This window comes from Dongia rigui (assembly GCF_034044635.1).
Taxonomy (GTDB): domain Bacteria; phylum Pseudomonadota; class Alphaproteobacteria; order Dongiales; family Dongiaceae; genus Dongia; species Dongia rigui.
The window spans coordinates 595,132-652,802 of record NZ_JAXCLX010000003.1 but is presented as its reverse complement, the minus strand read 5'-3'; the positions used below and the strand labels follow the sequence as shown (position 1 = coordinate 652,802).

Genomic DNA, 57,671 nt, shown 5'->3' with positions numbered 1-57,671 from the left:
TATTGAAAATCAGCGCCTCTGCGCCATATAATCGCTACTGCAGTGCAGCAATCGGTAGCAATCAGAAATGCCGAAGCACGGGAGGAAGATCCAATGTTTTCAGGAGGTCTTCCAAATGTGGGCGTATACCGACGACGAACAGACCTGGCTCGACAAGAATGCCAGTAAGGCCAATCCCAGCCCGAGCCCAAAGGGTGAGGATTATATGCCTGACTATTACAGCCCGACCGTGGAGCACACGATCGATTTCTATCGCCAGCGGGCGCATGAACTGCGTCACGAGGCAATCGGCGCGTTCTTCCACAATGTGGCCGAAGGTGCCGCCGGCGTGTTCCAGCAACTAGGCGCCCTCACCAGCGGCAATCACGGCAAGGTCGAGGCGGTGATCAACGAGCTGCGCGGGCCTACGCCACGGAACGCTGTGACCGCTGGGCGATAAGCGCCCGCAACCGCGCCGGCTTCACCGGCTTGTGCAGCACATCGAGGCTCAAGGCCTTGGCGCGTGCCAGCGCCATCGGGTCGCGGTTGGCGGTGATGAGAACGGCCGGCAGGGCATCGCCCCAGGCATCGCGCAATTTGGCGATCTCGGCGATGCCGTCCGGCTGATCGTCACCCAGATGCAGGTCGATCAGCAGCAGATCCGGTGATCCCGCACGCCCCGCCGATGCGGCGAGGGCCTGGTCGGCATTGGCGGCGGTGATGACGTCGCAGCCCCAGCTCTTCAACAGCACATCCATGCCTTCGCGCACCTGTTCCTCGTCATCGATGCAGATGATGAAGGGCGCCTTGGTGAGGGCTTCGGGCCCCGCCTGATCGGGTGCCGAATCCTTGAGCGAGGCGTGATCGGCGACGGCGAGCGGCAGATCGATGCTGAAGGCCGCACCCTTGCCGGGGGCCGAGACCAGGCCACGGGTGTGGCCCAGCATGCGGACGATGCGGTCGACGATGGCGAGCCCCAAGCCCAAGCCCCGCTCGCCGCCGACGCTGGCTGGCTTGAGGCGGATGAATTCCTGATAGATGTGATCCTGCTGGTGCTGTGCGATGCCGGGGCCATTGTCGCGCACCTCGATGCGGATATGATCGCCCACATGTCGGCAGCCCATGAGGACGCGCGGCCGCGCATTGGTGCTGCGGCCATAGCGGATGGCGTTCGAGAGATAATTCTGCAGCACGCGGCGCAGCAGCGCCGGGTCGGTCGTGACCCAGGCCTTGCTGGGGACGATGCGCAAGGTCATGCCGCCACGTTCCGCCAATGGCGCGAAGGCATCGGCCAAAGATTGCAGCAAAGGCCCCAGCGGAATGGCGCGCGGTTCCGGCTTGATCGCCCCGGCATCGAGCTTGGCGATATCGAGCAGCGCATCGAGCAATGCCTCGACGGAAGAGAGGCCGAGATCGACCTTGGCCACCAGTTCATCTGCGATATGCCGTTCGGAGAGTGCCGCCACAAAGAGCCTTGCTGCGTGCAGCGGCTGCAGCAGATCATGGCTGGCCGCGGCGATAAAACGCGTCTTGTCGATATTGGCTTCCTCGGCCCGGGCGCGGGCCGTTTCCAGTTCAGCGGTGCGGGTGGCGACGCGGCGCTCCAGGCTTTCATTGGCAATGCGCAAGGCTTCTTCGGCATGCCGCCGTTCGGTGGTATCGACATAGAGAATGAAGAAGCCCACCACATCGCCATTCTCATCGCGGTGCGGGATATAGGTGCCGCGGGCCACTTCGATCCCGGCATCGTTGCTGGGGAAGTCGATCTCGAACACCTGGACTTGGCCGGCCAGCGCGCCGTCGATATGCGGTTTCAGCCGCTGGTACCGCGCCTCGCCCAATACGTCGCGCACATGGCGGCCTTCGGTGGCGTTGGCGCCATCTTTGAGCCAGGTCTGGTAGGGCCGGTTGGTAAAGCGATAGCGCTCCTCGCGATCGATATAGGCGATGAGGACGGGGACATTGTCAGTGACGATGCGGGTGCGCCGTTCGTTGTCGCGCAGGGCCTCGGCGGCGCGGACCCGCGCGGTCACGTCATTGGCCGTGATGACGACGCCACCCTCAGGCAAGGGGTCGGCGCGGAGCTCGGTCACGGACCCGTCGCCCAGCTTCAATTCGCGCAGGGCGACCGGGCCGATGTCGAGGGCAGCCGCCAGGGAGGGAATCTGCGACGGCAGGTTGGCGATGTTGACGCCGATTTCCAACGCGTCACGACTGATACCGCTCAAGATCGCAAAGCGCTCGTTCCAGACCTCGAGCTTGCCGTCGGCATCGAAGACGGCGAGCCCCAACCCCATGTGATCGAGTGTGCGCCGGAGGAGATCGGCATTGTACCGGATGGCGGCCGTGGCTTCATCCAGCATCTCGCGGATCGATCCCGGCATCCACAAGCCCTTGCGCCGGGCCGTGGTGACGACCACGCGCGCGGACGCGGCGCCGATCGTGCCGGAGAGCAGCCGTTCGGTGAATTCGACAGCGGCGGCGCCGGAGAGGTTGAGCGTGCCGAAAGCCTCCTCCGCCCGTTCCGGGCCGATGAAGCGCGCGGCCAGTTCCTTCAACTGCTCCAGTTCGGTCCGGGCCGGGGAGACCGGCTTGCTGCGCTGCTTTTCCACCGCATCGCCGCAGAAGGCCGCAGCTTGCTGCCGGTCGCGGACCTGGGGTTTGGCAAGCAATGATCCCGTGATCAGCAACAGCAGGTTGACCGCCATGGCGACGACGAAGCCGCGCAGCAGCGGATCGAACCAGGCCAGCGGCCCGATCGGCGGCAGGGTCGGCGCCTCCATCGGCTGGATGGTCGGCCACAGGATCGCCCAGAACCAGACGGCAAACCCACCGAGGAGCCCCGCGATGACACCGTAGCGATGGGCGCGGCGCCAATAGAGGCCGATGAGCAAGGGCGGGGCGAAATTGGCGACGGCGCAAAACGAGATGAGGCCGATCGTCACCAGCGGCAGCAGCCCGGCGATGGTGCGGTAATAGGCATAGGCCGCGAGCAAGATGACGATGACGGCGAGGCGCCGCACCAGCAGGCCAAGCTGGCCGAGATTGTCGCCCTCGGCATGGCCGCGTTTCAGCAGCCAGGGCATGACCAGCTCGTTGCCGACCATGCCGGAGAGCGCCATGCAGGCGACCGCCACCATGCTGGTGGCAGCCGAGAGGCCGCCGAGGAAGATGAAGGCCGTCAGCCAATCGGCGCCGGCCGATTGCGGCAAGGTGAGGACGAAGAAATCGGGGACATGGCTGGGATCGAGCCGGGCCAAGCCCGCCATCGCGATCGGCACCACGAAAAGATTGATGGCGACCAGATAAAGCGGAAACATCCAGCGCGCGGTCTTGAGGCTTTTCGGGTGATCATGCTCGACCACCGCCACATGGAACTGGCGCGGCAGACAGAGGAAGGCAAAGCCCGAGAGCACGGTGAGCGCCAGCCAATTGGCGTTGATGTCGGGGCTCAGCATGTGGCTGGCGGCGGGCAGCGACCTTGCTTCAGTGAGCAAGGCGCCCGGCCCGTCGAACACGCCCCAGACGATGAAGATGCCGCCAGCGAGAAGCGCGCAGAGCTTCACCAGGCTTTCGAGCGCGATCGCCAGCATCATGCCGCGATGCTGTTCGCTGGCCTCGACATGGCGCACGCCGAAGAGAATGGTGAAGGCCGCCATCATCAACGTGACGATGAGGGCGGTATCCTGCCACACCGGCACATGCAGCATGCTGTTCCCTGCCAGCTCACCGGCGCCGATCTTGCCTGAAAGGGCCTCGAAGCTGAACGAGACCGCCTGCAGCTGCAGCGCGATATAGGGCATGGCGCCCACCACGGCGATGAGCGTGGCGATGACCGCCACCGCGCGGCTGCGGCCATAGCGGGCCCCCAGGATGTCGGCGATCGAGGTGACGTTCTGTTCCTTCGCACGTGCAATAATGCGCGACATGACCGGCCAGGCGAGGATGATGACCAGGATCGGCCCGACATAAATGAGGGCGAAATCGAGGCCGTTGGTGACGGCGCGGCCGACCGAGCCGTAGAAGGTCCAGGACGTGCAGTAAATGGCCAGCGACAGGGCATAAATCGACGGCCCCAGGCGCCCTTGCGACCAATGCGCCGCCTTCCGCTCGCCGGTATGGGCGATCAGGAAGAGCAGGCCCAGATAGGCCAGCGACAATAGAAGCGTAAGGCTGCTCTGCGACATCTCATGAATGCCAATTGGACGAATGATTAATGCATGCGCGTCCGGGCAGTGTCCATTGGGCCAAGGTCGCCCATACGAAAGTCGCCCATACGAAGGTCGCCTATACGAAGGTCTGGGGTCCAATCATCCGCGCGAAAGCTTAAGAGCGAGACTGGACCTTGATGCATGGACACGCGCGACTCCGTGAGTCGCCCGAGGAACCGCATGAGGGGCAAACCAGAGACCCGCTTTCAACAGCCGGAACAAACGGCGCCGGGTCGACAATTTTAGGGGAGATTGCAGCATGTCAGCAGTTGCGGACCAGAAGGGTCGCACCGGCGAGCCGGCAGACACCAAGATGGTGGTCTTTGCCTCATCGCTCGGCACCGTCTTCGAGTGGTACGATTTCTATCTCTACGGCTCATTGGCGGCGATCATCGCCAAGCAGTTTTTCGCCGGCGTCAACCCGACGGCGGCCTTCATCTTCGCGCTGATGGCTTTTGCCGCCGGATTCGCGGTGCGCCCGTTCGGCGCCATCGTCTTTGGCCGCATCGGCGATCTGGTCGGGCGCAAATACACCTTCCTCGTCACCATCACCATCATGGGCATCTCGACCTTCATCGTCGGTCTGCTGCCAAACTATGCCTCGATCGGCATCGCGGCGCCGGTCATCCTGGTCCTGCTGCGGTTGCTGCAGGGTCTGGCGCTGGGCGGCGAATATGGTGGTGCGGCAACCTATGTCGCCGAACATGCACCCGCCGGCAAGCGCGGCCTGCACACGGCCTGGATCCAGACGACGGCGACACTGGGCCTCTTCCTGTCGCTCATCGTCATCCTGGTGACGCGGACGACACTCGGTGAAGAAGTTTTTGCCGATTGGGGCTGGCGCATTCCGTTCCTCATTTCCCTGCTGCTGTTGCTGATCTCGGTCTGGATCCGCTTGAAGCTCAGCGAATCGCCGACCTTCCAGAAGATGAAGGCTGAAGGCAAAGGCTCGAAGGCGCCACTGACCGAAAGCTTCGGCCGCTGGGACAACTTGAAGATTGTGTTGCTGGCCCTCTTCGGCCTCACTGCCGGTCAGGCCGTGGTGTGGTATACGGGCCAGTTCTACGCACTTTTCTTCCTGACCCAGACGTTGAAGATCGACCCCGTCACGGCGAACTATTTCATCGCCGCGGCACTCTTGGTTGGCACGCCCGCCTTCATCCTGTTCGGTTGGCTTTCTGACAAGATCGGCCGCAAGCGGATCATCATGGCGGGTTGCGCGCTCGCGGTGGTGACCTACTTCCCGGTCTTCAAGGGCATCACGCACTTTGCCAACCCGGCATTGGAAGCAGCGCAGGCGACTGCCCCAGTGACGGTCGTTGCCGATCCGGACAGCTGCTCGTTCCAGTTCAATCCCGTCGGCACGGCAAAGTTCTTGACCTCCTGCGATATCGCCAAGGCCTTCCTGGCCAAGGGGTCGGTGAACTATGCCAATGAAGCCGCACCTGCGGGCGCGGTGGCCCAGGTGAAGGTCGGCGAAACGGTCATCGACAGCTTTGAAGGGCAGGGGTTGCCGGCCGAGGAACTGAAGGCCAAGACAGAGGCCTTTACGGCTGCCATGACGGCGGCGGTCACTGCGGCGGGGTATCCCGCCAAGGCGGACCCGGCGCAGATCAATCACGTCATGACCTTCCTGCTGCTGCTCTACCTCGTCCTCCTGGTGACGATGGTCTATGGCCCGATCGCGGCCATGCTGGTCGAATTGTTCCCGACCCGCATCCGCTACACCTCGATGTCGCTGCCTTATCACATCGGCAACGGCTGGTTCGGCGGCTTCCTGCCGACGGTCAGCTTCGCCATGGTGGCGGCCAGCGGCGATATCTATTACGGCCTGTGGTACCCGATCGTCATCGCCGCGATGACGCTGGTGGTGGGTGTTCTCTTCATCCACGAGACCAAGGATCACCGCATGGAAGTCTGGTGAGACAAGTCACCGGCTAAGACTTTCCCCCTCCGGGCCCTGTCGCAAGACAGGGCCCTCTCTTTATCTGGGGGGGCTGTCGCCGCCTGAAGGACTATCGCTTCATCATCCCGTTGAGGGCGCCGGAATCCATCGCCCCTTCATTGAAGATCCCGGAACTGCCGTCGGCGAGGAAGGCCTTCACCGCTGCGGCAGTCTTGCCATAGGCGAGCTTGGTGAGGCCGGCGCCGGCGCTGAGGCGCTTGACGCCGAGCTTCACCAGATCGGGCGCTGCGGGGAGGCCCGTCCAGCCCAGCACATTCAAGGGCCGGTCGATGCCGGTGGTAACGCTGCGGATCTCGTCCGGTGCCACGATGGCGGGGACGAAGATGCCGCTGGCCCCCGCGTCGCGATAGATCTTGGCGCGACGGAGGCTCTCGGCGACCCGTTCGGCGGGCGGCACCAGCTGGCGCAAGTAAACATCGACCCGCGCGTTGATGAAGAAATCGACGCCGGCGCGCTGGGCAGCCTTGGCAACGGCCGCGATCTTGGCGGCGAGCTGTTCGGGCGGGTTGGAGCCGTCTTCGATATTCATGCCGACAGCGCCCACGCCGATAATCTGGGTCACTGCCGCCGCCACCTCGTCCGGCGTGCGGCCGAAGCCGCTTTCCATATCGACTGTCACGGGCACGCTGACGGCGCGGGTGATGAGGCCGACGCCATGCACCAGTTCGCTCAGGGGCAAGGCATCGCCGTCGGGGTAACCGAGGCTCCAGGCAAAGCCGGCGCTGGTGGTGGCGATCGCCTGGGCGCCCAGGCTTTCAATGATGCGGGCGGAACCGGCATCCCAGGCATTGGGCAGGGTCAACAGCGCCGGGCCCTGATGCAATTGGTGAAAGAGGGCGGCGGAATCGGGACGTGCGGACATGGGATCGTTCCTTTTATCGTGCGATCGCGTTTTCATGGGCCAGCAGCCATTGCTTGCGATGGAGCCCGCCGCCATAGCCGGTGAGCGAGCCGTCGCTGCCGATGACGCGGTGGCAGGGAATGACGATGCTGACCGGATTGGCGCCATTGGCAAGACCTGCGGCGCGCATGGCGGCCGGCTTGCCGATGCGCCTTGCAAGCTCGGCATAGCTGATCGTCTTGCCGCAGGGGATGCGCCGGAGTTCGCGCCAGATCCTGCGCTGGAAGTCGGTGCCGCCGGTGTCGGTCACAAGCTTGTCGATGGCCTTGAGATCGCCCTTGAAATAGGCCTGCAGGGCCGAACGCAGGCCGCCCGGATCCTTGGCGAGGGTCAAGGTGAAGCCGGCCTTGCCGCAATAGCGGCCAAGAAGTTTCAGCATGCGATCCTCGTGATCGTGCCAATCGATGGCCCTCAGGCGATCTTGCGCGTCGACGATGAGGATCAGCTCGCCAATGGGCGTCGCAAATCGGTCGATCTTGAGCGCCAGCGGTTCAGCCATGGGATGTCTCCATGATGCGCGCCTCGTCCTCCGCCCAAAGATGCTGGGCCGCATAGGCGCGCCAGGGACGCCAGGCTTGGGCCATTTTCAGCAGCGCCTGGGGCGTGGGTCGCACGCCGCCAGGGGGCGTGGCGCCGCGCAGGATGCCGATATCGCTCGCCGGGAAGGCATCGGGCTCGCGCACGACGCGAAGGGCTATGTAATGCGCGGTCCAGTCGCCGATGCCCTTGATGGCACGCAGCCTGTCGATCGTCGCGTCGATGTCGGCGGCGGCGCGGAAAAGATCCGGGTCGCGCAAGGCGGCCTCCGCCAGGGTGATCAATGTCCGCTTTCGGGCGCCGGGCATGCCCAGGCTGCTGAGATCGGCGCCCGCCACCTGTGCGGCGCTGGGGAAGACGCGGGTGAGCGCACCGTCATGTTGCGCGCTGGCGGGTATCTCGCTGCCGCAGATCGCGCTCAGGCGGGCGGCAAGCTGTCTGCCGGCGGTGACAGTCACCTGCTGGCCGAGAACAGCCCGGATCGCGAGTTCGAAGCCGTCCCAGCCACCCGGCGCCCGCAGGCCCGGTCGCTTGGCAATGAGCGGGGCCAGGATGGCATCCTGCGCCAGATGCTGGCCAATGAGGCCCAGATCGGCGCCAAGGTCGAAGACACGCTTGATGCGCGCGATGAGTGTCGGCAAGGCCTTCACGCAGGGAAAGCGCAGCGTCGCGCCGAGGCAACATGATGCCGGGTCATGCGCGACCTCGATGCTGCCGACCTCGCCGTCGATTTCGACAGTGCGCAGATAACGCTCGCCCGATACCACTTCGATACCGGGAATGGCGCGGGCAGCCAGATAGGACAGCATGAAGGGCCAGTCATAAGGCGGCCGGTAAGGGAGGCGCACGACCACGCCGCTCACCGCTACCGAGCCGGCAGACAGCGCCATCTGGTTCTTGCGCCGCAAAGACGAAGGAGGGCGCTGATAGAGTGCCTGGAACGTCTCGTTGAAGCGACGCACGCTGCCGAAGCCGGCGGCCAGCGCGATCTCGGCCATCGGCAGGCGCGTCTCGTGGATCAGCTGCTTGGCAAGATGAATGCGCCGTGTCTGTGCCACGGCAATGGGCGAGGCGCCGAGATGTTCCTGAAACAGGCGGCGGAGTTGCCGCTCACCGAGCCCCAGGCGTGATGCCAGATGCGCGATGCTGTGCCGTTCATCATCAAGTGCGCCTTCGGCGATGAGGGCGAGGCCGCGGCGCACGGTGTTCGACGTCCCGGCCCAGGCGCCCGTTTCGGGAGTGCCGATCTCTGGCGCCGTCTCTGGGCGGCAGCGCAGGCAGGGACGAAAGCCCGCCTCACGCGCGGCGGCAGCACTGCGGAAGAAGCGGCAGTTGGCGAATTTTGCCGACGGTGCCGGGCAAGTGGGGCGGCAATAGATCCCGGTCGAGGTCACGCCGACGAAGAAGCGCCCGTCGAAACGGGCATCGCGTGCCGTCAGGGCGCGATAGCAGGCGACGGGGTCCAGGCGAGGTGCGGCGCCGTCCGGCGTCTCGCCCACATCGCCCAAATGCCGATTGTGCCGGTCTGTAGTCTGGTCCATGGCGTCATCCTGCCAGTCTTCGGCACCCGCCGCTCGCGGTTTTCGGACATGGTCGGCAGACGAAGGCGTGTCACCTCGATCCACCGTGCAAAAATTGCCCCTAACTATGCTCGCCGGTCACCGTTGGCGGTACCTGCCGCAGCCGCTCGCGGTAGGAGATGTAGAGCGCGCAGGCGATGAGGATGCCGACGCCGACGAAGGTCCAGCGGTCGGGGAAATCGCCGAAGAAATACCAGCCGGCGACGACCGCCATGATCATCTCGGCATAGGCAAAGGGCGCCAGCAGCGACGCCTCGGCATGGTCATAGGCCTTGACGATGAGGAAATGGCCAAAGGTCGCGATCGCTGCCATCAGCGCAAAGAGCAGCCATTGCTGCGGCGTCGGTGGTTGCCAGACGAAGATCACCGCAACGCTCATCAGCATAGCGCCAGAGACATTGGTGTGGAAGGTCGTGACCATGGCATGGTTGCGCCCTGACATCTTGCGCGTGAGCAGCATGTAGATGGCAAGGCAAAGCCCGGCCATGAGGGCCAGCACCATGCCCGGATTGAACGCCTGAAAACCGGGCCGGATGATGATCAGCGTGCCGATGAAGCCGATGATGACGGCCATCCAGCGGCGAATGCCGACCTTTTCGCCCAGCACGATCGGCGACAGCATCGTGATGATCAGCGGCTGCACGAAGAAGATCGCCAGCGTATCGGCGATGGGCAGGAATTTCAGGCCCCAGAAAAAGAAGAACGTCGCCCCGCACAGGAACAGGCCGCGAAAGGTGTGCATGACCGGCGGATCCGGCATCAACCCCTTTGGACCCACAATGCGCAGGGCGAAAGGCAAGGTCAGCAGCATGCCGAAAAAGAGGCGTGCCCAGACGATCTGCACCACCGGCACGCCCTGGCGGCCCAGCTCCTTGGCGCAGACATCGAGGAATGGCAGGATGCCCATGGCGCAGAGCATCAGGCCGATGCCAAGGAGAGGTCTGGGGGGCGCTGGATCGGTTGACATTGCGGCTGCTGGGCTGTGCAAAAAGATTGCCAACCTAGCCTCGAAGGATCACCACCGCCAGAGCGAACTGTGGCAAATCATCAGGGCCAGGTCTGCGTCTGATCGCGGAACGCGCGGGCCATGAAATCCGCGGCCCGTTCCCAAAGCTGCGGCGGGTTTGTCGCCGCCGGCGGGGTGCTCGCGGATGGCGGCAGGTAATTGCCGTGGTCATAGGGCGGTGTGTCCGGAATCTGGCTGGCGTGGACATTGCTGCCCACGGCACCCTTTGGGCCCTTCAGCCCAAGCGCCCCCGACCATGGGCTGTCATTGTCGCCAAAAAGATCACTGAAAAAATCGCCCGCCGGATAGGCGTATTTGAGAACGCGGTCATTGTTGGAGGCGAGATTGGCGAAGGTCCGGCACTGACCTGGTACCGTCGCGTATTGTCTCGTGAGACAATCATTGTCGACCGCTGCGGCCGTGAGGCAGATGACCCGCGCGGGCGTCTCGCGCCCGCTGACCGGGACCAGTCGTTTGGCGGTCTCAAGCATCACGCGCCCACCCAAAGAGTGGGAGAGAAGGGATAGGCTGCGCGCGTCCTTCAGGTGCTTATTGCAGAAGGCCGCCAGATGCTTCCCGCTCTGCACGGCATCGGCAGCCTCGGCCGGATAATTGACGGCGGGTATCCACCAATCTCCCGGCCACAGCACGCCGGCAAAGCATTCACCGGCACGCGGCTGCAGGCGCGCCTCCAACCAGCCCAGCGCATTGATCCCCTCAGCGCCGCTGACATTGAAGCCATGCGCGGCGAGCAATACATCCTTGCCACGGAAAAGTGTCGGATACGTGCTGGCTTCAACAGGGGTGAGATCGGTCGAACCGGCCCGGCCGGCGAAGACACGCGCCGTCGTGACAGAGCCGGCGCGCAGCGATTGGCGCAGGCTGACATAGAGTGTCATGGCGCTATTCCTTCACCGACTTCACCGCGCGGGCTGCGGCGCCGATGGCCGAGACAAGGTCTTTGCTGACCGGCGCCAACGGGACCGCGATCAAGCCGATGAGAATGCTGAGCGGAAAGTAGCGCGAACCGAGATAGCCCCAAAGAAGATCGCCAAAGGCGAGACTGCTGCCGGCGGCACAGACCCCGCCCGCCATGTTGCTGGCATCTGCCGCATTGCCGGCGGCCGCGGCGCATGCATCGGCATAAAGGAACGCGCCCGCAAATACGGCGAGGAGAACGGCAATGCCGGCGCCGATATTGCGTGCCGTGCTGCGATATCGGCGATCGGCGCGTTCATAGGCTGCGTCCAGCCGCGCATCGATCGTGGCATCGAAACGGCCGAGGATATTGAGTTGGACTTCGGTCAGGGCGGCGCCCTGGTTGAGCGCGTCGATCGTGTCGGCAAAGGCCTTAGCATCGATCGCGAGCGCCTTGGCGACATCGGCACTGTTGCGCGGCGAGAGGCCCAGTTTGATGAGCGCCTTGGCAATACCCTTCTGATCCGCCGTATCGCGGCCGTTCAGCCAATGCGCCCAGAGCACTTTTTGCCAAACCTGACCTTGGCCCAGGGCGGTCGAGAGTGCGGCATCGAAGGGCTGCAGCGCATCCTTGACGAAGAAGAAGCCAACGGCGTCGGAGCGGATCCACACGCCCTTCGTCACGTCAACGAGGCCCTGTGCAGCCGCACCCAAGGCGGCCACGGCACCGATGATGATTCCGACCTGTTGCAGACTGCCTGTCAGGATTTGCACTTCGTCCGTCATGACGTCCCCCTGCCTTTGCCGCCACTCCATCGCGGTGATCCAGCGGCGAAAGGCTAGTGCGACTTATAGGTATATACAACAGGTTCATAATACTTAAGAGGGTATCCGGCGATGTGGTCGGCGGCCACCTGGAGCTGCGCCCCTTCCAACACCGGCCCCAATCGTCTAAGAAAGCCGCGCGCCGGCCTCGGTGGTTGGCAGCGCATATCGGGTCGGAGCAAAAAATGGCAGCGTATCAATATATTTACGTGATGAAGGGCCTCTCAAAGGTCTATCCGGGCGGCAAGAAGACGCTGGAGAATGTGTGGCTCTCCTTCCTGCCTGGCGCCAAGATCGGCGTGCTTGGCCACAATGGTGCCGGTAAATCGACGCTGCTGAAGATCATGGCCGGCATCGACAAGGAGTTTAACGGCGAGGCATGGGCCGCGGACGGCGTGTCGGTCGGCTATCTGGCGCAGGAGCCGCAGCTCGATCCGGCCAAGGATGTGCTGGGCAATGTCATGGAAGGTGTCGGCGCCACCGCCAAGCTGCTCGAGGAATTCGAGGCCGTCTCCAACGCGATGGCAGACCCCGATGCCGATTTCGACGCGCTGCTCGCCAAGCAGGCGGAGCTGCAGGAGAAGATCGACGCCGCCGATGCCTGGGACATCCAGCGCACGGTCGAGATCGCGATGGACGCACTGCGCTGCCCGCCCGGCGATGCCGATGTAACCAAGCTCTCGGGTGGTGAGCGCCGCCGCGTGGCGCTCTGCCGCCTGCTGCTCTCCAATCCCGACATGCTGCTGCTCGACGAACCGACCAACCATCTCGATGCGGAATCGGTCGCCTGGCTGGAACATTTCCTCGAAGGCTATAAGGGCATGGTCGTGGCCGTGACCCACGACCGCTACTTCCTCGACAACGTCGCCGGCTGGATCCTCGAACTCGATCGTGGCCAGGCCATCCCGTTCGAGGGCAACTATTCCGGCTGGCTGGAACAGAAGTCGAAGCGGCTGGAGCAGGAATCGAAGACCGAGAGTTCGCGCCAGCGCACCCTCGACCGCGAGCTGGAATGGATCCGCCAAGGGCCCAAGGCGCGCCAGGCGAAGTCGAAGGCGCGCGTTGCCGCTTACGAGGCGCTGCTTGCCCAGCAGAACGACAAGGCGCAGGACCAGGCGCAGATCTATATCCCGGCTGGTCCGCGTCTCGGTGATCTGGTCATCCAGGCCGAGCATCTCAACAAGGGCTTTGGCGACCGGCTGCTGATCGAGGATCTGTCGTTCCGCCTGCCGCCGGGCGGCATCGTCGGTGTCATCGGCCCGAACGGCGCCGGCAAGACGACGCTGTTCCGCATGATCACCGGTCTCGAAAAGGCCGATGGCGGCTCGTTCAAGGTCGGCGACACGGTGAAGCTCGGCTATATCGACCAGTCGCGCGACAGCCTCGCCCCGGACAAGACCGTGTGGCAGGAAATCTCCGACGGCCATGACGAGATCGAGCTTGGCAAGCGCAAGATGCCGAGCCGCACCTATGTCGCCGGCTTCAACTTCAAGGGCACCGACCAGCAGAAGAAGGTCGGCCAGCTCTCGGGCGGTGAGCGCAACCGCGTGCATCTCGCCAAGATGCTCAAAGGCGGTGCCAACGTGCTGCTGCTCGACGAACCGACCAACGATCTCGACGTCGATACGTTGCGTGCACTCGAAGAAGCATTGCTGGAATTTGCCGGCTGCGTCGTCGTCATCAGCCACGACCGCTGGTTCCTCGACCGCATCGCCACACATATCCTGGCCTTCGAGGGCGACAGCCATGTCGAATGGTTCGAAGGCAATTACCAGGATTACGAAGTCGATCGCCATCGTCGCTTGGGCACCGATGCCGATCAGCCGCACCGCATCAAGTACAAGCCGCTGATCCGTTCCTGAGGCGGACGCAACCCGGGGGTATTTGATTCATATCAAGAGGCTTGCCGCCGGTTCCGGGCATGAGAAGATGGGGTCGCACACCGACCCGCTTCCCATGATCCAGACCGGCGGTTTTTCATGCGCCTTTCGACCGTTCTTGCCCTTCTTGTCCTCATCGGCGCCGCTGCCGCGGGCTATGTCTTCTGGCAGGAGCGCCAGAGCGAAGCGGCGCTCAAAGGCTTTGCCGTCGCCAATGGCCGGATCGAGGTCGAGCGCGTCGCCGTCGCCACGAAGTACGCCGGCCGCGTCGCCGAGATCCTGGTGGATGAAGGCGATCTGGTGAAGAAGGGCGATGTCGTTGCCCGCATGGATACGGCCGAGCTGCAGGCCGAATTGGCCGAGGCTGAGGCCGGACAGCGACAGGCTGAACAGGGCATCGACCAGGCCCAGGCCGAGATCGGCATCCGCAAGGCGGATCTGGCACTGGCCGAAATCGAGCTGACACGGGCCAGCACATTGCAGAAGAAAGATGCCGGCACGGCCGCCGAGGTCGATCGTCGCAGGGCGCAGCGCGATGTCGCCGTGGCGGCACTCAAGGGCGCGGAGGCGGGCGTCGAGGATGCCAGGGCAGCGACGCTGGCCGCCGCCGCACGGGTCGCGCGCCTTGCAACGGTCATTGCCGACATGGATTTGAAAGCCCCCACCGACGGCCGCGTGGAATACCGGTTGGTGAAGGCGGGCGAGGTCCTCGCGGCAGGCGGGCAGGTGGCAACCCTGCTCGACCTCGCCGATGTGCATATGGTGGTGTTCTTCCCGACGTCAGTTGCCGGCCGTGTCGGCATCGGGTCGGAGGCCCGCATCGTCCTCGACGCCGCACCCGAATTCGTCGTGCCGGCCAAGGTCAGCTTCGTGGCAGCCGAGGCACAGTTCACGCCGAAATTCGTCGAGACCAAGACCGAGCGTGACAAACTCACTTATCGCATCAAGGTGGCGATCGATCACGCATTGCTGGTGAAGTACCGCGACTATGTGAAGGCGGGTCTCACCGGCAATGCTTATCTGAAGGTCGAGGCGGATGCCGCGTGGCCGGATTTCCTCACCGTCAAGCTGCCGCCGCCCAGCAATGGCATCGCCACCGATGGCGGTGGCGCGCCGTGAGTGAGGCTGGCGCCGGGCCGGTTCTGCCTGCGGTGCGGCTGACGGGCCTGCAACACAGAAACAATCGGCATTTCGCGCTACATGACATGTCGTTCGATATCGCGCCCGGCAGCACGGCGGCGCTGATCGGTCCGGACGGTGTCGGCAAATCGACCTTGCTGTCGCTCATCGCCGGTACGCGCCGCATCCAGCAGGGTGAGGTGTCGGTCCTGGGTGGCGACATGGCATCGCGCCGGCACCGCAACCGGATTGCCGAACGCATCGCCTATATGCCCCAGGGCTTAGGCAAGAATCTCTATCCCACCTTGTCGGTCACCGAGAATATCGACTTCTTCGCCGGCCTCTTCGGTCTGCATGGCAACGCCGCGAAAGATCGCCGTGCGCGTCTGCTGCGCGCGACCGGCCTCGACCCCTTCCCCGACCGGCCGGCCGGCAAGCTCTCGGGCGGCATGAAGCAGAAGCTGGGGCTCTGCTGTGCGCTCATCCATGACCCGGACCTGTTGATCCTTGACGAACCCACCACCGGCGTCGATCCGCTGTCGCGCCGGCAGTTCTGGCAGCTGATCGATGACATCCGCGCTGAGCGACCAGGGCTCACCCTCATTACCGCCACCGCCTACATGGAAGAGGCGGCGCGCTTTGACCAGCTCATTGCCATTGATGCCGGGAGGCTGCTGGCCAGCGGGCCGACGCCGGATGTCGTGGCTGGTGCCGGCGCCGCAACATTGGAAGAAGCCTTCGTGGCGCTCCGCCATCGGGCCGGCCTTGCCGGTGCCGCCGCCGAACGACGCGCGCTGGTTCTGCCGCCGCGACCGCATCGTGACGGGCCGCCGGCGATTGAAGCCAGCGACCTCACCTGCCGGTTCGGCGATTTTACCGCCGTCGACCGGGTGAGCTTTCGCATCGAGGCCGGCGAGATCTTCGGCTTTCTCGGCTCCAATGGCTGCGGCAAGACGACGACGATGAAGATGCTGACCGGCTTGTTGCCGGCGACGGCGGGCAAAGCGAGCCTGCTGGGCCAGCCGGTCGCGGCACAAGATCCGCTGTCGCGCTTGAACATCGGTTACATGTCGCAGAGCTTTTCGCTTTACGAAGAGCTGTCGGTGCACGCCAATTTGGCTCTCCACGCTCGGCTCTATCAGGTGCCCAAAGCAGAACTCCAAGCGCGTATCGACGATGCCGTGCGGCGCTTCGACCTTGCCGATATCGTTGATCGCCTGCCGCGCGATCTGTCGCTGGGGCAACGCCAGCGTCTGCAATTGGCGGCGGCCTGTTTGCACCGACCCAAGGTCCTCATTCTCGACGAGCCGACCTCCGGCGTCGATCCGGAGGCGCGTGACGCCTTCTGGCGCCAGATCGGCCAGCTGTCGCGGGAAGACGGCGTCACCATCTTCATCTCGACCCATTTCATGAACGAGGCGGCGCGGTGCGACCGCATCTCCTTCATGCATCGCGGCCGCACCCTGGCCGTGGGCACGCCGACGGAGTTGGCGGCCCGGCATGGCGATGGCGATCTCGAGAATGCCTTCGTGCATCTTATCGAGATGGCAGAGGGCATTGGCCGGCAGGCGCAGGCACCCGCCACGGCCGCCAAGACCGATGCGCCGGTTGTCGCCCGCGCCAATGCCCTGCGCCGCATCGGCGTCTTTGCCCGGCGCGAGATGTTGGAACTGCGTCGCGACCCGATCCGCCTTGCCTTCGCGCTGCTGGCGCCGCTCTTTCTCATGATCTGCTTCGGCTTCGGCATGTCGTTCGATGTCGAGCATCTGCGCTATGCGGCACTCGACCGGGACCGCTCGCTGGAAAGCCGGACATTGATGGAGGGTTTCGGCGGCTCGGCCTATTTCACCGAAATGCCCGCGATCCAGGATTTCAACGCCCTCGACCAGCGCCTGCGCTCAGGCGATGTGCAGGTGGCGGTCGAGGTGCCACCCAATTTCGGGCGCGACTTGCTGCAGGGGCGCAAACCCCAGCTCGGCGTCTTCATCGATGGCAGCTTCCCCTTCCGCGGCGAGACGGCGCGGGGCTATGTGCAGGGCATCGCCTTGAAACAGGCGATGGAACGGGCGCGCCAGACGATCGGCAAGTTCGCCGATCCGACGCCCTATAAGCTGGAACCGCGCTTTCGCTACAACCAGGACTTCAAAAGCGTCGTCGCCATCGTCCCCGGCATCATGATGCTGCTGCTGGTGCTCATCCCCGCCATGCTGACGGCGCTGGGCGTGGTGCGCGAAAAGGAGCTCGGCACAATCGCCAATCTCTATGCTTCGCCGGCCGGGATCGGCGAATATCTCATCGGCAAGCAACTGCCCTATATCGGGGTGGGGTGCATTGCCTTTGCCCTGATGACGCTGGTCGCCATCCCGGTCTTTGGCATTTATCCCAAGGGCAGCATCCCGGCCCTCATCCTGGCGGTGGTGCTCTATCAGGTGGCGACCACAGGTTATGGTCTGCTGATCTCGGCTTTTTGCAACAGCCAGGTGGCGGCGTTGTTCGCGGCCTCGATTCTCTCCATCATCCCGGCCGTCAATTTCTCGGGCCTACTCTACCCGACCGCGACGCTTGAAGGGGCCGCGAAATGGATCGGCCTTTGCTTTCCGGCGTCCTGGTACCAGACCGTCAGCCTTGGCGTCTTCACCAAGGGCCTCGGCTTCGCGTCTTTCACCAAGGAGTTCCTGGCGCTGGCTGCTTTCGGCGTCGCGTTTCTCATTCTGGCGCGTCTGTGCGTTTCGAAGCAGGAGCGCTGAGATGGGCAACGCGCGCCTCACACGCTGGTTCGCCAATGTCTATCGCCTGGGCGTCAAGGAATTGATGTCGCTGGCGCGTGACCCCGTGCTGCTGACCTTGATGCTGTTCTGCTTCACCTTCTCGGTCTATTCCGTGGCGCATGGCGTGCGGACCGAGGTACGCAATGCGGCGGTTGCCGTGATTGATGGCGACGGCTCGCAAGTGTCGCGCCGCATCGTCCAGGCGCTGCAACCACCCTACTTTCTGCCGCCCATCCTGATCGACCGCAGCCAAGCCGATGCCGGCTTGGATAGGGGCGCCTTTACCTTCGTGCTGGATCTGCCGCCGGGCCTTGAATCCGATCTCACCGCCGGCCGCCAGCCGACCATCGGCCTGGCGGTCGATGCCACGGCCATGACCCAGGCGGGCGTCGGCACGACCTATATCAGCAATATCATCGATCGCGAGGTCACGGCCTTTCTGGGGCAGAGTGCCACCAGCAGCCTGGTGCCGGTCGAGGTGGTGATCCGTGCCTATTTCAACCCCAATTTCGATTCCGCCTGGTTCATGTCGGTGATGCAGGTGGTGCAGAACGTCACCATTCTGTCGATCATCCTGGTCGGCGCCGCCGTCATCCGCGAACGCGAGCGGGGCACCATCGAGCATCTGCTGGTCATGCCGGTGACGGCGAGCGAGATCGCGGCGGCTAAGATCTGGGCCAATGGCCTGGTCATCCTGGTGTCGGTCGCCCTGTCGCTGCATTTCGTGGTGCAGTTATGGCTCGGTGTTCCGATCCTGGGATCGGTTCCGCTGTTCCTGACCGCCGCTGCCATCTATCTCTTCGCCACGACGGCTTTGGGCGTGCTGCTCGCCACCATCGCCAATTCCATGCCGCAATTCGCGATGATGGCGATCCCCTGCTTCGTGGTGATGAACCTGCTGTCCGGCGCAACGACGCCGATCGAATCCATGCCGCAATTCTTTCAGGTCGTGATGAAGGTGCTGCCCTCGACCCATTTCGTGGCGGCAGCACAGGCCGTGCTCTATCGCGGGGCCGGCGCCGATATCATCTGGCCGCAGATGCTGTTGATGGCCGGTGAGGGTGCCGTGTTCCTGGCGCTTGCGCTCAGCCGCTTCCGCCTGATGCTGGCGCGCCAGGGATAGGATCGGTGCAACGGCCCGGGAAGTTCTGAACTTCCCGGGCCGCCTGCTTTGGTCCCGTCTCCTTGCCGTCGTCCCAGGGGGTCAGCCTGCGGCAAGGACACCGGCCGGCGGCTGGGATTCGTCATCCCGGCACCCAGCTGAAATAGGAATGCTTGCAGGGAATACCTGTGCGCGGGGTCACAGGCCGGCGTTCGGCCATGAACCGGTGCCTGCCGGTCAGCGACGGTTCTTCTTGTCCTTGAAGCGGGGGGCGATGCCTGGGCGGCCAGCGGTCGAGCGGGCGCGGGGCCTCGCATCACCGGCCGGGAGCGGCTTGCCGCTGGCATCAAGGCCGCCCTTGATGCTGCCGCCCGATGTCGGGATCTCGAGGGCAAGGGCTTCAAGGCGCTTGATCTCGTCGCGGAACCGGGCCGCTTCCTCGAATTCCAGATTGCCGGCTGCTTCGCGCATCTTCTTCTCGAGATCGGCCAGCGTGGTCTTCAGATTGTGACCCAGGCGATGCTTGTCGCCGAGGACACCGGTATCGACGGTCACGTGATCGGATTCATAGACCGAACTCATGATGTCGCCGATATTCTTCTTCACCGATTCCGGCGTGATGCCGTTGGCGGCGTTATAGGCCTGCTGCTTCTCGCGGCGCCGGTTGGTCTCGGCCAGCGCATATTCCAGGCTGTCGGTCATCTTGTCGGCATAGAGCAGGACGCGACCGTCGACATTGCGCGCCGCGCGGCCGATGGTCTGCACCAGGCTGGTGCGCGAGCGCAGGAAGCCTTCCTTGTCGGCATCGAGGATGCAAACGAGGGCGCATTCCGGAATGTCGAGGCCTTCGCGCAGCAGATTGATGCCGACCAGCACGTCGAAGGCCCCTAAGCGCAGATCGCGGATGATCTCGATACGCTCCAGCGTCTCGACATCGGAATGGATGTAGCGCACGCGGACACCGGCTTCATGGAGGTATTCGGTCAGATCCTCGGCCATGCGCTTGGTGAGCGTCGTGATCAGCACCCGCTCGCCCTTCTTGGCCGCCTCCTTGCATTCGGCCACCACGTCGTCGACCTGCGTCTCGGTCGGGCGCACGATGCAGACCGGGTCGATGAGGCCGGTCGGGCGGATCACCTGTTCGGTGAAGACGCCGCCGGTCTGGCCCAACTCCCATTTCCCCGGCGTTGCCGAAACCGAGACGGTCTGGGGGCGCATCGCCTCCCACTCCTCGAATTTCAGCGGCCGGTTGTCCATGCAGGAGGGCAGGCGGAAGCCGTATTCGGAGAGAGTCGATTTGCGGTGCCAGTCGCCCTTGAACATGCCGCCGATCTGCGGGATCGAGACATGGCTTTCATCGGCGAAGAGAAGCGCGTCGGCGGGGAGGTATTCGAACAAGGTGGGCGGCGGCTCGCCGCGCTTCCTACCCGTCAAATAGCGCGAATAGTTCTCGATGCCGGCGCAGACACCCGTCGCCTCGATCATCTCCATGTCGAAATTGACGCGCTGTTCCAAGCGCTGTGCCTCAAGGAGCTTGTTCTGGGCGTTGAGTTCCTTAAGGCGTTCCTTCAGTTCCTCGCGAATGAGCTTTACCGCCTGCTGCAGGGTCGGCTTGGGCGTCACGTAATGGCTATTGGCGAAGATCTTGATCTCCGGCAATTCCGCGATCTTCTGCCCGGTCAAGGGGTCGAACTCGACGATCGTCTCGATCTCATCGCCGAACAGCGACAGGCGCCAGGCGCGGTCTTCCAAATGGGCCGGAAACAGTTCCAGGACATCACCCTTGATGCGGAAGGTGCCGCGGAAGAAGGCGGTTTCGTTGCGCTTGTATTGCAGTTCGATGAGCTTGCGTACCAACCCATTGAAGTCGACGACATCGCCGGGCTTCAGGGTGATGGTCATGGTGGAATAGGTTTCTGGCGCACCGATGCCGTAGATGCAGGAGACGGAAGCGACGATGATCACATCGCGCCGCTCGAACAGCGCGCGCGTGGCGGCATGGCGCATGCGGTCGATCTGTTCGTTGAGCGAGCTTTCCTTCTCGATATAAGTGTCCGTGCGCGGCACATAGGCTTCAGGCTGGTAGTAGTCGTAATAGCTGACGAAATACTCGACCGCGTTTTCGGGAAAGAAGCTCTTCATCTCGCCATAGAGCTGGGCGGCCAAGGTCTTGTTTGGCGCCAGCACCAGGGCCGGGCGCTGCACCGCCTGGATGACATGCGCCACGGTAAACGTCTTGCCGGAGCCGGTGACACCGAGGAGCACCTGGTCGCGCTCATTGGCCCGCACGCCGGCGATAAGCTCCTCAATGGCCTGCGGCTGGTCGCCCGCGGGCCGGTAGTCGGACACGAGCTTGAAAGGCTTGCCCGGCAGATTGTCGGTGGCGCCGATCGGTCGTTCCTGGATGACGGGGTCTGATTGCAGCGGTTTCATGGGCTCAAGCTTATACAAATCAGTCACGATTGGAAGAAATGGTGGGGGGCGCCAAGGATGTCAATCCGCGTTGCCGGCATAGCCCACGGAACTTAAAAGCCTATTCCTCCGTTACTGACGTACTTCCTTTCCTTTCAGCCGGTGGCGGAGCGTCAGATGGAATTCCACATGGGGTTGCCTGGTCATGTGCCGCAAGGGCCTTTTACGCCGCGCCGGTTGTGGCGCGGAGGCACGCCAAGCTGCGCTGGCAATGATCTTGTCGCTCATGACCGGGTGGATTTCTCCCACGCCAGCGATCTGCCGCCGCCGATGCAGCAAGTGCCGATGCCGGCCATTTCCCATGAGCGCATCGATGCCATAGCGCCCAACCGGCCGCTGCGCATCCATATCGGTTCCGAATTCATCTATCAGCTGCCGGTGCCGACGCCGATGATCGTCATGCTCAATGTGCATGAAAGCCGCGCTGCCGATCTGGAGGTGCCGGACCGGATCTCGACTGACCCTGTCGTCCCGATCGAGACCTATCGCGATGGTTTCGGCAATATCTGCTGCCGCTTTGTGGCGCCGCGCGGCCGCTTCGTCCTGCGCACCGATGGCATCATCCGCGATGCCGGCTGCAGCGATCCGGTGGCATTGGATGCCCGCCAGAACCCGGTCGAAGACTTGCCGACGGAAGCATTGGCCTTCCTGCTGCCCAGTCGCTATTGCGAAAGCGACACATTGTCGAACGAGGCGTGGCGCCTGTTCGGCGGGTCGGCCCCCGGCTGGGCGCGCGTGCAGTTGATCTGCGACTTCGTCCACACTCATGTCGATTTCGGATACAAATTCTCGCGCCCGACCCGGACCGCGGCTGAAACCTACGCCGAGGGGCGTGGCGTGTGCCGCGATTTCACGCATCTTGGCGTCGCTTTCTGCCGCGCCCTGAACATCCCGGCCCGCTATTGCATGGGTTATATCAGCGATATCGGCCTGCCACCGCCTTATGAACCGATGGATCTTGCGGCCTGGATGGAAGTCTATCTCGGCGACCGCTGGCACACCTTCGACCCGCGCAACAATGCCGCCCGCGTCGGCCGCATCCTCATTGCGCGCGGTCGTGATGCGGCCGATGTGCCGCTGACCTACACCTTCGGGCCCAATCAGCTCACCGGCTTCAAGGTCTTCACCGATGAGCTGACTGCTTAAATCCCTCACGCCGCTTTCGCGGTCTCGAACGCCGGATAGAAGCGCGCCATCATGCGATCGACATAGGGCTTGAGGTTGCTGCAGGATTCGGCGGCTTTTCTGAGATCCGTCTCGAAAAACGGCGTCATCACGGTGGCCAGCATGGCACAGGCCGTGGCATCGACACCGCAGGGCGTGTCACCCAGCAAATACGGCTTGTCGCCCAGAAGCTGCGAAAAAGAATAAAGCGAGCGGGTGCCGAGGAAGAGGATGTCCTCATCCGAATGGCGGCCAAGGCCATGCCCATGGAGCCGTTCCTTCACTTCAGCAACCGTATCCTTGCGCAGCTTCTCGCGCATGGCTTCAGGCGCCTCGTCGAAGAAATGCGCCGGGCCCTTCGCAAAATTGACCGGATCGAGCCAGCGATACTTCGTGGCGGCCCAGCCCAGATGATCTTCCAGCATCCGTTCGACGGCCCAGGCGAGAGCGCGGTCTTTCAGGTCATATCCCGCATCGAAATCGACGCCGTAGGACCATTCGATGTGCTGGCGGATGAAGGTCGAATCGGCGATCAGCGCGTCGCCGTCCTTGATATAGGGCAGCTTGCCCTTGGGCGCTGTCGGGTAGCCGGTCAAATCCTTCTGGTAAGGGAGGCCCGCCATCTGCAGTTGGATCTCGGTCTTCATGCAATAGGGGCTCACCTCGGGCAGGCCGAAGCCGGGGCCGAAAGTATAGAGGATCAGGGGCTGGGTCGGTTTCAGGCGGGTCATCGTGGCGTTCCTTCGATTGAGCGGTCGGGTCGGGAAAGCTTTACTGCCACCCTGCTGCCAGCCTAGTGTCAGCAGCGTTAGAACGAAGGGGGAAAGCCATGCGCCGCGCCGACCGGCTGTTCCAGATCATCCAGATCCTGCGCCGCCACCGGAAACCGCTGACCGCCGACGCGATCGCGCTGGAACTGGAGACCTCAAAGCGTTCGATCTACCGCGATATCGCGACCCTGATGGCCCAGCGCGTGCCCATCCGCGGCGAAGCTGGGGTGGGCTATGTGCTGGAAGGGGGCTACGACATGCCGCCCTTGATGCTGACCGCCGACGAGATCGAGGCCGCGGTGCTGGGGGCGCAGCTGGTGCAGGTGCGCGGCGATGCGGGGCTTGCCCGTGCCGCGCAGGACCTGATCGCCAAGATCGCCGCTGCCGTACCCGAACGCCTCCGCCCCATCGTGCTGGAGCCGGCGAGCCTCGCCACACAGCGCAAGGCCCTGCCCGAAGATATCGTTGATGTGACAGCGATCCGTGCCGCGATCCATAGCGGCCGCAAGCTCCGGATCGATTATCGCGACGAGCAGGCGCGCCCCTCGGCCCGCTGCGTCTGGCCCATCACCATCGGTTATCTCGAAGCGGTCAGGCTGCTGGTTGCCTGGTGCGAGTTGCGCACCGATTTCCGCCATTTCCGCACCGACCGCATCCAGGCGGTCGAGGTGCTGGAGGAGCGCTTCCCCGAACGCCCGGCGGTGCTGCGCGCCAAATGGCGCAAGACCATGAACGCGCGTGACCGGCACGACGATTGATACCGCTGCGGCGCCACACCCATTCGCTTGACTTCCAGTTTCAACACCGACTAACTGTAATACAGTCATCCACTGGCAATCCGGTCAGGCGCCGCTGTGAACACCGTGCATCAGCCCAGTTTCGTCGAGCTTTTCACCCCGAAGCTGGTGACGGTCCTGCGCGAAGGTTACCGCGCCGCCGATTTCCGCGCCGATGTCATTGCCGGGCTGACCGTGGCCATTGTCGCCCTGCCGCTCTCCATGGCCATCGCGGTCGCCTCCGGCGTCACGCCGGATCGTGGTCTCTATACCGCCATCGTCGGCGGGTTCATTATTTCGGCAATGGGCGGCAGCCGGTTCCAGATCGGCGGGCCTGCCGGTGCCTTCATCGTGCTGGTGGCGGCGACGGTAACCGTGCATGGCGTCGACGGGCTGCTGCTCGCCGTCCTGATGTCGGGCATCATCCTGCTCGCGGTGGGGTTGCTGAGGCTCGGCACCTTCGTCAAATACATCCCCTATCCGGTGACGATCGGCTTCACGGCCGGCATCGCCGTCATCATCTTTGCAAGCCAGGTGAAGGATCTCTTCGGCCTGACGCTCCAGGGCAAGGAACCTGGCGAGTTGATCGAGAAGGTGCCGGCGCTCATCGCTGCTGCGCCGAGTTTCAATGTCGCCGCTTTCGCGCTGGCGCTCCTCACCATCATCCTCATCGTCGGCTTGCGCCGCTACCGCCCCAATTGGCCGGGCCTCCTCATCGCCGTGGGTGCCGCGTCGGTGGGTGCGGCCCTGCTGGGTCTGCCGGTCGAGACCATCGGCACGCGCTTTGGCGGTATCCCCAGCACCTTGCCGCTGCCAGCCTTGCCGCCGATCAGCTATGACCGCATCGTCGAAATGCTGCCGGCGGCACTGTCCTTTGCCCTCCTCGGCAGCATCGAAAGCCTGCTCTCCGCCGTCGTTGCCGACAGCATGACGGGACGGCGGCATCGGTCGAATTGCGAATTGGTGGCGCAAGGGGTGGCCAACATCGCCTCGGCCCTTTTCGGCGGCATCTGCGTCACCGGTACCATCGCGCGCACTGCCACCAATGTGCGCGCCGGCGCGCGGGGACCGATCTCCGGCATGCTGCATGCGGGGTTCCTCCTTGTCTTCATGCTGGTGGCAGCCCCCTTGGCATCCTTCATCCCGCTCGCAGCCCTCGCGGGTGTGCTCGCGACCGTTGCCTGGAACATGGCGGAGAAACACGCCTTTGCGGCGTTGCTGAAAGCCTCGCGCGCCGATGCGCTGGTGCTGATGTCGACCTTCCTCGTCACCATCTTCAGCGATCTCATCAACGGCATCCTCACCGGCTTCTGCCTCTCGGCGCTGCTGATGCTGCACCGGATGTCCCAGGCGGTGGCGGTCGAGACGCATAGTAGGCCGCTCTTTGCCGAGGATCAGGCGGATGATGCGAGTGGCACGCGCGAGCGTTACGAGGGGCTGGACCGCGATATCCTCATCTGTCGCATTTCCGGGGCCTTCTTCTTCGGCGCCGCGGCCAGTGTGGGCGCCGCCTTCGACCGCATCGGCGCGCAGCCCAAGGCGGTCATCGTCGATTTCGCGGCCGTCCCCATTCTCGATTCAACCGCCGCCGCCACCATCGAGGCGTTTCTCAAGAAGGCGCATAAGCGCGGTGCCCATATCGTCATCTCGGCGGCTGATGCGTCCGTGCGTCATACGTTGAAATCCTTCGGCGTGAAGCGGCCAATGGTACGCTTCGCCGCCGACCGCGACGCGGCGGTCGAAACCGCGCGCGCCGCGATCGCCGAGGAGAAGGCTTGAATTAGCCTAGAGGCGCGGCCGCACCACGCGGCGATAGAGATGCCAGGTGGCATGACCCAGCACCGGCATCACCACAATCAATCCGGCGAAGAAGGGCAGCGAGCCGAGGACCAGCAGCGCGGCGACGATGATGCCCCAGGCGGCCATCGGCAGCGGATTCTGTGCGACCGCCCGGAACGAGGTCTGGATCGCCATCCCCAATCCCACATCGCGGTCGAGCAGCAGCGGGAACGAGACGACGCTGACCGCCAAGGCGAGGCAGGCGTAGAGGAAGCCGACGCCGCAGCCCACCACGATCAAAGCCCAGCCCTGTTGTGTCCTGAACACGCTGTCGATGAACTGCGTCATGTTGAGGGGCGTTTCCGGCCCCATGATGGTGGTGTAGAGCGCCCAGGCCGTGGCCATCCAGCAGACGAAGACGGCGCAGAGGACGAGGCCCAGCAGCAGGACCGAGCCGATGGCGGGTGAGTCCAGCACGCCAAAGGCATTGCGCCAGCTGACCTCTTCGCCCAGCTCGCGGCGTCGGCTCATTTCATAGAGGCTCAGGCCCGCAAAGGGACCGATGAGGGCAAAACCGGAGGCCATGGGAAAGAGCAGTGGCAGCATGTCATAGCCGAAGGCCATGCGCGCCATGACGATGCCGATGATGGGATAGACGACGACCAAGAAGAAGACATCGGTGCGATAGGCGCCAAAATCGCTCCAGGCGCGCTGGAAGATTTCGCGGAAATCGCCGATTTCAATCGACCGCACATGCGGTGGTGCCGTCACCTCTTCATGGGGCCGGTTGGCGGATTCGCTCAGCGCTTCGATCGCATGGGCACCGTGTCGGATTTGGTCCCAGCCCCATTCCAGCGGGTTGCGGATGGATTCTGCCATGGTCACGCCTCCTCGGATGATAGAGCGAGGGGCACGTTCGCGTCATGACTTCGAGGTCCTTGCGGGCGCCGCAGCTGATGCAATCGCGACCCAAGCTCGATAAGTGACATGAAAAAGCAACCAAGAAAGCATACGCCGGTTGACTGAGGCTGTCAGCGCGTCACTGATAGATTCCTGCCCGCATTGACTTTTCGGAGCGGCTCCTTATCTGTGGCCCCACATGCGGCAGTGCGTCTGGCTTTGTTCAGCCAGGCACGGCCACCCGGGGGAATAGCAAATTAATTCAATAAATTAGGGGCGATGCAGGCGATGCTCGAATTGCTTACCGATCCGAATGTGATCTTGAGTTTCCTCACCTTGGCCGCGCTTGAGATCGTGCTCGGCATCGATAATCTGCTGTTCGTCCAGATTGTCGCCAGCCGCTGCGCCCCGGAAAAGCAGATGCTGGCGCGCCGCGTCGGCCTGTTGCTGGCCTTGGGCACCCGATTGCTGCTGCTTGCTTCCATCGCCTGGGTGGCGGGCCTCACCACGCCGATCTTCAGCATTGACTGGTTCGGGCCGGAGCATGTCTTCGACCTCTCCTGGCGTGACGTCATCCTGCTGGGCGGCGGCCTGTTCCTGCTCGCCAAGGCGACGACCGAAATTCACCATCATGTCGAAGGCGGCAGCGAAGCGACCAAGAGCGGCAAATATATGAGCCTTGCCGCCGCCATCGTGCAGATCGCCATCCTCGATATCGTCTTCTCGCTGGACAGCGTCATCACCGCGGTCGGCATGGCGGATCATCTCTCCGTCATGGTGGCGGCCGTCGTCGCCGCGATGATCGTCATGATTTTGGCCGCCGGTGCGGTTGGTCGATTCGTCGACGAGCATCCCACCGTGAAGATGCTGTGTCTTTCCTTCCTGCTGCTCATCGGCATGGCGCTCCTGGGCGAGGGCCTGCACTTCCACATCCCGAAGGCCTATCTCTACTTCGCCATCGCCTTCTCGGCGCTGGTCGAGTTCCTCAACATGTGGGCCAGGAAGAAGAAGACGCGGGCGAAGGGGTGAGGGGCTTGAACTTTTGTTGACGTCATCCCCGGGCCCTGTCGGCGCATGCCGACATGCGTCGGCGGGACCGGGGATCCACTGGTGCAGTTGGGAGAGTGGGTGCCCGGGTCAAGCCCGGGCATGACGCGGAAAAAGGATGGACCTCAGCCAAACTTGGCGGTGAGATCCATCGTGCTTTCCCAGCCGATGCGGTCGAAATTCGTCGTGACCCATTTGTCGGCGGTTTCATAGCCGAGCTGGTGCAGGTGCTCGAGGAACGCCCGCTCGGTGTTCATCTTGCTCAGGGAGCCCATCTCGGCCAGTTCCACCTCTGCGCTGATCTCATGGAAGCGCACGGCGGTGTAGCGGTCGTTGTGCAGCTCGCCGCTTTCGATGAGCCGCGTGATGGTGGCAAAGCCCTCCATCTCGCGCACCAGACTGGCGTTGAAGGTCATCTCATTGATGCGGTTGAGGATGTCGCGGGCGCTGACGGGCACATCGGGGCGGTTCATCGGGTTGATCTGCACGATGACGACATCGGAACTGTCGCATTCGTGGATCAGGGGATGGATCGCCGGGTTGCCGAGATAGCCGCCATCCCAATAGAACTCGCCCTCGACCTCGACCGCCTCGAACAGCAGCGGCAGGCAGGCGGACGCCATCAAGGCCTCGGCCGAAATCTCCGGCGTGCGGAAGATGCGCGAGCGGCAGGTGCGCACGTTGGACGCGGTGACGAACATCTTCACTTCCGGGTGCGCCCGCAGATTTTCGAAATCGACCAGCTCGCGCAGCAGATTGCCGAGTGGATCGACTTTCAACGGATTCATCTGGCGTGGCGCCAAAAGCCTTGTCGCATAATCGAGCCACATGAAGGTCGGGTCACGGTCCACATCCCAGCCTTCGGAGATGCCGGGAATGCCACGGGGGATCGCGCGCGGCAGGGGATTGAGCTCCGACACACCCATCCAGAAGGCCTGCAGTGCGTCGATGGCACCCTGGCGCTTGCCTTTCAAGAATCCGTCGGCAAAGACCGCGGCATTCATGCCGCCGGCGCTGGTGCCGGAGAGGCCGTCGATATAAAAGCGCGGCTCGCTGATGAGGCGATGCATGACGCCCCAGGTGAAGGCGCCATGCGACCCGCCGCCCTGCAGCGCCAGGCTGATATTCTTCACCCCGGGCTTGCGTGGCCGCTGGGGCTTCGGGTGGCCGGTATCGGGCATCAAGGTGTTGCCATCCGTAGCAGCGGCCCGAAGGGGCCGCGATCGCCGCCATGATCCCGGAGGATGGTTTATTTTTCGTGAAGGTCGCTACATCGCCCTAATCTGCTTCAGGAAATTGTCGACAGCGTCCGACAATATCCGGGCGTTTTCGGCCAGCTCGTTGGCGGCGGTCAGGACCTTGGCGGCATCGGCGCCGCTTTCGTTGGACGCCTGCGTCACCTGGTCGATGTTGCGGGCGACTTCCTGCGTTGCCGCGTTCTGCTCCTCGACCGCCGCGGAAATCGCACTGGTGACATCGTTGATGGTGTCGATCGTGCTGCCGAATTCATGGATCGCGGAGACGACACCGCCGGTTGCCCCCTGAATGGCGCCGACCTGGCCGGAAATCTCTTCGGTCGCCTTCGAGGTCTGCACGGCGAGGCTTTTCACTTCCGACGCCACCACGGCAAAACCCTTGCCGGCCTCGCCGGCCCGCGCCGCCTCGATCGTGGCCTACTTCGTCGGGGGATTTCGCGGAAGCGCTAGGATATCGACCCGTCGATTGAGCGACTGAAACTCGGTCGGTGAGTCCTGTCTGATCCAGGGAAAGTCGCTGCCCACGGCAAAGCTGTCGATTTCCAACTGACCGGTGTTCTGAGCGCGCATGAGATCGATAACAAAATTGGCACGCTCTTGAGACAGCATCTTGTTGTAAAGCCGGCTGCCCAGATCGTCGGTGTAACCAATGACAACAAAACTAGCGCCTGCATTGGCCTTTACGAACTGTGCCAGATCATCCGCCGAGCTGTGCATCGTGCGGTTCAATTCTTCATTAAAAGGCTTTTTCTCGTCCGCACAGTGACTGGAACTTGCAGCCTTCTTCGTGGCCTCCTCGCGTTGCGGGCAATTGACCTTGAACCAAAGTGAAATGGCCTTTGCGCCGCGACGAGGCAGCCAGATATTTGTCTCCATAGGTGCTGCAGCGGCACCAGACGTACCGGTCGGGCATGCCTGTCCACACGAGCCATGATCAACCTTCACAGTCAATTCTGCGGGCGTTGTTGGGCCTACAAACTTGATTTGCGGTGATGGTACTTCCAGCGTCGGCTGGTCCGGGTTTGTCGTCGCACCTTCCTCGCGTGTTTCCGCCAACGTAGAAGCGGAGAGCAGAACAGGTCGGTCAATGAATACTGAAACTGGCACCGGTCCTCCCGTTCCGAGCTTGGCGTCATTGACGACTGGAAAATCGATGACGGGTGAACAGGTGTTTTTGTTGTCGATCAGCCCCACTGTTTTTTGCCATTCCGACCAGGAAACTGGCGATGCAACTCTACTATTTTTGCCGCACTCGCCGACAATAGTCGTGCCGATCAGACTGTCCTTGCTGCGCACCTCGGGAGGATTTTTTAGCCAAGCAACCTTCCAGCCGACGACATTGCCGACATTGTCGGCAGTCACTTTGAATGGCCCGATGATGTGATGTTTGATGTAAAGGTAGCGATAGCTTCGGCCGACAGGAGATCGTTCGTCCGTTTGGGAAGCAGTAGGTGCGTCCGTCTGAGAAGTGCCAAAATCATGTCTGAGCAAAAGAGCACCAGCACAGCTTGGAGTGAAGATGATCAGCCAGAACACAAACCACAGGCGCCACTTTTGAAGATCCCCAAGCCGCCTGCGCGTCACCAGCAAGGGCTTGGGTGCAGCCGAGCGGTAGATGGCCAGTTGCCACAGGTAGCTTTCTATAGCCGCCAGACGCACGGCAGATCGGCATGCCGACAAGTAATGTATATGGGCGAACACGGCACATAGGCCTGCAGCGACGGGCCAAAGTGCTATCGCCCAGCTATTCGGGCGAAAGATTATGGGACCGGCAACAGCAAGAATGAACGCTGACAATGTGAATAGAGTGAGCGAAATGACGGATTGCCGGACATTTTCTCGAGCCGTTTCGTTTTGTTTCAGCTGTTCTGGCGCCAGTATGTCTGCTTTCGCCTCGAGAATAGTGGAATCCGGTGGTTCCTGATGTCGAGCGTCGATGTAATAGTCAATCGGGTACTCATCGAGCTTACTTTCGCCAGACCCGAGGCTCGTTGCCTTAAGTAGCGCGCCCAATTGCGAAAATTGCCGACTGACATCCATGCATCGGGACGTCGGCAAAAAAGGTGTATCTTGAATTGCGGTGTCAATTTCCTGGCGTAGAGAATTCAGATGCTCAAGAAAGTCGCCGCCTGGCATTTCCCTGTGCAGAAATTCGCCGAAGCTCTTTACCGCGTCGGCGCGGAGGTTCGGGTCGCTTAGTATCTCGTTCAGCCGCTCAAGATAATCGCGGCAGAGCTCTGCGCCTTGCCAACGAAGTGTCAGCTTCTCAACTGGAATCTGCACATTTGAAACCTGACCGTTTGGAGCCGGAGTATTTGAAGTCTGAGCGTCTGAAGTCTGATCAGGTATATCGTTGGCTTCAGTCGACTTCTTCCGCTCTTCCCTTGATCGCAGTGATCGCAAATAGACATTCAGACGCCTAAGCTCCTGCAGCAGTCCGGCGGCCGCAGCGATGAGCGCTTTGGCTTGCTCTTCTTGCGTCTTCTGGTAAATCGCACCTCGCGGATCCAGGGCTCGTGCATCTTTTCGCTGGCGCCGATATTCTATGAAATCGCTGAATTTGTTCGGCTGCAAATAGGAAAGAAGATTCGTTACGGCACCCCAGATCCCGGGCCTGGCGACTCTGAAAATGCGGCCAATGCGCTCGACAGCCCTCTGGGATTCCTGCCACTTATTTAACTCGTCTTTGAGTCGCCGTTCGTAGAGCTCCTGCAAGGGAAGCTTGGCGTCCGTTTCGGCATGGGTGCTTGTGTCAAATTGTTCGAACAAAGCCTCCACGCCGCCAAGCAGCTCAATGTTCTCCACCCCGAATACCGGCCTGGCGCTTTTGTTCGATTGGCCGGGTACAGATCTATATCCGGAAAAGACGCTTCGAGACCAAAGCGCGATCTGCCATTTAGTGGTGAAGTAGAACAAGTAGACGAGAATGGCAAAAACAACGAGGAGCGTGACCGAGACAGTGGTCGTGGTAAATGACCAATCCAGGTCGATCTTGCTGAATCTGTCCCCAGCTATGTTGCCGAGGATATCGACCGTGTCAGCGCCGTAGGTCAGCGTGACGGCGAGGATAAGAATGCCGAGAAAAATCGCGACCGGTTTGGCGGCGACGCGCTGCCGGACATCGCCAGCATTGGGAAGAAAGTAGCTGAGGAGTTGCTCTAACATCGCGTTTCATCCCCCAAAGGAAGACGCAATAAGGCAATCTAATCTGCTACTTTTAAGAGTCTAAAAAAACAAAAGCAATCTTAAAGAGTATTAACAGTCACATCCTAACGCCAGAGTATATGTATCGCAGGCGAGCATCACCCGCGCAGCACTTCCAGGAATTCCTTCGCCGTCATGGGCTTGTGCCAGTAGAAGCCCTGGCCGAGGTCGGCACCCAGAGCGCTCGCCCGCCTAGCGACGTCGGGGTTCTCGATGCCGACCATGACAATGCGCCCGTTGCATTTCTTGGCAAGACGCACGAGTTCGGCGACGAGGCCAGCGACCGGGCCGCCATTCCCTGAGAGCGAGACGAAGCGGCGGTTGAGCTTCACCATGTCGGGGTTGAGCGAGGAGAGATATTCGCTGTCGCCGCCGCCGATGCCGAAATCATCGATCGAGATGCGGAAGCCGCGCTGCTTCATGTCCCAGACGGCGGGGCGGATCTGCCGGTCGCTGGCATCCACCTCGTTCACTTCGATGGCGATGCGGTGCGGCGGGATGCCGGCCTCCGTCACCTTGCGCGCCAGCGCTTCGCGCTTGGTGAGGTCGGCGAACTCGTCGGGTTCCAGATTGAGTGTCACACAGATCTCGCGCTCACCCGTCAGTGCCGGCTTGAGATCGCTCAGGACCATGTCGATGACGCGCTGGTTGAGCGTCGAGGTCAAGCCCAGCGCCTTCGCCATGGGCAGGAAGTCGGCGGGCGAAATCGCATCGCCCACCTCGGTCGTCCAGCGCAGCAAGGGTTCGGCGCCGATCACGGTGTGGTTGGCATCCAGTGTCACGATCGGCTGGTAGGCCATGGAAAGCCCGCCTTCCTCGATCGCACGGGTGAACTGCTTGGCGAGCGGCTCGGGCCGTTCCACCGCCATGGCGGCGACGAGGCCCATGATGATGCCGATCATGGCCCCGAAGGCCAGCAGCATGTTGGGGTTGTTGGAACCGATGAGGGGGGCCGCCAAGCCGAGCAGGAAGGCGATCACGAACACCAGCAGCTTCAATTTCAGTCGGCCTGACATTGCTACTTCCGGAAAGTATTGGATTTTTTGGTCGTCCCCGCCGCCAAAGTGACGGATTGACGTATAGATGGTCAAGGGTGACAGAAAAACGTCATCGAATACTGCCCAAGCCCGACCGCGGACCTGGGGTATTTCTTCGACCGCCGGTTAAAGCGGCGTCTCAGGAAAGATACGATTTCAGGAAGGCGAATGTCCGCGAATCCTGGCTCTGGGCCACGTTGAAGCGCAGGTGGTGGGGCCAGACCGCCTCGGCGCTGAAGACATTGCCGGGCGCCAGGACGATGCCGGCTTCCTGCGCCGCCAGCGCCGTCTCGACGGCCAGGCGTTGCCGGCCTTTCTTGTCCGGTGGTAGCGCGAGCCACAGAAACAGCCCCTCGCCGGTATCGGCCCCCGCCCCAAGCCAGGGCGAGAAGCCGAGAGATGCCAGCTTCCGGGCGACCTGGAAGCGGACCTTGGCCAGGCGGTCCCTTATCGCCGCCACATGCTTGCGGTAGCTGCCGTCGATCAGCAGATGGTGCACCAGCTGCGCCGACAATTCGTTGTTGCCGAAACTCATGGCAAGCTTCAGATCGGCAAGATCGGCGATGGTCGCTGGATCGGCGGCGAGATAGCCGATGCGCGTCGCCGCCGACAAGGTCTTCGAGAAGCTTGCCATATGGATGACGCGCTGCAGCCCGTCGAGCGCGGCGAGGCGCGGGGAAGGCTGGCTCTCGAAGTCGCGAAAGATGTCGTCCTCGAGAATGCGGAAGTCGTAACGCTGCGCCAGAGCGAGAAGCCGATGTGCGACGGCAAGGCTGATCTTGGCCCCGGTCGGATTCTGCAGACCTGCATTGGTCAGATAGAGCTTGGGCTGGTGTGTCTTGGCGAGCTGCTCCATGGCGGCGAGGTCCGGCCCCTGCGGTGTCATCGGCACCGGCAGTAGGCGCCCGCGCTGGGCCCGCACGGCGGCGTGGAAGTTGAAATAGCCGGGATCGTCGACCAGCACCGCATCATCGGGCTGGATCAGATAGCGGCACACGAGATCGATCGCCTGGGAGGCGCCATCCATCAGCAGGATGTGTTCGGGGACCGCCGGCACCTCGATCTCGTTGAGGCGCCGGGCAAGGAGATCGCGCAAAGGGCGGAAACCCAGCGGCACGCCGTATTCGAGAAGGCCGGCTTCCGGCGCACGCGACAGGGCACGCAGGGCCGAGCGCAAGGCGGCATCCGGCAGCCAGTCCTGGGGCAGCCAGCCGCAGCCGGGCTTGGGCTGCTTGGGGTCAAGGGTCAGCGACCGGCGCATCATCCAGATCGGGTTGACGCCCATTTTGGCGCTGGGCAGCGGGTCGAGCGACAAAGGTGGGGTCTGGGTGCGGCCGGCGACGAAGAAGCCGGATTTCGCCCGCGCCACCACCAGCCCATCCGCCACCAGCCGGTCATAGGCGGCGACCACGGTGAAGGGACTGACCCCGAGACGCCCGGCGAGGCGCCGCACCGAGGGCAGGCGTTCACCGGCGCCAAGTGCACCATTCGCCATGCGTTTGCCGAGCGCCCCGGCAATGCGCTGGGTGAGCGAACCGCTTTCCAAGGTGAGGTCGAGATCCATCTGTATCGGTCATTGTACTGGTATAGATTGATGGATTGTATCGGATGTGTGTCTGTCGCGCCAGACGCTGCTGCCGGATGCTGCCCCGCATCGGCCCGTTTCGCACATTGGATACCCATGAGCTCGGAAGCACTCACCACCCCAAGGCCCACAGCTGGCCTCGCACCCGCCACGCGCGGCCTCATCTATGGCCTCATCGGCGTCATCATCTTCGGTGGCTCGCTGCCGGCGACGCGGGCGGCCGTTCTGGCGCTCGATCCTTGGTTCGTCAGTTCGGCCCGTGCCGTGGGTGCGGCCTTGCTGGGGATGGGCTGGCTTCTGGCACAGCGCGCCCCCCTTCCCAGCGGCCGCGATTGGCTGGGGCTGGTGGTCGTCGGCCTTTGTGTCGTCGTCGGTTTTCCCGTCCTCACGGGCCTTGCCATGCAATGGGTGCCGGCGAGCCATGGCATTCTCTTCGTTGGCCTCATTCCGCTGGCGACCTGCCTCGTGGGTGCATTGCTCGGCACGGTGAGGCCGCGGCGGCCCTTCTGGCTGTGGGCGGCCGTGGGTGCCGTCTCGGTCGCCGCTTATGCGATCTTGCAGGGCGGCGGTGATTTCGGGCCGGCGGACCTCCTCATGGTCGGCGCCATCGCCGTCACTGGCATCGGCTATGCCGAGGGGGCCAGATTGTCCCATCACATGAAACCGGCGGCCGTCATCTCCTGGGCGCTGGTGGTGTGCCTGCCACTCTCGCTGCCGGCCCTCATTCTAACCTGGCCCGCCGCACCGCAAACGGTCGCTGTTTCGGCCTGGATCGGGCTTGGCTATGTGACCTTGTTCTCGATGTTTATCGGCTTTCTGTTCTGGTACCGCGGCCTGGTTCTGGGCGGCACCGCCCGGGTCAGCCAGATCCAGCTCTTCCAGCCTTTCATCGGCCTAGGTTTGGCTGCCGTTTTCCTGGGCGAGCAGGTGGGGTGGGGGATCCTTATCGGCAGTGTCATGGTGACAATTTCGGTGGCCAAGGCCAGGCGCTACGCTTGAGGCGTCACATCATCGGCGACGCATTGCCGCTTTGCGTTGAAATAGGGGCATTTTGGGTTGCCTGGCAGGGGGGTGGGGGCTATCTTCCGGCCCGATTTTTACCCCTCAACAGGTGACCCAGATCATGGCTTTCCTCGCCGACCGCCTCGACCGCATTAAACCCTCGCCCACGATCGCCGTGACCATGAAGGCGCGCGAATTGAAGGCGCAGGGCCGCGACATCATCGGCCTGGGTGCCGGCGAGCCGGATTTCGACACGCCGGAGAACATCAAGCAGGCGGCGATCAAGGCGATCAATTCCGGTGACACGAAGTACACCAATGTCGACGGCACCGACGCGCTCAAGAAAGCGATCATCGCCAAGTTCAAGCGCGAGAACAATCTGGACTACAAGATCGACCAGATCACGGTCGGCACCGGCGGCAAGCAGGTGCTCTATAACGCGCTGGTCGCCACGGTGAACCCGGGCGATGAAGTCATCATTCCGGCGCCCTATTGGGTTTCCTATCCCGACATCGTGCATCTCGCGGAAGGAACGCCGGTCGCCGTCGAATGCGGCCAGAACCATCAGTTCAAGCTGCAGCCGGAAATGCTCGAAGCTGCGATCACGCCAAAGACCAAGTGGCTGATCCTCAATTCGCCCAGCAACCCGACTGGTGCCGCCTACACCGCCCAGGAATTGCGTGCCCTTGCCGACGTGCTGCTTCGCCATCCGCATGTCTGGGTGCTGACCGACGACATGTACGAGCATCTCGTCTATGACAATTTCAAATTCGCGACCATCGCCGAGGTCGAGCCGAAGCTCTATGACCGCACGCTGACCATGAACGGCGTCTCGAAGAGCTATTGCATGACCGGCTGGCGCATCGGCTATGCCGGTGGTCCGACGAACCTCATCAAGGCGATCGCGAAGATCCAGTCGCAATCCACCTCGAACCCCTCCTCGATCAGCCAGGCGGCCGCGGTCGAAGCGCTCAATGGCCCGCAGGATTTCATCGCCAAGCACAATGTGTCGTTCAAGGAACGCCGCGACATGGTGGTCGAGATGCTGAACAAGGCGAAGGGGCTGCATTGCCACAAGCCGGAAGGGGCGTTCTACGTCTATCCGTCCTGCGCCGGTGCCATCGGCAAGACCACGCCCGAGGGCAAGAAGATCGCGACCGACGACGATTTCGTGACCTATCTTTTGGAATCGGAAGGTGTCGCGGCGGTGCAGGGTTCGGCCTTCGGCCTTTCCCCTCATTTCCGCATCTCTTACGCCACCTCGACCGAGGCGTTGAAAGATGCCTGCACGCGCATCATCCGCGCTTGCGAGAAATTGACGTAATATCCCTTGCGCCGAGGTGGTGATCGAGCGGATCGATCACCACCTGCGGCAATATTCATCGCCGGATCTGCCACCGAAGTCTTGCGATTGTCATGGTTTAGGGCCAAATTTAGAGCCGAATAAACCAATCAAAAGGGTGGCACCCATGGACATCGATACCGGCCTTTCAAAGAAGGACCGCAAAGCCATCGCCGATGGCTTGTCGCGCCTTCTCGCCGACACCTACACGCTCTATCTGAAGACGCACAACTTCCACTGGAACGTGGAAGGGCCGATGTTCAACACCCTGCATCTGATGTTCGAGACGCAGTACACGGAGCTGGCACTGGCGGTCGATCTCGTCGCCGAGCGTATCCGCGCCCTGGGTTATCCGGCACCCGGCACCTATGCGGCCTATGCCAAGCTCTCTTCGATCAAGGAAGAGCAGGGCGTTCCTTCCGCCGAAGACATGATCCGCCAGTTGGTCATCGGCCAGGAAGCGGTGGTGAAGACGGCGCGCTCGGTTTTCCCGGCGGCGGACAAGGCGGGCGACGAGCCGACGGCCGATCTCCTCACCCAGCGCATGCAGGTGCACGAAAAGACGGCCTGGATGCTGCGTGCCCTGTTGAGCAAGTAATCCATCCAGATCATTGGGTTAGGGCGGCGCGGGGAAACTTTCCCGCGCCGCTTGCCTTTGTGGCTGTAATCTATCGCCCAGCGCCCACGTATCACGTCGTAGCACCTCAACGGAGATGAAGATGTGGATCCGGAAGACTCGCGGCTGGGAAATGAAGGAATCGCTGGCGACGCCGGAAAGCGTCTTCCGTAACCGACGCCGGTTCCTGGCCGGGGCGGCCGGCGCCATGTTCGCCCCCGCCTTGCTCGCTTGTGAGAAGAAGGCGGCGGCCGAAGGGGATGCGACCCCTGATCCCAGTGCCGGCCTTTATCCGGTCAAGCGCAACCCCAAATACACGCTCGATCGCGACCTGACGGCCGAAGCGGACGCCACCACCTATAACAATTACTACGAATTCGGCACATCCAAGGACATCTATGATGCAGCGCAGGCCCTGCCCATCCGCCCCTGGACCATCACCATCGATGGGCTGGTGGCCAAGCCGCAGACCATCGACATCGACGCACTGCTGAAGGCGATGCCGCTCGAAGAGCGCCTTTATCGCCATCGCTGCGTCGAGGCGTGGTCGATGGCGGTGCCGTGGAGCGGCTTCCCCTTGAGCGCCTTGGTGAAGATGGCGGAGCCGCAATCGGGCGCCAAATTCTTGCGCTTCGAGACCTTCATGAATGCCGATGTGGCGCCGGGGCAAAGCGACCCGCTTTATCCCTGGCCCTATATCGAAGGCCTGACGCTTGCCGAGGCGACCAATGATCTCGCCTTCGTGGCGACCGGCATCTATGGCAAGGCGATGCCCAAGCAGAACGGCGCGCCCTTCCGTTTGGCGCTGCCGTGGAAATACGGCTTCAAATCCGCCAAGGCCATCCAGCGCATCACCTTCACCGACGAACAGCCGGTGGGGTTGTGGCAGGCCTTGCAGAGCAGCGAGTACGGCTTTTACGCCAATGTGAACCCGGCCTTTGCGCATCCACGCTGGAGCCAGGAATCGGAACGCGTGCTGGGGTCGGGCGAGCGTGTACCGACAAAGATCTTCAACGGCTATGGCGAGTTCGTTGCCAGCCTTTATCCCGATCTCAACGACCGGAACTATTTCTACTAAGGCCCCTCACCCCGGCCCTCTCCCCGCAAGCGGGGCGAGGGAGTTTCGAACGAGCTCAACGCAAAGCCCCTCGCCCCTCTGGGGAGAGGGGTTGGGGTGAGGGGTCTTTTTCAACCCACCAACGATGCCGGCGCGCCGGTCACCGGTGCGCAGGTTTCGCCGACGACGAGGGTCGGCTGGAAGATGACATGGCGCGGCTGCTGTTGCGGCGCGCTGTTGGTGATGCGGCCGACCAGCATGCGGAACGATTCATTGACCATGTCGCCGATCGGGTGCTCGGTACGGGTGAGACGCGGTCGCAACCCGCTTATACCCGTGATCGTGTCGGTCGAGGCGATGGAAATGTCGTCCGGGCACTTCAATCCCAGATCGGCCAGCGCCCGCATCAGCCCCAGCGCCATCAACCCGTTGGCGACATAAAGCGCCGTCGGCCGGTCCGGCGCCTGCAGCATCTCGCGCGCCATCGTATAGGCCACTTCCTCGCGGAACTCGCCCTGGCGGATGTGATGGGGCAGGGGTGTCACCCCGCGCGCCTGCAAGGCCTGCATCATGCCCTCATAGCGGCCGCGCCCCGTCGTCAGGTGCTGCGGGCCGATCAATGAGCCGATGCGGCGATGGCCGAGGTCGAGCAGGTAGTTGGTGGCCTGCCGGCCGGCGGATTCGTTGTCGATGGTGACCGTGTCCGATTTCTTGTCCTCGAAGACGCGGCCGAACAGCACGGTCGGGATCGATTTGCCGCTGTGGTCGCGCTGCAGGTGCTGCGCCGTCTCACCCACGGGCACCAGGACGACGCCGTCGCAGGAGAGCTGGCGGATGCGCGACATGATGCGCTTTTCCGCTTCCGGCTTTTCGTCGCTGTTGAAGACCACCAGCGAATAATCCCAGGCGGCCGCCGCCGCTTCGGCCAGGCACACCAGATGGCTGTAGAAGGGGTTGGCAAGATCGGCCACCACCATGGCGATGAGCTGGCTGCGCCCATGGTTGAGGTTGCGCGCGACCGCCGAGGGCACATAATTGAGTTCGTCGATCGCCGCCTGGACGCGCTTCCTGAGTTCCGGGCTGACATAGGCGGAATCGTTGATCACGGCGGAAACCGTCGCGATCGATACCCCGGCAGCCTTTGCTACGTCCCGAATCGTTGCCATTTTCCGTCCAGCGAACCGTTTCGCTCAATTTAACGCGCCAAAACTAAAAGTCTACCGATAGAATCCGCTTGATCAGTCTCAGGTGATGCGCAATTCTAGCGAAACGGTTAGGACATGTTCGCTAAACATCAAGGCGCACAGCCCCGTGTTTCCTGTGGGAGGGAAAAGACATGAGAAAGATACTGGCTCTATGCGTGCTCAGCGCGGCCCTGACGGGCGGCGCGCAACTTGCGGCCGCTGACAAACCGCTGGTGGGGATCGTTTCCATCGCCGCCACGGAAGCGAACAATGTTCGCTACATCAAAGGTGCGGAAGCCGCCGCCGCCGAGCTCGGCTGGGAGGTCTCGGTCATCGATGCCGCCGGCAGCGCCGACCAGGCCAATTCCGGCATCCAGAATTTCGCCCAGCGCGGCGCGCATGTGATCATCGACATGGTGTTCCCGTTCTCGTCGATCGGCGCGGGGCTTGATGCCGCCAAGAGCGCCGGCATCCCGGTCGTGACCTGGGGTGGCGGTTTGGGGTCGACCGTCGCCGCGACCAATGGTTCGGGCGGCCCGATGGCCGAACCGATTGTCGAGATGATGGCCAGGGAAATGAGCGGCAAGGGCAGTGTCCTCGCGCTTACCTATCGGACCGGCGAGGTGTGCCGGAACCGCGAGGTGGTGATGGACCAGATCTTGGCGCAACATCCCGATATCAAGGTGACCAAGAACGAAGTCCGCATCCCCGGCTATTTCGAGGACGGTGCGCAGTATGCCAATGCCTGGCTCACCTCGCATCCGGCCGGTTCCGAACCGCTGGCGATCTGGGGCTGCTGGGACGATCCGGCGATCGGCGCCATCGGTTCGCTGCGGGCGCAGGGGCGTGACGACGTGAAGGTCTATGGCATCAACGGCAACGCCCAGGCGCTGGAGAACATCCGCAACGGGCATATGACCGCGACCGCCTGGCAGGACAGCTACACCGAGGGCTATAACATGGTGAAGATGCTGGACGAGATCAAAAAGGCGGGCGACGGCTGGCAGCCCAAAGCTGCCGAAGTGCCGGCGGTTGTCGTCACCAAGGACAGCGTCGACCAGTTCATCAAAGACCATCCTGACGCCATCAAGTAATTTGGCGTCCTTGCGTAATCGAGCGGGGAGCGGCGCGTTCCAGCGATGAACAATCTTTCGCCTTTATCGCAGGAAGCCGTGACGCTCCCCTTCCTCTCTGCCGAAGGCATTGCGAAATCCTTCGGCGGTGCCCAGGCCCTTAAAGTGGCCACGCTGGAAATCGCACCCGGCGAAGTGCATGGGCTGGTCGGTGCCAATGGCGCCGGCAAATCCACCCTGATCAAGGTGCTGGCCGGCCTCGTAACGCCGGATAACGGCACGGTTCATCTTGACGGCAAGGCCGTCGCCATCACCACGCCGCATGTCGCCACGGAACTGGGGATGAGCTTCATTCACCAGGACGTGGCGCTGGTCCCCAACATGACCATCCTGCAGAACATCATGCTGGGGGTGGAGAAGAAAACCTGGGCGGGCCTGGTCGACTGGAAGGCCATTGCCCGCGACGTGGCGCCGATTGCCACCCGAATCGGTATTCGTGCCCCGCTTGATGCCAAGGTGGCTACATTGTCGACCGCGGAAAGCTGGCTGGTCAGCATCTGCCGGGCCCTGGTGCGCAAGGCGCGCTTCATCGTCATGGACGAGCCGACGGCGTCGCTCTCGGCGGCGGAGTGCGAAAAACTATTCGAGATCATCGAGGATCTGTCGCGCTCCGGCGTCGCGGTGCTCTATGTATCGCACCGGTTGGACGAGATCTTGCGCCTTTGTGACCGGGTGACAGTCTTGCGCGACGGCCGCACAGTCGCAAACTTCGCACGCTATGAACTCAACCGGGCGGTGCTGGTCGAAGCCATTGTCGGTCATAGTGCCGCGGCGGAAACGGTCATCGAGCGGCGGCGCCCGCAAGGCGCGCCACTTCTCACTGTCTCTCATCTGGTTCGATACCCCAAGGTCGACGACGTGTCGTTCGATCTCTTTCGGGGCGAGGTGCTCGGCATCGGCGGGCTGGTCGGTGCCGGGCGCTCCGAACTCATGCATCTGATTTACGGCGCCGATCGCCTGGATGGCGGGACGATGCAATTGGAAGGCGCGCCATTCGCGCCGCGAAGTCCCAACGCCGCCTATCGCGCCGGCATCGGTCTGGTGCCGGAAGAACGGCGCAGCGAGGGATTGCTGCTGACCAAGAGCGTCGCTTTCAACCTGTCGCTCGGCAATCTGCGCAAGCTGGTCTTTTCGCCGCTGCTGCCGATGGTGAGTTCGGCCAAAAGCCGGCAGATGGCGCTGGCAACGGTGGCCGAATTGGCGGTCAAAACAAACGGCATCCACGCGCCGGTGGGTTCCTTGAGCGGCGGCAATCAGCAGAAGGTCGTGATCGGCCGCTGGCTGCGCCGCAACCCGCGCATTCTCATTCTCGATGAGCCGACGCGGGGTGTCGATATCGGCGCGCGCGGTGAAATCCATCGCCTCATCCGCCGTATGGCTGCGGATGGCATGGCGGTACTGGTCGTCTCCTCCGAACCCGACGAACTCCCCGATCTCTGCGACCGCGTGCTGGTGATGGCGGAAGGACGCATCGTCGGCGAACTTGCCGGCGATGCCATCACGCGCAATGCCATCGTTGCGGCCAGCTATGGCCAGCAGGTGGCACAGGAAGGAACAGTAAAGTCATGAGCGACACCGCCCTTGCCAACCGCCGCCTGTCGCCGGAAACCAAGCGCGCGCTTAGCCTCTTTGCGCGCTATGCCACCATCATCGGGCTGGTGATGATGCTGGGCGCCTTCTCCATCCTGTCGCCGCAGGCCTTCCCAACCATCGGGAATTTCACCAATGTCATCAACCAGGCGTCGCTTGCCATGATCATCGCCGGCGGGCTGACGCTCGCCGTCATCGTCGGCGAACTGGATCTTTCGATCGGTTTTGCCGCCAGCCTCCATGGCGTGCTGGTGACCGGCCTCATCGTGCGGCACGGCTTGCCGATCCCGGCGGCAATTGCGGTCATTCTGCTGGCGGGTGCGCTGATCGGCGTCGTCAACGGCCTCATCGTCACCAAGGCGAAGGTCAATTCGGTCATTGCGACGCTCGGCGTCGGCACCATCCTGGTGGGGCTGTCTTTCGCCTATTCGGCCGGCGCGCCCATCGTTGCCGGCGTGCCGGAGGCATTCTTTCAATTGTCCCTGGGCCGCTGGCTGTTCGGCATCCCGAACAACATCGTCATCATGGTGCTGGTATTGGGCGGGCTGTGGCTGCTCGTTGAGAAGAGCGCCATCGGCCAGGAGATCCAGGCCGTGGGCGGCAATCCTGCGGCAGCGCGATTGGCCGGCATCAATGTCGACCGCATCAAGATCCTCGGCTTTGTGCTCTCCGGCGTTTGCGCGGCCTTGACCGGCACGCTCTTGGCCTCGCGGCTCGGCAGCGGGACGACGAGTGCGGCCGATTCCTATCTGCTCACCGCCTTTGCCGCCGTCTTCTTAGGCTCGGCGACGTTGCGGGATGGCGAGTTCCACATCGTCGGCACCTTTGTCGGCGCCCTCATCATCGCTTTCGGTTTCAATGGCCTCAATATTTTCGGTGCGCCGACCTATTCGCAATATATTCTGCAGGGCGCCATCCTGATCGTGGCGGTGGGGCTTTCCAGCCTCGGCCGGCAGATGGCGGAAAACTAAAAAGGGGTCGCCATGGGTGCCGATCAGTTCTGGAACGTCTTCGTCATCGAATTTGCTCGCTCGAAGGACCAGCCGCTTGACGGGCTGATCAGTGGCGCCCATGACGACGGCGTGGTCGATCTGCCGTTCTCCTTCGTCATGGCGCGGCGCGGCGACAAGATCGTTCTGATCGATACCGGCTTCATGAAGGAAGGGATCGGCGCCGAAATGGGCGTCAAGTTCGGCATCCCCGATTGGGTTTCGCCGGTGCGGATGCTGGCGGAACTGGGCGTCAAGCCGGAGATGGTCACCGACATTGTCATCTCTCATGCGCATTTCGACCATATGGGCTCGATCGGCAAATTCCCCAAGGCCCATATCTGGGTACAGAAGGCCGAGATCCTGTCCTGGATCGAGGCGATGGCGCTGCCGCCGCAATTCGGTTTCCTGACCGCCATCATCAACCCGGACGATCTCAGGAACGCGTTCGACGCCTCTGTGCAGCATCGCTTGACGCTGCTCGAAGGCGATAAGGACAATATCCTGCCGGGCCTCCATGTGCGCTTTGGGCAAGGCCACACGATGGGCCAGCAATTCGCCATACTGGAAACAAGTAAGGGGCGGCTCGTCATCTCCGGCGATTGCGTCTATGACGGGCGCAACATCAAGGGCCATAACCATGACGGCGTCTATGTGCCGCTCGCCAATGGGGTGGGCAGCATCTGGGAACAGCTGAAGACGATGGACCGGATCAACACCGAGATCGGCGGCGATCTCGACCGGCTCATCATCCTTCACGACAGCAAGCGCTGGCCCAAGCTCCCCATCGTCAAGGAAATCGAGGGCTTCCGCATCCTCGAAGCAGCCTAGGCTGAGGCTGCCTCGGCGGCGGCGATGCCGCTGAACCAGGCGCCGTGCACGTCGCCCATGTAATTCGTCGAACAAGCCTCGCCGGCAAAGAAGAGCCGGTCGTCGATGGGGCGAGCCAATTCAGCGCGCGCATCGGCGCGGCCCACCCGGGCGGCCGCGTAGCAGCCACGGATATGCAGGTCGTGATCCCAATCGGCGATGATGTACTGCGGCATGGAGGCTTGCTTCACGTCACTGCCGAATATCTCGCTCAAGCGTTCCAACGCGTAATTGGCCATCGCCGGGTGACCCGCCGCCGCCAATTCCTTGGCGAACGGCCCGTTGAAGAGGCAGGTCGCGATTTCCAGGTCGCTTTCACGCACAACGATTTCCACCGCCTCATGGGCACCGCGCAAAGGCAGGATCAGGCTGGGCGGGCAATCACCGAAGACAGGCCGCGAAAAGCGCAGGGCCACCTTGTTGCAGGAGCCCAAGGGCAGATCGGCGATGGCGCGGCGCTTCCAATCCGGCAAGGCGGGCGCAAATTCGATGCCGTCATGAAGGATGGCCGTCGATGTGGCGAGGATGATCCGCTGGGCGACGAGGATGCCGTCGGGGGTGGTAAGCTTGATATCGCGCCCGGACCAGTCAATGCGATTGACCGGCGTGTCGACGCGGATGTTGAGGCCGTCGGCGAGTTGGCTGAGCAATGTGCCGAAACCATCCGTCACCGGGCAATCATCGCCTTCCCAGACATAGTTCGCGAAATCGCGGCTGGAACTGGTCGCCGCTGCAACACCCTGCTTGGCACCCTGTTCGGCCAGGAACACGTCATGCCAGGGCGAGTTGGTGTCGGGAAAAAGCGCGCTGATGGCGACGTCACCGTCGCAGGCGGCGATGCGGGCGAAGCATTCCTCGACGTAAGTCTCACAGGCGGCTTGTTCCTTGGCATTCAGCCAGGCGCCGTTGCGGCTGTAGCGCCCGGCAAGCGCCGCGCGGCTGTAGCGAATGCCCAATCGATCGGCGTAACCGACCAGCGGATTGAGTGCCGGCGAGTGAAGCCAATGCGCGCCAAGATCGATCGGCGCGCCAAGCGTTGCATGATCGGTGACGCAGCGCCCACCAGTGAAGGGTTTCGCCTCGAGCAGCACATAATCCTTCCCGTGCTCGGCAAGGCATCGGGCAGCAGCGATTCCGGCGGCGCCACCGCCGATAATGGCGATGCGGCTCATAGTTGGGCGGCGAGTGCGCCGACGGCTGCCGCATCGGCATGGCGCGGCAATGTCAGAATGTGTTGGCCGGGCGCATGGCGCTGCAGGACCGCGACTGTCTCGGCGACGGGCACCGGGCTCGTCGGTGATTCGTTGATGATGATGGCATGCGGAGCAAGATCATTCAGCTTCATCGCCGCGATGGCCGAGAGCGTGTGGCTGATGGTACCGAGATAGGAGCCGGCCACAAGCAGGATCGGCATGCCCAGATCCTGCATCCAATCCATGACGGTATGCTTGTCGTCGAGCGGCACGAACACGCCACCGACACCTTCGATGATCAGGCGCCCCTCCGCCGGCATCATGCCGGCCACAGACCGGCAGGTTTCGACCAGCTTGTCATAGGGCACGGTCTTGCCTTCGCGCGCCGCCGCCATGTCGGGCGACAGGGGGGCAGCAAAGCGCCAGGGCGAAATGAGGTTGAGGCCGCCCTTGTCCATCGGCGCATCCATGGCCAGCAGCAGTTGGCCGGCATCGCTGGCGCCGAGCTCCCGCGGGTCGAAACCGCTCATCACCGGCTTCAGGGCAGCGATCGCCAGGCCTTCGCGGCGCCAATGGCGCAGCAAGTTAGCGCTGACATAGGTCTTGCCAATATCGGTGCCGGTGGCAGTGACGAAATAGCCAGTCATGATCGGGTGGTATTCGCTTGCACAAGGTTGCCTGAAAGCAAGGCGGCATCGCTTGACACCCTGCGGGGCCGAGCTTAGCGTCCGCCCCGATCTAGGTTAAGAGGGAAAGGCCGTCGCCCCATGGATAATCCGCAGGCACTCGATTTGCGGCACGATTGGTCGGTCGAAGAGGTGGAGGCGTTGTTCGCGCTGCCCTTCAACGACCTCATTTTCCGTGCGCAAGAAACGCATCGCCGGCGCTTCGATGCCAATGAAGTGCAGATGTCGACGCTGCTCTCGATCAAGACGGGTGGTTGCGCCGAGGATTGCGCCTATTGCCCGCAGGCGGCGCAATACCAGACCGGCGTCGAAGCCGACAAGCTGATGCAGGTGCAGGCCGTGGTCGCCGCGGCCAAGGCCGCCAAGGAGGGCGGTGCCTCGCGCTATTGCATGGGTGCTGCCTGGCGCGAGCTGAAGGACCGCGACGTCGATGCGATCTGCGAGATTGTGAAAGGCGTGAAGGATCTGGGCCTTGAGACCTGCATGACGCTCGGCATGCTGACCGAGCCGCAGGCCGGGCGCCTCGCCGATGCCGGGCTCGATTATTACAACCACAACATCGATACCTCGCCGGAGTATTACGGCGAGATCATCACGACACGCACGATCCAGGACCGCTTCGAGACGCTGCAGCATGTACGCGATGCGGGGATGAAGGTCTGCTGCGGCGGCATCGTGGGCCTGGGCGAAAGCCGCCGCGACCGAGCCGGCATGCTGGTGACGCTCGCCAACATGGCCGAGCATCCGGAATCGGTGCCGATCAACATGCTGGTGCAGGTGAAGGGCACGCCGCTGCATGGCACCGACCAGCTGGAGCCACTGGAATTCGTGCGCACGATCGCGGTCGCCCGCATCATGATGCCGGCCTCGATGGTGCGCCTCTCGGCGGGGCGTGAGACGATGAGCGAGGAGATCCAGGCGCTGGCTTTCCTCGCCGGTGCCAATTCGATCTTCTGCGGGCCCAAGCTGCTGACCACCGCCAACCCGACCCAGCCCAAGGACGAAGCCTTGTTCGACAAGCTGGGCTTGAAGCCGATGCCGGTTCATCGCCATCATGCCTGAACAAGTGCAGCCGGCCCAAGTGCAGCCGGACTGGCTGCAGGAAGGCTCCAAGCATCTGTGGCTGCCTTATGCGCAGATGCGGACGGCACCCACACCCTTGCCTGTCCTGCGGGCGGAAGGGGCAAGGCTTTATTTGGCCGACGGTTCCAGCCTGGTCGACGGAATCGCCTCGTGGTGGACGCAGGCCCATGGCTATAACCACCCGCATATCCGGGACAGCGTCTCGGCGCAATTGGGCAAGCTTGCCCATGTGATGCTGGGCGGGCTTGCCAACGAACCGGCGATGACGCTGGCGACACGTCTGGCCAAGCTGGCGCCAGGCGATCTCGATCATGTCTTCTTTTGCGAGTCCGGGTCGGTCTCGGTCGAAGTGGCGATGAAGATGGCGATCCAGTACTGGATCAACCGTGGCACCCGTGGCCGCACCCGTTTTGTCAGCTTCCGCCATGGTTATCACGGTGACACGATGGCCTGCATGTCGATCTGCGATCCGGATGAGGGCATGCATGGTCATTTCAAAGGCTATCTGCCGGAGCAGATCGTGGTGCCGCTGCCGCGCGATGCGGCCGGCGAAGCGGCCTTCAACGACATGCTCGACCGGCGCGGGGGCGAGATCGCCGGCATCATCGTGGAGCCGCTGGTGCAGGGTGCGGGCGGCATGAAGTTCCATGATCCGTCGGTCCTGCGCTTTCTGCGCCAGGCCGCCGATGCGCGCGGGCAGCTGCTGATTCTCGATGAAATCATGACCGGCTTCGGTCGGCTGGGCACCATGTTCGCCAGCGAGCAGGCGGGAATCGTCCCGGATATCATGACGCTCTCGAAGGCGCTCTCAGGCGGGACGCTGCCGCTTTCCGCCACCATCGCAAGGCGACACGTGTTCGAGGCCTTTCTGTCAGACCGCGCCGAGACGGCCTTGATGCATGGCCCGACCTATATGGGCAACCCGCTTGCCTGTGCGGCCGCCAACGCCTCGCTCGATCTGTTCGAACGCGAGCCGCGCCTGGCGCAGGTGGCGGCGATCGAGCGGCAGTTGCGCACCGACTTGGAACCTTGCCGCGCCCTCAAAGGCGTCGTCGATGTGCGCGTCAAAGGCGCCATTGGTGTCGTCGAACTTGACCGTGCCGGCGAAGGAACCTGGCTGCGGCCGCATTTCCTGAAGCGCGGCGTGTGGATCCGGCCCTTCGGCAACATCGTCTATCTGGCGCCGCCCTTCGTGATCGATGAGCTGGATCTGCGCCAGCTCACCAGCGCCGTCACCGAGGTGACGGCGCTGTGGTCGCGCGAGCGGGCTTAGCTCAGTTCACTGTATCGCTGCCGGGCGTCGTCTCCTTGGGCGGCCGGGTCGTCGTCCCATCGAGCCTGGTGCCAAGGAGGTCGCGCGACTGTGCTGGGGTCAGCCGTGTCGTCCAGTTGCAGAAAGCCGAGCCGTCGCCATTGAACGAGCAACTGACGGTCGTGCCGCTCGGCAGCTTGCAGCTGAGCCCGCCGGCCGCCGGCTGAGACAGAGTTCCACCCATGCGCTGGCAGTTCGAGATAAATTGCGCGCTGCTCAGTTGAACGATGGCAATGCCATCCTTGGCCAGGGCAACGGGAATGGGGCCGGCGATAAAGCCCAGTGTGATGGCGGCAACCAGGATGTTGCCACGGATATCGCGCCATTTCATTGACATCTGCATTTCCTCCACTCGCTCTCGATGAGGGGCGTCCCTGACGAAGCGATATAGATCGCGTCGCCGATTTACGAGAGCGGGAGGACCGATGCGTGACAGGCGACACAAAAACCGCCTCTCAAGAGAGAGTGTGGTGGAACTTTAGACAAATGTGGACGGGCGCCGGTCAGGCGCGTGGGCTGCGGATCTGCACCAGGCCGAGCTTGGCCAGCCAGACGAGGCCGCGTTCAATCCGATTGCGCCGCGAATCCGCGGTATCGGCGAGGAGGTCGCTGACGCTCATCGGGCCGCGGCGCTGCAGGTCGCTTAAGATTCGCGCGCAATCGTCGGGTTCCGGCGCCACCGGCTTCACAAAGGAGATCAGCGGCGATTGCACCAGCGCCTGCAGCTTGGCGCCATCGGCACCGGGGGATGCCGCCACGATATGCTGCTCGCTCAAGATGTCGCTGGGATAGCTCTCGAAGCTGATGAAGGGGTCGAGCCGCGCCGGGTTGGCAGGCTCGCCCGCCTGGCGCGGCGCGATTTCCGCACCGGCCTTGCGCATTTCGCCGAGCTCCTGCCACAGCGCCTGATAGCGCTTCACCACGACAGACCAGTCGAAGGCCTCGACGGCGCGGGCGCGGGCGGCTTCGCCCATGCGCCGGCGCAAATCCGCGTCCTCGATCAGCTTCAGATAGGCCCTGGCGGCGGCATTGGGATCGATCGCCACAAACTGGCTGGAGAAGCCGCAATAAAGATCATAGGTATCGATGCCGGCGGCATGGCGATCGGCAAGATCCGCACCGAGGCCGCCGCGCGGCATCAGCGTCGGCACGCGCAACCCGTCGATGCCGTCCCGCACGGTATCCTTATAGCCGTTCCAATCGCTGACCACGCCGGGCAGGCCAGCGGCCATCGCCTCGATCGGGGTGAGGCCGAAGGTCTCCTGGAAATTGTCGGAGAGCGAGGTGAAAAGGTCGGCGGCACCCCAGGCATAGTTGCGCATATCCGGCTTGCGGCCATCGAGGAAATGCGCCGTGACGCTGGGGCAGAACTGTGCCGCGCCACTCTTGAACGCGTTCTCGATGAAATCGTTGGCAAACCAGCCGGCCTGGATGAGGTGAATTTTGCGGCCGCTGGTCTTGGCCAGCGCCTGTGCCGCGCGCTCAAGGCCCATATACATGGGCAAAGGGTGCGCCTTGGCATGGAAGGAGAGGCGGCCGACGAAGAGGACCGCAACATCGTCGGGTCCCAGGCCCAGTGCGGCACGTGCCGCGCCACGCTTCGCCGCATCGGGCGCAAAATTCTCGGTATCGACGCCCAGCGGGATCACCGGCAATTGCGGACGGGTGAAGCGTGCGGCGCCGATGCGCTGACCGAGATATTCCTGCTGCCGGTCGAGCACCAGCTCGATCGTCTCGCGCACGACGCTTGAGGTGCAGATGAGGGCATCCCAATTCTGCACAGGCGCTGTCAGCAGGCCACTGATCCAGTCCATGGCACCGGCCGAGGCGGTGGTGTGGGTGATGCCGGTGATCGAATAAAGCCGCTGTCCCACCGCGCGGCGGCGCCAGGCGGCGGCGACCAGGCTGGGATCCGGCAAATAGAGCGTGCCCGGTGCCTTAGGACCAGCTGCGTCGCGTTCATCGAGCCAGCGAATCGGGCGCTTGTTGCCGAAGCCGCCCACCAGGCGCTGGAAATGCCCGGCGAATTCCTTGGTGGCGGCATAGCAATAAAGCGTATCGACGCCGCTATGGCGCAGGAAACCTTTCAGGAATCCTTCGCCCGCGGCGTGGCGGCCCATCAGCTTCTGGCGGCCGGTGTCATAGCCTTCTGGTTGATAGAAGATCGCGGCATTGGCCACGGGAATCGGGTCAGTCATGGGTGGGAGCATAGCGGCCCAACGCGGCGGAGCCAAAGCGCATATTTGCGAGCGGCCCGCCGCGCTTGACCATGATCGTCAGTTCAATGTTGTGGCATTGCCGTCGACCATTTTGAAGATGCCTTTGGGCACCGGCGGCATCGTCTTTGCGGGACTGCCGCCGCCACCACCGGTACCGCCGGTTGGCGTCGGCGTCTGCACACAGGTGGTGCTGCTGCAATAGACATTGGTGCTGGATCCGCCCGGGCCGATGACCATGTAGCCGGTGATGCCACCGCCCATGTCGATGTCGCTGAGGATGCAGGACGAGCCCTTCTTGGCGCAGGCATTGTGGATGGTCTGGTTGTTGGCGCCGGGCACTTCTTTCATTTCGGCCGAGGCTGCGATGGGCAGCGCCAGCCAGATGGCGACGATCATTGCGACGCCGGCAAAGCGGCGGCTGGTCGAAGAAGCAAGGCTGTTCATTTGGCTCTCCATCAAGGACGTCCCCACGGAGAAAGATGTATTTTAGATGGCCAATATCCAACATTATATTTTCGTTTTGTGTGCCAGATCACACATTTTTGAGAACGCTAATGCCCTGCAGCGGCAATTATGTTGCCATTTTCAACAATTTAACGGGGATTTGCAGGAATTGCCCGCTAGGGCATAGTGTGGTGATTCGCAATATCACCCCTCGGGAAGGTCTGATCATGGGGCGAAGTGCCCGCAACAAGGTCGCGCGCCACAAGCGCATTATGGAAGCGTTGCAGGTGAATGCAGCGGTCCGCGTGGGCGAGCTTGCCGAGGCGCTGGGGGTTTCCGGGGAAACGATTCGCCGCGACCTTTCGGAACTCGGCAATGAAGGTGCCGTCAGCCGAACATTTGGCGGCGCTGTCGCCAAGCCCGTGCTGCATGAACCCAATTGGCGCGTCCGCCACGACGCCTTGCGTGCCGAGCGGGGCATCATCGCCGAACTTGCCTTCAAGCTGGTCCATCCGGGCGACGTGCTCATTCTCGAAACCGGGTCGACCGTGATGCATCTGGCCGAAGCATTGGCGAACAACGGTCGCGACCTTTCCGTCATCACCAGCAGCCTGGAAGTGGCGCTGGTGCTGGGGCGCAACAATGCGATCGAGGTGCATTTGTGCCCGGGCATTCTCGATGCCCGCGAAGGCAGCGTGGTCGGCGCCGAGGCCGAGGATTTTCTGGAACGCTACAACGCCACCACGGCGTTTGTGGGTTCGACCGGCATCACGACGGCGGGGCTGCAGGAAAGCCATACCGGCATCGCGGCGGTGAAATGCACCATGCTGTCGCGCGCCAAGAAGCGCGTCGTCCTGCTTGATCACAGCAAGTTCGACCAGACCAGTCTGGTGACGGCCTGTCCGCTCACGGATTTCGACGTCATGATCAGCGACCGGCCGCCCGGCGGCGACCTCGCAGCAGCACTGGAGGCTGCTGGGGTGAGCGTCGTTACCTGAGTTCCGCCCGTCGATTACGCCGCCAGGAGCCTCTTGGCGAGCCAGCGGTGGAAACAATGCGTCGGCCCATCCATGGCGGGCGAGAATACACCGCCATCATAAGCCGGTGACTGGCGCCCGCGCTGCATACGCTCGACCACGTCGACATCTTCGGCAAAGACCGTCTGCCAGGCCTTGAGATTGGCGGCCTTGGTGGCGTCATAGACCGGGTCGGCGGAATCGTCGCCGACGTAATAGATTTCCAGATGCTCGCGGGTCTGTCCCAGCGCGATTGGCTCGAGGCGGATGGCGTAATAATGGTCGCGGTGGATGCCGAGCAGCACGTTGGGGAAAAGCGAGGTATATTCGGCGGCCTTGTCCCAGCGTGCCGGCAGGTTCGGGAATTGCGGCAGGCCCGGGCCGTCCTTGACCAATAGCGGGGTGTAGGCGTGGCTGCCCTGGCCGGAAAAATGATCCGGCTCCTCGATGTTGTAATGGTCCTCGAGCCTGGAATAGGAGTTGAGGCCCGGATGGATCGAGGGCAGGTGATAGGCCTCGCAGTAATTCTCGACCGCGAGCTTCCAGTTGCAATTGACGTCGAGCTTCAGGCTGCCCACCGCACCTGGATGACGGATCTGGCGCATGTCGAAATCGCCCCAGCGGTCGGTGAGCGGCTTCACGAAATCTTCGAACGGTTCCGCATCGCCGCTGATGTTGACGAAGACCATGTCCCAGAAGACCGCATGCCGCACAGGCTTCAGGCCATGCTGACTTTTGTCGAAGCCATCCACGGCATTGGTCTTTGGCCCGCCGATATGGGGTGTGGCGATCAGCTTGCCATCGAGATCGTATAGCCAGGCATGATAGGGGCAGCGCAAGCGCTTGGCGACATTGCAGGGCTCGGTCAGCAGCTGTGCGCCGCGATGCGAACAGACGTTGTGGAAGACGCCGATCGATCCATCCTCGCGCCGCACCATGATGACGGGCAGGCCCAGCACGTCGCTGGGGAAGGCGTCGCCGGCATGGGGTACGTCGCGGCCGAAGCCGATGCAGAACCAGGTCTTGGCGATGACGCGGTCGCGTTCGAACACGCGAAATTCAGCGCTGACATAGGCCTCGTTGGGCAGGCCGCGGGCGATCTCGATCGGCTGCAGCACACGGGCGATAGCGGCTGGGTCGAAAGGCAAGCGCCCCTGGGGATGATTGCTGGCGAGTGCTGGTTGCACGGGCTGTTACTCCGATGAAAGGCGGATGCCGGACGGGGGCATTGGTGCTTTCATGACGGGGATGGCGGGGCTTGTAAATCCAGGGATGCGTGATTGCGGCATGCGATAGGATCATGATGCCGGATCGCGCATACGCGGGCTTTATGCCGCAGCAACCCTGCGGTATAGAGAAATCGAACATTTGCTCACGGAACTGGAAATGGCCCGACCGTCGCTGCGCCGCTCGCTCCCGCCCCTCAACTCATTGGTTGCCTTCGAAGCCGCCGGCCGCCTGGAGAGCTTCACGGCGGCGGGACGCGAACTTGGCCTGACCCAGGCCGCCATCAGCCGGCAGATTCAGCAGCTGGAAGGCGATCTCGGCGTGCTGCTCTTTTCCCGCTCGCGCCGCGGCATGCGCCTGACGCCGGAAGGCGACATTCTCTATCGCGCCGTGACGGCGGGCCTCACGTCGATCTCCGACACGGCCATGACGCTGCGCCAGCAGCAGGGCCGGCGCAGCGTCACGATCGGCGCCAGCCTGGGCTTTTCCACCTTCTGGCTGATGCCGCGTTTGCCCGGCTTTCGGTCCGTCAATCCCAGCATCGACCTGCGCCTCATTTCCTCCGATGCCCTCGGTGACCTTGCGGAAGAGCGCATCGACATGGCGATCCGCTATGGTGACGGGCATTGGCCGGCCTTGAATGCCACGCGCATGTTTGGGGGCGAAATGTTTCCGGTGGTGAGCCCGACGCTGCTGAAAGGCAAGAAATTGCCGCTCAGCGTCGAGGAATTCTGCGCCTTGCCATTGCTGGAATATGAATCGGCCGACCCCCGCTGGCTGTCCTGGGAGGATTGGGCGCAAAGCCTGCCGCAGCGCCCCAAATTGCCGGCGGCCCGCATCCGCTTCAACTCCTACCCGCTCCTCATCCAGGCGGCGATCGCAGGTGAAGGCGTTGGCCTGGGCTGGCGCTATTTCGTCGACGAATTCCTCCACGACCAGCGCCTGGTACGTCCGGTCGAGGAAGTGCTGATGACGGAGTTCGCCTTCCATCTGGTCGAGCCGATCGGCGCGAGGCCACGGACGGCGACGACCTTGCTCCGCAAATGGCTGCTCGACCGAGCGCGCGAGAGCGAAGCGACGCCGCTGCCGTAATTGGCCCAAAGCCGGCTAGCCGATTTTACGTCATCGTATGTCGATAATTGACAATGAAGGAAAATCGGCTGAGATAGCCTTGCGGCCATTATACAGCTTGCGAGGCGTTGCCCATGATCCCGGCCTTTGTCCCACTGAAGATCCTGCGTTACGGCTTCCGCAAGAAATATCCGGCCGAGCGCTTCATCCCGAAGCAGCAGGATCTCAAGAAATCCTACGACGTGGTGATCATTGGCGGCGGCGGTCATGCCTTGGCCTGCGCCTATTATCTTGCCAAGACCCACGGCATCACCAATGTCTGCATTCTGGAGCGCGGCTATCTGGCCGGCGGCAACACGGCCCGCAACACGGCGATCATCCGCTCCAACTATCTGACGCCGGAAGGCGTGCGCTTTTACGAGCAATCGCTGAAGCTTTACCGCGATTTTTCGCAGGAACTCGACTTCAACATCCTCTATTCCGAGCGCGGCCATTTCACGCTCGCCCACACCGACGCTGCCGTGCGCACCAGCCGCTGGCGCGCCGAGGTGAACAAGCAGCTGGGGGTCGATTCGGAACTGATCTATCCGGACGATATTGCCAAGCTCTGCCCGCATCTCAACATGTCGGACCATGTGCGCTATCCGATCATGGGGGCGCTCTATCACCCACCGGGGTCGATCGCCCGGCATGACGCGGTCGCCTGGGCCTATGCCCGCGGTGCCGCCAAACACGGCGTCGAGATCCATCAGCAGACGCCGGTCACCGGCCTCATTGTCGAAAATGGGACAATCAAGGGCGTGCAGACGCCGCGCGGCACGGTCTATGCCAACCGGGTGATGCAGGCGGTGGCCGGCAATACCTCGGTCGTCGCCAAGATGGCGGGCTTCCGCCTGCCGATCAAAACGATCCCGCTGCAGGCTTGCGTCAGCGTGCCGTTGAAGCCGTTCCTCGACCAGATCATCGTCTCCGGCTCGCTCCATGTTTACGTGAGCCAGAGCTCGCGCGGCGAATTGGTGATGGGCGGCTCGACCGACCCCTACGGCCTCTATGGCACGCGCTCGACACTCGACTTCAAGGAAGGCCTGCTCGGCCACATGCTGGAGCTTCTGCCCATGCTGGGCGAGGTGAAGGTGATGCGGCAATGGGCCGGCATGACCGACATGACGCCGGATTTCAGCCCCGTCATGGGCCTTACCCCGGTGAAGAATTATTACATCGACAGCGGCTGGGGCACCTGGGGCTTCAAGGCAACGCCGGTCTGCGGCATGACCATGGCGCACACCATCGCCCATGACAGTCCGCACGATCTCATCAAGCCGTTCTATCTGGACCGTTTCGTCGACTATCAGCAGGTCGGCGAAAAAGGTGCGGCCTCGGTCGGCCATTGAGAGAGGGAGCATAGCCATGAAAGTCATGAACTGCCCCTTGAACGGGCCCCGCAATATCAGCGAATTCGCCTGGGGTGGCGAGGTGAAGCCGATGCCGGATCCGGCCGGTGTCGGCGACAAGGAATGGGCCGCCTGGCTGTTCCTGGAAGCCAACGAGGCGGGCGTCGTGCGCGAATGGTGGTGCCATGTGCCCACCTCCTACTGGTTCATCGCCGAGCGCAACAACATCACGGATGAGATCATCAAGACCTATCCGGCAACCGAGGTGTTCAACACGCGTGTCGAGTTTGCGGCGAAGGCCGGCGCCGGGGAGAAGAAGTGATGAGCAATGTCAACCGCCTGCCGGCACCTTTCGGCCGCCTCCTCGACCGCAGCGAGACCGTGACTTTCGATTTCGAAGGCCGCACTATCGAAGGATTCAAGGGCGACACGATCGCCTCGGCACTCTGTGCCAACGACCAGTGGATGATCTCGCGCTCGTTCAAATATCATCGCCCGCGCGGTGTGCTGACCATGGCGGGGCAGGATGCCAACACGCTGGTGCAGCTCTCAGACGAACCCAATTGCCTGGCTGACAAATACCCGGCCAAGAACGGATTGAAGGTCAAGGCGCAGAACTATTTCGGTTCCTTCGACAACGACATGGCGCGGGTGGTGGAACTTGTTCACCGCTTCCTGCCGGTGGGCTTCTATTACAAGACCTTCCATGAGAAGAAGCAGTCCTGGTCGTTCTGGGAGCCGGTCGTCCGCGCCATGACGGGTCTTGGCGCCATCGATCCCAAGGCCGATTTCCACGAGAGCTATTACGACAAGCAATACCTCTTTGCCGATGTTGCCGTGATCGGCGGCGGACCGGCGGGACTTGCGGCAGCCCAGGCCGCGGCCGAATCCGGTGCCGATGTGATCCTCATCGAGGAGAATGCGGCGCTGGGCGGTTCGCTCGGTTACGCGCGCTTCGACGCGGAAGGCATCTCGGCCACGCGCCAGCTTGGCGATTTCGAGCGCGTGCTGGGCGGTGCCAAGGGCGTCACCGTCATGACCGGCACGATCTGCTCCGGCCTTTTCTCGGACAATTGGATTCCGCTGATCAGGGGCAACCGCTTTTATAAGCTGCGTGCCAAATCGATCGTGGTCGCGACCGGCTCGATCGAGCAGCCGGCGGTCTTCCGCAACAACGATCTGCCGGGCGTCATGATGGCCTCGGCCGCGCAACGCCTCATCAAGCTCTATGGCGTGCGCCCAGGCCGCACCGCCGTCATTCTTGCCGCCAATGACGATGCCTATGGCGCAGCACTCGACCTCATCGATGCGGGTGTCACGGTCGCAGCCATTGCCGATTTGCGGCAGAGCGTCCCGGCGACGCCTCTGGTGGCCGCCGTCCGGGCGCGCGGTGTCGAGATTTTGGCGGGCCATGCGATCAGCGAAGCGCTCTATGCCAGCAAGACGCATATCTCAGGGGCTGCC

Annotated in this window: 47 protein-coding genes (1 of these 47 running past the window's edge); 25 read left to right on the top strand and 22 right to left on the bottom strand. The window is 62.9% G+C overall.

Features of this window, described 5'->3' with window-relative positions; translation table 11 throughout:
- Nucleotides 1–115 precede the first annotated feature (115 nt).
- The gene (locus SMD31_RS18510) at nt 116–439 is read left to right on the top strand and encodes a hypothetical protein (RefSeq protein WP_320502411.1); all 324 of its coding nucleotides are present in this window, start codon (nt 116–118) and stop codon (nt 437–439) included.
- On the opposite strand, the gene SMD31_RS18505 is transcribed toward SMD31_RS18510, so the two are convergent.
- Entirely contained in the window at nt 405–4,166 is a 3,762-nt protein-coding gene (locus SMD31_RS18505) for a hybrid sensor histidine kinase/response regulator (RefSeq protein WP_320502410.1), read from the bottom strand. The genes SMD31_RS18510 and SMD31_RS18505 overlap by 35 nt on opposite strands.
- Before the next feature lie 283 nt (nt 4,167–4,449).
- Between SMD31_RS18505 and SMD31_RS18500 the strand changes: the two genes are divergently transcribed.
- Entirely contained in the window at nt 4,450–6,114 is a 1,665-nt protein-coding gene (locus SMD31_RS18500) for an MFS transporter (RefSeq protein WP_320502409.1), read from the top strand.
- A gap of 91 nt (nt 6,115–6,205) precedes the next feature.
- Here SMD31_RS18500 and SMD31_RS18495 read toward each other — a convergent pair whose 3' ends face one another.
- The 6 genes from SMD31_RS18495 to SMD31_RS18470 form a co-directional block, all read right to left on the bottom strand.
- A complete protein-coding gene (locus SMD31_RS18495) occupies nt 6,206–7,018 on the bottom strand; it encodes an isocitrate lyase/PEP mutase family protein (RefSeq protein WP_320502408.1) in 813 nt (270 codons plus the stop codon).
- A gap of 13 nt (nt 7,019–7,031) precedes the next feature.
- Nucleotides 7,032–7,556 (bottom strand): methylated-DNA--[protein]-cysteine S-methyltransferase, encoded by a 525-nt coding sequence (gene ogt, locus SMD31_RS18490; protein WP_320502407.1) that lies wholly within the window; start codon nt 7,554–7,556, stop codon nt 7,032–7,034.
- Nucleotides 7,549–9,135: a DNA-3-methyladenine glycosylase 2 family protein gene (locus tag SMD31_RS18485; RefSeq protein WP_320502406.1), complete on the bottom strand. Its 1,587-nt coding sequence runs from the start codon at nt 9,133–9,135 to the stop codon at nt 7,549–7,551. The genes ogt and SMD31_RS18485 overlap by 8 nt, the downstream gene beginning before the upstream one ends.
- A 100-nt stretch (nt 9,136–9,235) precedes the next feature.
- On the bottom strand, nt 9,236–10,141 hold the full coding sequence (locus SMD31_RS18480; protein ID WP_320502405.1) for a DMT family transporter: 906 nt from the start codon (nt 10,139–10,141) through the stop codon (nt 9,236–9,238).
- A gap of 80 nt (nt 10,142–10,221) precedes the next feature.
- On the bottom strand, nt 10,222–11,079 hold the full coding sequence (locus SMD31_RS18475) for an alpha/beta hydrolase (protein ID WP_320502404.1): 858 nt from the start codon (nt 11,077–11,079) through the stop codon (nt 10,222–10,224).
- 4 nt (nt 11,080–11,083) lie between these two features.
- Nucleotides 11,084–11,884 (bottom strand): hypothetical protein, encoded by an 801-nt coding sequence (locus tag SMD31_RS18470; protein ID WP_320502403.1) that lies wholly within the window; start codon nt 11,882–11,884, stop codon nt 11,084–11,086.
- Nucleotides 11,885–12,108: 224 nt separating this feature from the next.
- Between SMD31_RS18470 and ettA the strand changes: the two genes are divergently transcribed.
- The 4 genes from ettA (at nt 12,109) to SMD31_RS18450 (ending at nt 18,813) form a co-directional block, all read left to right on the top strand.
- Nucleotides 12,109–13,785 (top strand): energy-dependent translational throttle protein EttA, encoded by a 1,677-nt coding sequence (gene ettA, locus SMD31_RS18465; RefSeq protein ID WP_320502402.1) that lies wholly within the window; start codon nt 12,109–12,111, stop codon nt 13,783–13,785.
- 117 nt (nt 13,786–13,902) lie between these two features.
- Complete coding sequence (locus SMD31_RS18460) at nt 13,903–14,922, top strand: HlyD family secretion protein (protein ID WP_320502401.1); 1,020 nt, start codon at nt 13,903–13,905, stop codon at nt 14,920–14,922.
- A complete protein-coding gene (rbbA, locus tag SMD31_RS18455) occupies nt 14,919–17,669 on the top strand; it encodes a ribosome-associated ATPase/putative transporter RbbA (RefSeq protein ID WP_320502400.1) in 2,751 nt (916 codons plus the stop codon). Before SMD31_RS18460 ends, rbbA begins: the two co-directional genes overlap by 4 nt.
- Nucleotide 17,670: 1 nt before the next feature.
- Nucleotides 17,671–18,813, top strand: a complete 1,143-nt coding sequence (locus tag SMD31_RS18450) for an ABC transporter permease (protein WP_320502399.1) — start codon at nt 17,671–17,673, stop codon at nt 18,811–18,813.
- A gap of 216 nt (nt 18,814–19,029) precedes the next feature.
- On the opposite strand, the gene uvrB is transcribed toward SMD31_RS18450, so the two are convergent.
- Nucleotides 19,030–21,225 (bottom strand): excinuclease ABC subunit UvrB, encoded by a 2,196-nt coding sequence (gene uvrB, locus SMD31_RS18445; RefSeq protein ID WP_320502398.1) that lies wholly within the window; start codon nt 21,223–21,225, stop codon nt 19,030–19,032.
- Nucleotides 21,226–21,393: 168 nt separating this feature from the next.
- On the opposite strand from uvrB, the gene SMD31_RS18440 reads away from it, so the two are divergent.
- Complete coding sequence (locus SMD31_RS18440; protein WP_320502397.1) at nt 21,394–22,410, top strand: transglutaminase-like domain-containing protein; 1,017 nt, start codon at nt 21,394–21,396, stop codon at nt 22,408–22,410.
- Nucleotides 22,411–22,415: 5 nt separating this feature from the next.
- Here the strand turns inward: SMD31_RS18440 and SMD31_RS18435 are convergent, their stop codons facing one another.
- A complete protein-coding gene (locus tag SMD31_RS18435) occupies nt 22,416–23,159 on the bottom strand; it encodes a glutathione S-transferase family protein (protein ID WP_320502396.1) in 744 nt (247 codons plus the stop codon).
- A gap of 98 nt (nt 23,160–23,257) precedes the next feature.
- On the opposite strand from SMD31_RS18435, the gene SMD31_RS18430 reads away from it, so the two are divergent.
- Together SMD31_RS18430 and SMD31_RS18425 are read left to right on the top strand one after the other, a co-directional pair.
- Complete coding sequence (locus SMD31_RS18430; RefSeq protein WP_320502395.1) at nt 23,258–23,956, top strand: helix-turn-helix transcriptional regulator; 699 nt, start codon at nt 23,258–23,260, stop codon at nt 23,954–23,956.
- Nucleotides 23,957–24,052: 96 nt separating this feature from the next.
- On the top strand, nt 24,053–25,753 hold the full coding sequence (locus SMD31_RS18425; protein WP_320502394.1) for a SulP family inorganic anion transporter: 1,701 nt from the start codon (nt 24,053–24,055) through the stop codon (nt 25,751–25,753).
- A gap of 6 nt (nt 25,754–25,759) precedes the next feature.
- Here the strand turns inward: SMD31_RS18425 and SMD31_RS18420 are convergent, their stop codons facing one another.
- On the bottom strand, nt 25,760–26,632 hold the full coding sequence (locus tag SMD31_RS18420) for a DUF2189 domain-containing protein (RefSeq protein ID WP_320502393.1): 873 nt from the start codon (nt 26,630–26,632) through the stop codon (nt 25,760–25,762).
- A 309-nt stretch (nt 26,633–26,941) separates the two neighbouring features.
- Here SMD31_RS18420 and SMD31_RS18415 point away from each other — a divergent pair, with 309 nt between their 5' ends.
- Complete coding sequence (locus SMD31_RS18415; protein ID WP_320502392.1) at nt 26,942–27,682, top strand: TerC family protein; 741 nt, start codon at nt 26,942–26,944, stop codon at nt 27,680–27,682.
- Nucleotides 27,683–27,825: 143 nt separating this feature from the next.
- Here the strand turns inward: SMD31_RS18415 and SMD31_RS18410 are convergent, their stop codons facing one another.
- From SMD31_RS18410 to SMD31_RS18390, 5 genes are all read right to left on the bottom strand, one after another.
- Nucleotides 27,826–28,881 (bottom strand): patatin-like phospholipase family protein, encoded by a 1,056-nt coding sequence (locus tag SMD31_RS18410; RefSeq protein ID WP_320502391.1) that lies wholly within the window; start codon nt 28,879–28,881, stop codon nt 27,826–27,828.
- An 87-nt stretch (nt 28,882–28,968) separates the two neighbouring features.
- A complete protein-coding gene (locus SMD31_RS18405) occupies nt 28,969–29,367 on the bottom strand; it encodes a methyl-accepting chemotaxis protein (protein ID WP_320502485.1) in 399 nt (132 codons plus the stop codon).
- A gap of 6 nt (nt 29,368–29,373) precedes the next feature.
- Nucleotides 29,374–32,121: an OmpA family protein gene (locus SMD31_RS18400; RefSeq protein ID WP_320502390.1), complete on the bottom strand. Its 2,748-nt coding sequence runs from the start codon at nt 32,119–32,121 to the stop codon at nt 29,374–29,376.
- 137 nt (nt 32,122–32,258) lie between these two features.
- Nucleotides 32,259–33,176 (bottom strand): EAL domain-containing protein, encoded by a 918-nt coding sequence (locus SMD31_RS18395; protein ID WP_320502389.1) that lies wholly within the window; start codon nt 33,174–33,176, stop codon nt 32,259–32,261.
- A gap of 160 nt (nt 33,177–33,336) precedes the next feature.
- Complete coding sequence (locus SMD31_RS18390; protein ID WP_320502388.1) at nt 33,337–34,761, bottom strand: aminotransferase-like domain-containing protein; 1,425 nt, start codon at nt 34,759–34,761, stop codon at nt 33,337–33,339.
- Nucleotides 34,762–34,878: 117 nt separating this feature from the next.
- Between SMD31_RS18390 and SMD31_RS18385 the strand changes: the two genes are divergently transcribed.
- From SMD31_RS18385 to msrP, 4 genes are all read left to right on the top strand, one after another.
- Complete coding sequence (locus SMD31_RS18385) at nt 34,879–35,781, top strand: DMT family transporter (RefSeq protein WP_320502387.1); 903 nt, start codon at nt 34,879–34,881, stop codon at nt 35,779–35,781.
- Between the two features lie 124 nt (nt 35,782–35,905).
- Nucleotides 35,906–37,108: a pyridoxal phosphate-dependent aminotransferase gene (locus SMD31_RS18380; protein WP_320502386.1), complete on the top strand. Its 1,203-nt coding sequence runs from the start codon at nt 35,906–35,908 to the stop codon at nt 37,106–37,108.
- Nucleotides 37,109–37,253: 145 nt separating this feature from the next.
- Complete coding sequence (locus SMD31_RS18375; protein ID WP_320502385.1) at nt 37,254–37,724, top strand: Dps family protein; 471 nt, start codon at nt 37,254–37,256, stop codon at nt 37,722–37,724.
- Nucleotides 37,725–37,845: 121 nt separating this feature from the next.
- Entirely contained in the window at nt 37,846–38,820 is a 975-nt protein-coding gene (gene msrP, locus SMD31_RS18370; protein ID WP_320502384.1) for a protein-methionine-sulfoxide reductase catalytic subunit MsrP, read from the top strand.
- A 110-nt stretch (nt 38,821–38,930) separates the two neighbouring features.
- On the opposite strand, the gene SMD31_RS18365 is transcribed toward msrP, so the two are convergent.
- Nucleotides 38,931–39,965, bottom strand: coding sequence for a LacI family DNA-binding transcriptional regulator (locus SMD31_RS18365; RefSeq protein WP_320502383.1), 1,035 nt, complete (start codon nt 39,963–39,965; stop codon nt 38,931–38,933).
- Between the two features lie 170 nt (nt 39,966–40,135).
- On the opposite strand from SMD31_RS18365, the gene SMD31_RS18360 reads away from it, so the two are divergent.
- The 4 genes from SMD31_RS18360 to SMD31_RS18345 are packed head-to-tail and all read left to right on the top strand — an operon-like array spanning nt 40,136 to nt 44,526.
- Nucleotides 40,136–41,077, top strand: coding sequence for a sugar ABC transporter substrate-binding protein (locus tag SMD31_RS18360; protein WP_320502382.1), 942 nt, complete (start codon nt 40,136–40,138; stop codon nt 41,075–41,077).
- Between the two features lie 45 nt (nt 41,078–41,122).
- On the top strand, nt 41,123–42,685 hold the full coding sequence (locus SMD31_RS18355) for a sugar ABC transporter ATP-binding protein (protein WP_320502381.1): 1,563 nt from the start codon (nt 41,123–41,125) through the stop codon (nt 42,683–42,685).
- Nucleotides 42,682–43,677: an ABC transporter permease gene (locus SMD31_RS18350; protein WP_320502380.1), complete on the top strand. Its 996-nt coding sequence runs from the start codon at nt 42,682–42,684 to the stop codon at nt 43,675–43,677. The genes SMD31_RS18355 and SMD31_RS18350 overlap by 4 nt, the downstream gene beginning before the upstream one ends.
- 12 nt (nt 43,678–43,689) lie before the next feature.
- The gene (locus tag SMD31_RS18345) at nt 43,690–44,526 is read left to right on the top strand and encodes an N-acyl homoserine lactonase family protein (RefSeq protein ID WP_320502379.1); all 837 of its coding nucleotides are present in this window, start codon (nt 43,690–43,692) and stop codon (nt 44,524–44,526) included.
- Here SMD31_RS18345 and SMD31_RS18340 read toward each other — a convergent pair.
- Both SMD31_RS18340 and bioD read right to left on the bottom strand, forming a co-directional pair.
- Nucleotides 44,523–45,737, bottom strand: a complete 1,215-nt coding sequence (locus SMD31_RS18340) for a flavin monoamine oxidase family protein (RefSeq protein WP_320502378.1) — start codon at nt 45,735–45,737, stop codon at nt 44,523–44,525. The two genes, SMD31_RS18345 and SMD31_RS18340, sit on opposite strands and share 4 nt — an antisense overlap.
- On the bottom strand, nt 45,734–46,405 hold the full coding sequence (gene bioD, locus SMD31_RS18335) for a dethiobiotin synthase (RefSeq protein ID WP_320502377.1): 672 nt from the start codon (nt 46,403–46,405) through the stop codon (nt 45,734–45,736). Before bioD ends, SMD31_RS18340 begins: the two co-directional genes overlap by 4 nt.
- 120 nt (nt 46,406–46,525) lie before the next feature.
- Here bioD and bioB point away from each other — a divergent pair, with 120 nt between their 5' ends.
- Both bioB and SMD31_RS18325 read left to right on the top strand, forming a co-directional pair.
- A complete protein-coding gene (gene bioB, locus SMD31_RS18330; protein WP_320502376.1) occupies nt 46,526–47,506 on the top strand; it encodes a biotin synthase BioB in 981 nt (326 codons plus the stop codon).
- A complete protein-coding gene (locus SMD31_RS18325) occupies nt 47,499–48,800 on the top strand; it encodes an adenosylmethionine--8-amino-7-oxononanoate transaminase (protein WP_320502375.1) in 1,302 nt (433 codons plus the stop codon). The genes bioB and SMD31_RS18325 overlap by 8 nt, the downstream gene beginning before the upstream one ends.
- Nucleotide 48,801: 1 nt before the next feature.
- On the opposite strand, the gene SMD31_RS18320 is transcribed toward SMD31_RS18325, so the two are convergent.
- From SMD31_RS18320 to SMD31_RS18310, 3 genes are all read right to left on the bottom strand, one after another.
- Nucleotides 48,802–49,176: a hypothetical protein gene (locus SMD31_RS18320; RefSeq protein WP_320502374.1), complete on the bottom strand. Its 375-nt coding sequence runs from the start codon at nt 49,174–49,176 to the stop codon at nt 48,802–48,804.
- A gap of 166 nt (nt 49,177–49,342) precedes the next feature.
- Nucleotides 49,343–51,037, bottom strand: a complete 1,695-nt coding sequence (locus SMD31_RS18315) for a glycosyltransferase family 4 protein (protein ID WP_320502373.1) — start codon at nt 51,035–51,037, stop codon at nt 49,343–49,345.
- Nucleotides 51,038–51,115: 78 nt separating this feature from the next.
- Entirely contained in the window at nt 51,116–51,502 is a 387-nt protein-coding gene (locus tag SMD31_RS18310; RefSeq protein WP_320502372.1) for a hypothetical protein, read from the bottom strand.
- Nucleotides 51,503–51,729: 227 nt separating this feature from the next.
- Between SMD31_RS18310 and SMD31_RS18305 the strand changes: the two genes are divergently transcribed.
- On the top strand, nt 51,730–52,500 hold the full coding sequence (locus SMD31_RS18305; RefSeq protein ID WP_320502371.1) for a DeoR/GlpR family DNA-binding transcription regulator: 771 nt from the start codon (nt 51,730–51,732) through the stop codon (nt 52,498–52,500).
- Nucleotides 52,501–52,514: 14 nt separating this feature from the next.
- On the opposite strand, the gene SMD31_RS18300 is transcribed toward SMD31_RS18305, so the two are convergent.
- Nucleotides 52,515–53,705, bottom strand: coding sequence for an aromatic ring-hydroxylating oxygenase subunit alpha (locus SMD31_RS18300; RefSeq protein WP_320502370.1), 1,191 nt, complete (start codon nt 53,703–53,705; stop codon nt 52,515–52,517).
- A gap of 199 nt (nt 53,706–53,904) precedes the next feature.
- Between SMD31_RS18300 and SMD31_RS18295 the strand changes: the two genes are divergently transcribed.
- The 4 genes from SMD31_RS18295 to SMD31_RS18280 all read left to right on the top strand — a co-directional run.
- Nucleotides 53,905–54,837, top strand: a complete 933-nt coding sequence (locus SMD31_RS18295) for a LysR substrate-binding domain-containing protein (protein WP_320502369.1) — start codon at nt 53,905–53,907, stop codon at nt 54,835–54,837.
- 113 nt (nt 54,838–54,950) lie between these two features.
- A complete protein-coding gene (locus SMD31_RS18290) occupies nt 54,951–56,207 on the top strand; it encodes an FAD-dependent oxidoreductase (RefSeq protein WP_320502368.1) in 1,257 nt (418 codons plus the stop codon).
- Between the two features lie 16 nt (nt 56,208–56,223).
- Nucleotides 56,224–56,529, top strand: a complete 306-nt coding sequence (locus tag SMD31_RS18285; protein ID WP_320502367.1) for a sarcosine oxidase subunit delta — start codon at nt 56,224–56,226, stop codon at nt 56,527–56,529.
- A protein-coding gene (locus tag SMD31_RS18280; RefSeq protein WP_320502366.1) for a 2Fe-2S iron-sulfur cluster-binding protein crosses the window boundary here: on the top strand, nt 56,529–57,671 show its 5' end (the start). Its footprint extends 1,776 nt past the window's final position; 1,143 of the gene's 2,919 nt are visible here — the first part of the coding sequence; the start codon lies at nt 56,529–56,531; its stop codon lies beyond the right edge, outside the window. Before SMD31_RS18285 ends, SMD31_RS18280 begins: the two co-directional genes overlap by 1 nt.

Bases quoted from the DNA above. Each gene is read 5' to 3' on its own strand.
- SMD31_RS18510 (WP_320502411.1), top strand. From the start codon at position 116: ATGTGGGCGTATACCGACGACGAACAGACCTGGCTCGACAAGAATGCC.
- SMD31_RS18505 (WP_320502410.1), bottom strand. From the start codon at position 4,166: ATGTCGCAGAGCAGCCTTACGCTTCTATTGTCGCTGGCCTATCTGGGC.
- SMD31_RS18500 (WP_320502409.1), top strand. From the start codon at position 4,450: ATGTCAGCAGTTGCGGACCAGAAGGGTCGCACCGGCGAGCCGGCAGAC.
- SMD31_RS18495 (WP_320502408.1), bottom strand. From the start codon at position 7,018: ATGTCCGCACGTCCCGATTCCGCCGCCCTCTTTCACCAATTGCATCAG.
- ogt (WP_320502407.1), bottom strand. From the start codon at position 7,556: ATGGCTGAACCGCTGGCGCTCAAGATCGACCGATTTGCGACGCCCATT.
- SMD31_RS18485 (WP_320502406.1), bottom strand. From the start codon at position 9,135: ATGGACCAGACTACAGACCGGCACAATCGGCATTTGGGCGATGTGGGC.
- SMD31_RS18480 (WP_320502405.1), bottom strand. From the start codon at position 10,141: ATGTCAACCGATCCAGCGCCCCCCAGACCTCTCCTTGGCATCGGCCTG.
- SMD31_RS18475 (WP_320502404.1), bottom strand. From the start codon at position 11,079: ATGACACTCTATGTCAGCCTGCGCCAATCGCTGCGCGCCGGCTCTGTC.
- SMD31_RS18470 (WP_320502403.1), bottom strand. From the start codon at position 11,884: ATGACGGACGAAGTGCAAATCCTGACAGGCAGTCTGCAACAGGTCGGA.
- ettA (WP_320502402.1), top strand. From the start codon at position 12,109: ATGGCAGCGTATCAATATATTTACGTGATGAAGGGCCTCTCAAAGGTC.
- SMD31_RS18460 (WP_320502401.1), top strand. From the start codon at position 13,903: ATGCGCCTTTCGACCGTTCTTGCCCTTCTTGTCCTCATCGGCGCCGCT.
- SMD31_RS18450 (WP_320502399.1), top strand. From the start codon at position 17,671: ATGGGCAACGCGCGCCTCACACGCTGGTTCGCCAATGTCTATCGCCTG.
- uvrB (WP_320502398.1), bottom strand. From the start codon at position 21,225: ATGAAACCGCTGCAATCAGACCCCGTCATCCAGGAACGACCGATCGGC.
- SMD31_RS18440 (WP_320502397.1), top strand. From the start codon at position 21,394: ATGGGGTTGCCTGGTCATGTGCCGCAAGGGCCTTTTACGCCGCGCCGG.
- SMD31_RS18435 (WP_320502396.1), bottom strand. From the start codon at position 23,159: ATGACCCGCCTGAAACCGACCCAGCCCCTGATCCTCTATACTTTCGGC.
- SMD31_RS18430 (WP_320502395.1), top strand. From the start codon at position 23,258: ATGCGCCGCGCCGACCGGCTGTTCCAGATCATCCAGATCCTGCGCCGC.
- SMD31_RS18420 (WP_320502393.1), bottom strand. From the start codon at position 26,632: ATGGCAGAATCCATCCGCAACCCGCTGGAATGGGGCTGGGACCAAATC.
- SMD31_RS18415 (WP_320502392.1), top strand. From the start codon at position 26,942: ATGCTCGAATTGCTTACCGATCCGAATGTGATCTTGAGTTTCCTCACC.
- SMD31_RS18410 (WP_320502391.1), bottom strand. From the start codon at position 28,881: ATGCCCGATACCGGCCACCCGAAGCCCCAGCGGCCACGCAAGCCCGGG.
- SMD31_RS18400 (WP_320502390.1), bottom strand. From the start codon at position 32,121: ATGTTAGAGCAACTCCTCAGCTACTTTCTTCCCAATGCTGGCGATGTC.
- SMD31_RS18395 (WP_320502389.1), bottom strand. From the start codon at position 33,176: ATGTCAGGCCGACTGAAATTGAAGCTGCTGGTGTTCGTGATCGCCTTC.
- SMD31_RS18390 (WP_320502388.1), bottom strand. From the start codon at position 34,761: ATGGATCTCGACCTCACCTTGGAAAGCGGTTCGCTCACCCAGCGCATT.
- SMD31_RS18385 (WP_320502387.1), top strand. From the start codon at position 34,879: ATGAGCTCGGAAGCACTCACCACCCCAAGGCCCACAGCTGGCCTCGCA.
- SMD31_RS18380 (WP_320502386.1), top strand. From the start codon at position 35,906: ATGGCTTTCCTCGCCGACCGCCTCGACCGCATTAAACCCTCGCCCACG.
- SMD31_RS18375 (WP_320502385.1), top strand. From the start codon at position 37,254: ATGGACATCGATACCGGCCTTTCAAAGAAGGACCGCAAAGCCATCGCC.
- msrP (WP_320502384.1), top strand. From the start codon at position 37,846: ATGTGGATCCGGAAGACTCGCGGCTGGGAAATGAAGGAATCGCTGGCG.
- SMD31_RS18365 (WP_320502383.1), bottom strand. From the start codon at position 39,965: ATGGCAACGATTCGGGACGTAGCAAAGGCTGCCGGGGTATCGATCGCG.
- SMD31_RS18360 (WP_320502382.1), top strand. From the start codon at position 40,136: ATGAGAAAGATACTGGCTCTATGCGTGCTCAGCGCGGCCCTGACGGGC.
- SMD31_RS18355 (WP_320502381.1), top strand. From the start codon at position 41,123: ATGAACAATCTTTCGCCTTTATCGCAGGAAGCCGTGACGCTCCCCTTC.
- SMD31_RS18350 (WP_320502380.1), top strand. From the start codon at position 42,682: ATGAGCGACACCGCCCTTGCCAACCGCCGCCTGTCGCCGGAAACCAAG.
- SMD31_RS18345 (WP_320502379.1), top strand. From the start codon at position 43,690: ATGGGTGCCGATCAGTTCTGGAACGTCTTCGTCATCGAATTTGCTCGC.
- SMD31_RS18340 (WP_320502378.1), bottom strand. From the start codon at position 45,737: ATGAGCCGCATCGCCATTATCGGCGGTGGCGCCGCCGGAATCGCTGCT.
- bioD (WP_320502377.1), bottom strand. From the start codon at position 46,405: ATGACTGGCTATTTCGTCACTGCCACCGGCACCGATATTGGCAAGACC.
- bioB (WP_320502376.1), top strand. From the start codon at position 46,526: ATGGATAATCCGCAGGCACTCGATTTGCGGCACGATTGGTCGGTCGAA.
- SMD31_RS18325 (WP_320502375.1), top strand. From the start codon at position 47,499: ATGCCTGAACAAGTGCAGCCGGCCCAAGTGCAGCCGGACTGGCTGCAG.
- SMD31_RS18320 (WP_320502374.1), bottom strand. From the start codon at position 49,176: ATGTCAATGAAATGGCGCGATATCCGTGGCAACATCCTGGTTGCCGCC.
- SMD31_RS18315 (WP_320502373.1), bottom strand. From the start codon at position 51,037: ATGACTGACCCGATTCCCGTGGCCAATGCCGCGATCTTCTATCAACCA.
- SMD31_RS18310 (WP_320502372.1), bottom strand. From the start codon at position 51,502: ATGAACAGCCTTGCTTCTTCGACCAGCCGCCGCTTTGCCGGCGTCGCA.
- SMD31_RS18305 (WP_320502371.1), top strand. From the start codon at position 51,730: ATGGGGCGAAGTGCCCGCAACAAGGTCGCGCGCCACAAGCGCATTATG.
- SMD31_RS18295 (WP_320502369.1), top strand. From the start codon at position 53,905: ATGGCCCGACCGTCGCTGCGCCGCTCGCTCCCGCCCCTCAACTCATTG.
- SMD31_RS18290 (WP_320502368.1), top strand. From the start codon at position 54,951: ATGATCCCGGCCTTTGTCCCACTGAAGATCCTGCGTTACGGCTTCCGC.
- SMD31_RS18285 (WP_320502367.1), top strand. From the start codon at position 56,224: ATGAAAGTCATGAACTGCCCCTTGAACGGGCCCCGCAATATCAGCGAA.